Here is a 52,790-nt window from a genome sequence, read left to right as displayed (position 1 = left end):
ATTTTCATTATGATAGCCGGCGGGCTTATCCTGTTTTTTTTCATGACGGTCATTAGTTATCAGCAGCAGCTTTCAAAAAATAAGCTCGGCGTTGAGCTTGCCTCCCAGCTGGAGCTGATTTTTTCCGGCAGAGGAGTTTCTCCTGGAGCAAAGCAGCCGATTGACATCGCTGATGTGCCCATTCAGTTTGAATGCACTGAATACCGCGTGATGGACCAGCGCATTGCGAGCGGCACGGTGCTGATTTTTGCGCCGGCAGAGCTGGCCACGAAAAAGCTTCTGACCATTACGATGAGTTTTGACCTGCCGATGCGCACGAATACCATGATTATGATGACGTCTCCATCGATAAAATATTATTTTGTGAATTTTGGGCCGATGCAGGAAAAAATAAGCACGCTGCTTGATTTTCCGCTGGCGCAGGAAGGTGAGAAAATTGATTATGCGTTTATCCAACCAACCGACGTGACAACCCTGAACTATGAGAATAATCCGTTTGTGAAATTTATTATCAATTCAGACGACATAGCCACACAACCGCCGGCACTTCCGCCTTCGTTCGCAGGAGTTGGCGACGCACAAGTCAGCGCAGTCGTAGTGAATGAAAATTTGATTGGTGACGAGGAAAACCTACAGAGCAGTCCGCTGGCGTTTTATCAGAAACAAGGAACTGGTTGGCAAGCGGAACAGTCTGGCGGTTCGCCATTTACGCTTGGCTTTCCCTCGTTTATCGGCGCGGTATTTGCAAAAGACCAGAATATGTACACGTGCCTTATGAGCAGGGCACTGCGCCGGGCGACACAGGTGGTTGAAATTTCACGCGATCGGGCTGATGCATTGCAGGCGTTTTACAATTCTGGTGGTGCGGCCATCACGAGCACAGAAATGCAGCAGTGCGCTGTCATTGCGGCGCAAGGAGGTGCTGCACTGGCAAGCATAGATGCGGCGATGGCGGCAAACGAGAACAATGAGATTACCATTTCAGTCAAGAGTGAAGAATTTACGCAGCGGCTGAAAGCTGCTAATCAAGCAAATAAAGACGCGGTGCTGAACAGCTGTCCGGCACTGTACTAATAAGTTACTAGGGAACGTATGAAACACACACAAGCGCGCAGGGCGCAGATGCAGATGGGCGAAACAATCATGGTACTGCTCGCCTTTTTTATCTTGTTAGGCATCGGGCTGGTGCTGTATGCGCAGTACCAGAAAACATCCATGCAGCGTTCCGCAGCAGACAGCTTTGAGCGCGAAGCCGTGCGCATTGCATTGAAAGTTTCGTTTTACCCCGAGCTGGCCTGCAGCGAAAACGGCGTGATAAATGAGAATTGTTTTGACCTGCATAAGGTGGTGGCGTTTGCGAACAAGGTGAATAGGAACAAGCCCGGATTTGATGAAACTGCGTTTTTGTTGTATGAAACAGAGTTGCGTGACAGTACGATATATGTAGAACAAGTGTTCCCGCAGCCAGACACGGCCACCATTCCGTTTGAAACAGCAGAGGCCATAGGTGATGCGCCTGCTGCCCTCAACCGCATCACGCTGTATGATAACCATCCTGAAGAAAATACAGTATCGTGGGAAAAATTCCCCACCTTTATTCCGATTACACTTCGCGACGAGACCAAGGGGAGCGTACGCAAAGATGCTCTTGGAATGTTGGTTATTGAAGCATACCGCACACGGTTTAGTTAAGTGGCATGAGGACACATGATGAAAATGAAAAACAAACTTAACAACAGATTCAACAAGCGCGGACAAGCGGAGATCATGGGCATTGCGCTGGTAGTTATACTCATCACTATTGGAATTGTGTACCTTGCGAAATATTCCGCCGAGCCGCCGAAAAAGACGCAGGAGGAATTCCAGCGAAGAGAACTGCCCAAAACAATTATCACGTCGATTGTCGAGGTGGTGAGCACGTGCAACGACGAGAAAATGGCTGATGTGATACAGGACTGCGGCTTTGCGCGAAGCATGACCTGCACTGATGCGACACAAACAGTCATGAGCTCATGTGATTATTTAAAAACAACCCTCAAAGGAATTCTTGATAATATGCTCGGCAGGTTCCAGCATCAGTACCAGCTTCGCCTGCTTCGTGGAGAACCAGGCACTCAGGAAGATTTGCTGGAAGGGGCAGTAAAAAGTGAACAGTTCAACGACGCCTGCCCCACGTTTGAAACCGCTGCCCAGCCGCTGCTCTTTGACCTGACGCTGGAATTGAAAGTGTGCTATTGAACGGGTTACTAGATGATGAAGTAGATGTAGTCAATCGTCACAAAATTTATAAACCCTCCCCACCCATATCATCTTAACCAATAAGTGAGGTGCAGAGATATGAAAAAAGCACAAGGAATTTCCCTGAACGCGATTATCATTGCAATTCTTGCATTGCTTGTTCTTGTCGTTCTTGCCATGATTTTTACCGGCAAGATTGGCGGCTTCACTAAGGAGACCAAGAACTGCGCAACGCTCGGCAACAATGCAGTGTGCATTGCTGATGCCAGTGAATGCGGCGGTGCAGAGCAGAAAGTCATGAGCGGCTACACCTGCCCTGACCAAGGCATCTGCTGCCTGAACATCGCAGGTACCGAGCAGAATATTGAAGGATAAAAAGGCACGACATGAAAAAGGCTGAACTTGCCTGGAATCAGATTGTTGCCATGCTTCTTGCACTCGTTATTATTGTGGTAGTTATAATTATCTTCACGGGCAAGACTGCCCAGACGAGCAAGGATGTGACCAAGTGCGGCGGCCTGCTGTCGTTTGGAAAATATCAGGGTGAATGCCGCGAAACATGCCCACAGAACATGATTCAGTCAGCAACATTCTCCAGCGACTGCCAGCAGGGCAGCGTGTGCTGTGTTATTGCAGGAGATGAATCATGACGCTGAAGCAAAAAAGTGCAGCAGGAACCAAAGCGCAAAGCATGAGCATTAACACTATTATTGTTGCGGTGCTCGCGCTGATTGTGCTCGTTGTCATCATCGTTATTTTTACGGGCAAACTGCGCGAGAGCAGCACCCAAGTCGGCAAGCAGCAGGAAGCATTTACCGGCAACGCCTGTGAAATCCCGGGAACCCCGCGCATCTGCCGAGATGAAAGTGACTGCACAAACCGCGGTGGAAGTATCGTCAATGCAGACTGCGACAGTGGCGCCTGCTGTTCGGTGTGAGCGAGACTATGGCCAACCAAAAAGCCCAGTGGACTGATTTAAAAAACATTCTTCTTATTCTCGTCGTCATTATTGTGATGGTTATTATCATCAAGAACTATGTGTATGCACCAGTGGCGAACGCTGCGCAGTGCAAGAGCATGGGCGGGCAGTGCATGCCAGACAAATGTGAATCTGGTTATTATATGGTGTCCAGCGGAACATGCACTGAAGGGCAGGTGTGCTGCCAGGCAGAGAATCCCGGACAGGAAATAGCATAAAAAAGAAAAGAGAATTAAAAAAATAAACTTATTTGACTTTCTTATCCACCCAGTTCCATACGGTTGCAAATACCCAGCCAACAACAAGGCCGGAAACAATCGCAGTCACAATGCCCTGCACAAACGGCATGAGCATAAAGGGTTGAACCGTGTGTTGGATTGAAACAAGGTGCACCTTGCCCCAGTAGTCCAGCATGCCTTTCTGCACCAGCAGCACGCCCAGCGTGTGGAACACCGCAAACATAATGCCCACTGTTACTGCAACTTTTTTTGGATTCATAGTATCGCCTCTTTTTTGGTTGATGAGAGAACACAAGGTAGATGGGTATTTAAAGTTGATTGAAAAGAAATCATTAAATACCCCCCACATTTTCTCTTTTTTAGGTGGCAGAGTGAAACGATTAAAACAAAAACAATTAAAGCAAAAAAAAGCAAAACAGGTACCGAGCACCCGCACGGCATGGGGCACCAAAACCCACGAGTCACGCGTTGAAAAATTCTATGGCGTTGGGGCTGAAAATTTCGGCGAGTACCACAACGGCTACCTGAACTTCGGCCTGTGGGAAGATGGTATAACTGACTATGTTGCCGCAGCAGAAAATCTTGTGCACAGAATCGGCACCATGGCCGGCCTTACAAAAGAAAGCAGGCTGCTTGACGTCGGCTGCGGCATGGGCACGCAGGATGTTTTCTTGCACACCACGTTTGGATGTACAATTGAGGCATTGGATGTGACGTGGAAGCATGTTGAATGGACAAAACAGCGGGCGCAAAAAGCAGGGCTTGCCAAGCATATCACTGCGCACCATGGCACGGCAACCAAGTTGCCATTTCCAGATACGACATTTTCGCACGTCACCAGTATTGAGGGCACGGTGCATTTCAACACGCGCGAAGATTTTATGCGTGAAGCATACCGTGTGCTGCAGCCGGGAGGTGTGGTGAGCATTGCTGATTATCTGGTGAATCACCAGCCAAAAAAAATCATGGAAAAAATCAAGGTGCATGCGGCACGGTTTCTTTGGCGGTGCCCAAAAGCAAATGTGGTAACACCAGAACAATACAAGGCCCAGCTGGAAAACGCCGGCTTCCGCAACGTCACCATACAAAAAGTGGGGGCGCAAACCATTCCGGGCTATTATCACGAAGCGCAGCGGCCGGACAATGTTGCGCGCCAGAGAAAAATTAGGGGAAGGTTTGCAACCATGCTTGGATTCTGGTGTGATTATTCGTTGTACAAAGCGCATAAGGACGGGCTTCTTGAATATGTTCTTGTGCGCGCTGAGAAGTGAATCAGCGAAATCATTATAAATACTCATAGCCCTTTTTAGGGCATGAAAAGAGTGATGGAATCTCGTACAGGTACGTTTGCGCTCAAGTTTATTCTCTATCTTATTCTCTTCCTTGTGCTCGCGGTTATTTTCACCGCGCTGCTCTGGTACAAACTGCCGAGGTGGGGCGCATGATGTACCAGAACAAAAAAGCGCAAGAGGAGCTGAAGAAAATTGTTATAGGAATCGTACTTCTTATTGTGCTGATTATCATTGTCAAAAATTATCTTGCCAAGCCGAGCGCAGGCGTGTTTGCGTGTGAAAGTATGCAGGGCACCACCTGCCAGTTCGAACAATGCCCAATAGGATACAGCGACGTTGCGCACCTGAAATGTGCATCGCCAACCAATGCGTGCTGCCTTGCACTAAAAAACGAGAGTGATGCGGGTGATGCACGTGTTGTTTAACGGAAAAAAAGCGCAGGGAGGAATTCTTGACTTTATCCAAGAGCACATCCTTATTATTATTTCAGCCATCGCCATCACAGCCTTTCTCATATTTTTTTTCAAGGGCTGCGAACCAATAGCAAGCGATGAATCCTGCTTTGAGCAGCTCCGTGTGCAAAATTATTTTTTCAACAAGCTGAAAGAAGGGGAAATTGCCAAGGATATTCCTGCTGCGTGCATTCCCAAAGAGCCGGAAGTAATTGAAGACAAAGACCCGACCAAGGCAGAATTTCAGGTCACCAATCTGATGAAGCGCTGCTGGGAAAAATGGGGCGGTGGAAGATATCGCCTCCCCCTGCCGTTCGGTCCCCGCATTCAATGCGTGCCATGCTTTACGTTTCAGGCAAAAAATATCGCGAGTCCCCTTCGAAAAGAAACAGTCATGAGCGACATGAAAAATATATATTTACCAAATGGAAAGTCTTTGTTTTCCTACATCAACGGCGACACGCTGGAAGCGGTTGCTGAAAATCCGTCATTGACGCCCGACATTAAGCAGGGACAGTATTACACCGTGATGCTGGCGGAGTTTTCACCCGGCTGGCTTGCTGAACGGGTGGGACAGGCAGAGTATTGGGTGGTGGATAAGCTGAGCAGTGGAAAACTGTCTGAAGCAACCGGCGTTCAAAACATCGAGGAAACACGCTACCAAGTGGTTTATATTGACGAGCAGAATCAGGCAGGCCAGTGCCGGCTCATGGATGGCTGGTCTGGAGAACGACTCACGAGTTGAGGTGGATGAGGTGGAACATGATTCGTACAGTTACTGAAGGATTAAAACTGGAAAAGATGCGGATGATGCAGCACCGCAAGGCACAAGGTGAAACTGGATTTTCCGCAACCGTCTGGTTTTGGGTGCTGCTTGCGTTGTTCCTCGCCACGGTTGTGGTGGTTGGATATCTGCTGGCAAAAAAGTTTTTGCCCAGCCCAACGGCAACACAAGAAAAACTGACTGATGCATTGCACAATGCAAGGGAATAGATAGAGGAAACTGATAGAGGAGATTCAATGAAACAAAACAAAAAAGGATTCGGCTGGCTCACGTTTATCCTGCTCCTTGCACTGCTTGCCGTTGTTGCGGTTATAGTGTTCCGTGAATTACTGCCACGCGTGGTCAGCACGGCAAGCCAGCTGGGATATATTGAAAATGAAAAGCCATCAACACAATATACCATCGCGACGCTGCAATCACACAAGGGTGTTGTTGAGGAGTTCCTGCAAAGCGCGGGCGGAGATATTGACATTGAAATCACGTTTATCGGCGAAATTCACCGCACTGGATTTACCGGCGAAACATGTTATGTCTGTGTTGATTATGATTTTACCGCAACTGAAAAAATTGCGTTTGCTGATTTCACCCGCGGCTTGAAAACGCATCGTGTTACTGCCCGCGATGTGGTGGAAAATCCGGACGATGCGGCACTCGACAGCATTGACACCGCGCAAATAGAAAAAATAACCGTGCTGTATAAAGGACAGCCCGGCGGCTATGCAGAAGAAAATACGGCAGGATGGGAGATTGCCAGTTTTGTGCCGGATGATAAAGGAGGATTGAAGTACGATGCAACCAGCAAGCGTCTCATTGCAGTTGGCATTGGCACAATTTCAGATGTTCGCGTGCAGGGCAGGGAAATCAACTATCAGCTGAATCCGGGAAACGCAGTTCCTGTTCGGGGTAATCCAGTGCCAGCGGTTCAGGATGCGCAGACACAGAAGGTGACCTCATGAAGCATATGAAAAACAAACTGTTTAACAACAAAAAAGCAGAGGCAGATTGGCTGACCATTATTCTGGTCCTGCTGGTTATTGCCATCGGTGGGTATGTGCTGATGAAAAGCAGAATGTCCTTTGCTGACAGCGCAAAAAGATACAGCAGTGAGGAGTTCGGCGACTTCGGCGACGCTGACAACGACGGCATCATCAACATGAACGACCTCTGCCCGGCAAAGGCCTGTGACCCGCGGCTTGCGCAGCAAGCAGGCAGCATGGATAAAAATCCGAGCAGCGAACGGTACGGCTGTCTTGAAACGCAAACGGCCTGCGGCACGACGATGGAATGTAGGCAAGCGACGGTGTGTTAGAACGAACACGGGTAATAGAATGATAGTGTACTGTACCAACCAACACGAACCGGAACGGCAAGAAACGAACTGGTAAGGAAATAGGGCGATGCAACAGCACTCGCATGAAACACACCACGGTAAAAATCCGGGGCCGGATTTTTACCCCGCGAGAAAAACAGAAGGTGCGAACGGCAGTTCGTATCTTGCCCTGGTTTTGCAGGTCGTGCAAAATCTGTTTTCGTAACAGTTGATTAAAATAAAAGTTAATCAAAAAAAGAGTTCAAAGGATATTCATGAGTATCACGCACAATAAAAAGGGTGATTTAAGCTTTACCATAGGCCTTATTCTATCGATTATGCTCATTGTTGCCATCGCGGTTTCCTGCACCAACATTTTCCGTGAAGGATTGAGCGGCAGGCCCGACGCGAAATTTAAGGAGCTGGTTTCTGTGGTGAAAGCAATCGAACAAAAACCTGCAGGAAGCAGTGATGTTGTTGTTGGTTACCTTGGCAGCAACTATGCGCTTCTCGGATTTTCGAGCACGGCGACCACGCTCAAGAAGCTTGCACCTACAGGGAACGGAGCCGATAAAAGTAGTATGACCATTCTGCTTGCTGAGCGCCCGGCAGACTGCACGATCGGAAAGGCATGCCTCTGCCTGCTGGAAACACCGACGATAAAACGGGAAAGTGCGACGGCAGTTCCCTACCTTTTCAAACTCGAATGGGAAAAGGAAAGCTGCGCTCCATTTGATCAGGAATTCTTCAACATGAACCGTGCAGAGCACGACAGCGTTGATACTACATACTGGAAAGGAGGCTTCATGCTCACGCGCAACGAGAATATTGGTGGAGACCGTAGTCAAGGTGCTGTGCAGCACGATGTTTACCTTGGCTTCCACAACATCCTGCCAGAGCCCCAGATAACCATTGAAAAAAGTGCTTATGGCATTGCGCTGTGCATGGACCAGCCCTGCATCAAGCGCGGCATGGAAGACCAGCAAAAATTATTTGTCGAGGCGCACACAAAATTTGCTGAAGCAGAAAAAGAATACGACACTGGAAATTATGCCGCAGCAGAAACGCTCTTCAACGATCTTATGCTGATGGAAGCCGAGCAACAGGGGAAAGGGTTTCCCGGCAATGCAGTTGGCCGTGAAACCGGCATGGGGACGGTGGTTGAAGGGACTGAATATATTCTTAATGGAGAAGAGCATGACAAAACCTATTTCCTCCGCGCTATGAGCATGGTGAAACAGAAGAAATATGATGAGGGACGAGCCGCATTAACGCTGGCAGAGACATTTGCATCAGACCCTGCAGTGAAAAATGCAGCAAAAAACACGCGTGAAACAATTGACTGCACTGTACGTTCGTTTGCTGTGTGCACTAACACCGAACCAAAGGATATCTGCTATCGAGGTGTTGATAAAAAAACCTGCAACCAGTGCACCACGGAAACAACCTGCGCAACCTTTGACAACGCCGAGGCATGCGCGACGTACAGTTGCAGTCTATCGTGTGCATGGAACAATAAAAAATGTGCAGAGGCAGTTGCATGAGCAGGCACTATCACAAGCACCACACAAACAAAAAAGGCCAGGCATGGCTGGAAACCCTCGCTGTAGCATTCGAAGTATTTATCGGCGGCATGCTGATTCTTTTTTTCATCAACCAAGGCGTTGCCATCAGCAAAGGCGCGCAGATGACCAGCCAGTACCTTGCCAACGATCTCGCACTGACTATGGAAACAGCAGCAGGCATGCGCGCAGAAAAGATGGTGCTGAATTATTCTCATCGAGACATGAAGGTGTACAAAATCGCAGTTGCTGACACTGTGAGCGTGGAAAAAATCACCGGAATTGAAACATCCATCCAACAGATAATCCAGATTCCCAGTATGGTCTATACTCGGCTCTCAGGTACAGCGGAATTGTTTGTGGTGAAACTCGGCAGCAAGGTTGCACTGGTTCCTGAACCAACAACCGTCGATGAACTTGTGCTTGGCTCCAGCCCGGTCACCCGCATTAAAATCGTTAATGAAGGAGGCGTTGTTGCGTATGAAGCAAGCTAAGCACGCCGGAATAGTGGGCAGAGTGAGTATGGTTGTGGTGCTCTGCATACTTTTGAGCCTGAGTGCTGCTGCAACCGTGAGTGATACTGCCGGCCTGTTGAGCAGTGTTGAAAAAAAGATTCTCAAAGACATAAGCGGAGAAGATTTGTGCATTCACGCGGCAAAGGAAGGAAATCTAAATGACACACTGGCCTTGTTTACCCAGAAGAAAAAAACGTGCAGAATGCTCCTCTTCTACGCTGACCGAGAAGGAAAAATACGCATTGCCCAACCAGAACAAAAAGTGTTGAGCGATACTGAAGTTAAACAAGCGCTCCTGACATTTGACGAAGAATTGCAAAACGAGAATATCAGAACCGCCCAGGATCGGAAACATGCGGCGCTCATGCGCACCGCAGAAGTGCTTGCAGCAGCGCTTGCACACGTCCCACAACAATCAGACCTCTGCACAAAAATAAAAGATGGCGTGTGCGAGCCAACCTGCCCGGGCGCTGACCCGGACTGCTTGTGCGGCAATGGAGTGTGCGAATATTTTGAGCAGGACACCTGCCTGGCTGACTGCAACAAAAAAGAATGGCTCTGCGCCGCGGTGCAGGATGGCATGTGTGATAGTATGTGCATCATCACAGATATTGACTGCCGACTTGAGGCAATGCGTGACCAGCTCGTACGGCCGGAAAAACAGCAGGCCTTGGGCACAAGCGCGTTGATAGCAGGCGTTGGCACCGTTTTGCTTATGCTCATTGCACTGGTGATTTTTCTGCTGCATCAGCGCGTTGAAAGCAGAAAGGGAATTTCGCTCATTCCGAGCAAGGTATTTTTGTATTTTTTTGCGCTGATTGCGCTGGTCGCTGGCATGGGCCTGTTTATCATGATTGCTGACCGCGCAGCGCAGACAGAAAATACTGCGTATCCTGGCGCTGAAAAAGCTGTTGCGCTCTACCGGCTCGTTAATTCGCCGGACTGTTTTGCGGTTGATGGCGCCAGTGTTATTGATGTTTCGCGGTTTACGCAAGAGCAGCTTGACAAGTGTTTTATGATACCGCCGGCAGCAGCACAGAAGCAGTGCTTTAAGCTGGAGCTGTATGACTACCGGTTTGGCGAGCAGAAAATCATTAAAGAACTCCAAACGACTAATTTCGCGCAGTGCGCCACCACAAAAAAAATTGTCAAAGAGCCACTGCCCGTGCTTATTGCCGGCCAGGGAACGGTAAAGCGCGGCCTGCTGGTTGTTTCATCAAAAAAAGAGGAATAAACAATGCGCACTCTATTTCACAATAAAAAAGGATTGAACCCGCCGGACCCAACCGAGGCAATCATCGCAGTCGTACTCGGCGCTATTTTCTTTTTTGTCATTTTTAACCTGCTTGCATTGAGCAGGGGAAGCGTGCGCGAGGCAGTGCAGGAACAACAATCGGTGCTGACCAGCGCGCAGGTGCTTCGAACCTATCTCCTGCAGCCAGTGACGCAGGAAATAACAAAAAATCATGAGCTGGGAACTGCGCTTGAGGCAGAAGGGCTGCGCATTATTGATGTGGTGCGCATGACAAATCCTACGCCGAAAAATGAGCGCGAACAAGAACTGAACGACCTGCTAAAAGAGACGTGGTTTTGGCAAGGAGAAGTAACTTTTGAATACCAATATCCTGAAGGAACAATCACCATCGGTGGTGTGCCAAGTGGGGTTATTACCTCGTATGAAATAAAAATTCCAACACAAAAACCAGGCATAACTATTACGGCACGGCTGCGCACGGCGCGTGAGCCGAAGTTCTATGGGTGAAACAATCATGATCCTTTTCAAAAAGAACAACAAAAAAGCAACGGTGATTCTCATTCTGGCAGTACTGGGACTTATCATCGGCGTGGTAACATTTTTGGGCATGAGCGCGCTAAAAAAACCATCTGACCTTCCCCAGTATATCGGAGAACAACAGCTCGCCATGCTTCGCACGGATGTACTGCTTGCTGACGAACAGCTGTTTGTGCGTGAAGCAGCGCCGTACGCAGCATCTTCCGCGATATTTTCAATGGCACAGCACGGCGGATTTTATGAAAAGCCCGCTTGTGGTGATACCAATGGCGCTCCGATATGGATGCGGGAAAATGCAACCAAATTTTGCCTGCCGGTTCCCACACAAGCGTTTGAAACATATCTCAATGACGCACTGAATGTGTATCTGAAACCAATCAACCGCGGCGGCAATTCTACGTTTGCTATTGAGACAACACCGACGCCAACCGGAATGCAGATTACTGGAAAAGCACGCACGCTGTGGAAAGAATCGGTGACCATCAAGGAAAAGCGTGCGCCCATCGGCGAACTCGGCGCAAATGCTTCATTTGCCACTGAGGTAGCAACTGATTTTGGTGACTACACGCTCCTTGGCACTGAAGTAAAAACAATGGCAAAGGGCATTGTTTCCTGCCAGCAGAGCACCGGAAAATCAGCCAATGCCTGTGTTGAAGAATGGCTGGATGTGGTGAACACGGGGCCATTTCTCACGAATAAGCGCATAACTGTTCACTATGATGATTGCAGCCTATCATCCGATGATTCATTGGAAAAACTGCGCAGCCATACCGGCATGGTGTATGTTTTTTGCGCAAGCAAGGATGATGGGCGCACGTTCATTGCGCATGACCCATCGCGCGGCTCGATTGAATTGCGGTCGCTTGAGTACCGGTTCAGTATCGAGTTTGGATAACGGAGATGCCGATGCGTACAGTAAAATCCATACAGTCGAATATACCCACACAAGCACCACCAATCCACCATCACAAACAATATAAAAGCGTGCTCGCTTGAGGTAAAAAATGATTAAAGTACCGTACGAGACCATTGTCGGAAAAATACAGGAAAAGACGGGCCTCACTGCGGGGGAAATAGAGGAGAAGATACAGAATAAAATGAATCAGCTTGCCGGGCTCGTATCGCGAGAGGGTGCAGCGCACATTATTGCGAACGAGCACGGAGTCAAGCTTTTTGATGAAGAGACGGGCAGGCTGAAAATAAATTCTTTATTGCCCGGCATGCGCAATGTTGAAATAACCGGCAGAGTGAAGGATATTTTTGAAGCTCGAAGTTTCCAGTCAGGGACACGCACTGGCATGGTGGGAAGTTTTCTTATTGCGGATGAAACAGGAGGCATTCGAATTGTGCTCTGGGGCTCACAGACCGACAAACTGAAAGAACTCGAAAAGGGCATGGTCGTGAAAGTGCAATTCGCGTATGTCAAAGATAATCAGGGCAGAAAAGAAGTGCACCTACGCGATAACTCAAATATCATTCTCAATCCACCTGATGAGGTGGTTGGAGAAATGCAGGATGGCAACAGAAAAGCAATCGCTGACTTAACTGAACAGGACGACAATGCCGAAGTCGTCGGTATCATGGTGCAGGTGTTTGACCCGAAATTTTTTGAAGTGTGCCCGCACTGCAACCGCAAGGTCAAGCAGCAAAATACCGACAAACTCTGTGACACCCACGGTGCTGTTACGCCCTCATTTTCGTATGTGGCAAACATGGTGCTTGACGACGGCACGGCAACCATCCGCACGGTTTTTTTCAGCAACCAGCTCCAACGCCTTACGAACAAGAGCCATGATGAGTTACAAGCCATCAACAGCCAGCCCATTGCATTTGAAACAATTCGGCAGGACGTGTTGGGAAAAACAATAAAAATTTTAGGGCGCGTCAAAAAGAATACCTACACTGATAGAATTGAATTGACTGCAAACCGCGTTGTTGAGCTGAACCCGCAGGAAGAGATTGAGCGCTTGAGAAAAATAAAAGGAGTGCCTGCTCCGGTACCGGCTGCTGCTGATGATGTTCCGGATGAGGCAATGATTGAAGATTTGAGCAAGACGATTGATGAATAAATTAACTAATTGAGTGAGTTCTTTTATGTCGCAGCACACTGATGGACATAATCACCACTGCCACTAATGAGCCAAACGCATTAAAGATCATATCTTGGATTGTGTCTGACCAGCCGCCTTCATCGCCTTCGCCGTAATGGAGAATTCCGCCACCTTCTGGCAGATTGGCGTAGCCAAAATATTCGACAATTTCAAGCACCGCGCCGATGCCCATGGCAACGAGAATCGTAAGAAACGCGACTTTTTTCCAGTACTGCATGCTGCGCTCCTCGTGAATCAGCCATTGGTACACAACGAGTGCAACAGCAAACGAACCGACCACATGCATAATCATGTCAAACTGAATGAAACCGAAAAATACGGCGCCGTAGAGTTTTGCTTGATGGAGGGCAATGGCAAAAACAACGGGAATGATTATTTTGAGATTCAGGCGAAAGCGCTCATAGAACACAAGCAGGAGCACAAAAAAGCCAGCGCTCAAAAATTTGTCAAACACAAAATCAGGGTCGGCGCCAAACGAAAGGACGCCCCATGCTGCAAGCGTAAAGACGCAGGTCCAGAGGAAACAACGAATGAGCAGGGTGCGGTTCATGGATGTTGGAGAACGACGGTGTTTTTTAAAGATTGTTGGGAAGGAAAAGCTTAATCCACAAGCACGTCAATTGAAACAGATTCTCGCTCTTTAAGAAGTGGTGGAATCACACGTCCAACGCTTACATACCCTTCATCTTCGCCGCCAACAAGAAATCCGATGCCATATGAACCAGTTCGAGGACGACCTATAAGGTGCGGGCGTTGATCTCTTCGTGACGTTAAGTATGTTGCTGTACGTTCGTCTTCAACCGCTGTTTCAATATCCCCAAACGAATTGTAGGTTGCTGCCAAATGTGCAGAGGGGTTAGGTAGAGGGAGCGTATTTTTGTTATAGGGATCAGGATTGTATTCTTTCTTCATATCAAGAACGTACGGTCCGTCTCGTTTTCGCAGGTCACCGACAATAAGAAGTGTTTCACCAACACGGGCAACTAATTGCGATGGCTCACCGCTTTCTCGTTCAAGCGCAAGAACAGTGTCAGCAAGAGTTATAAAATAATGATCTAAATCGCGCGGAACTCCGTCACCAATATGTACTTCAGCAGTAACCATAGTGCGAATGAAACTGAGCACACATAAAAAGATTGTGGGGGTGAAAAAGATTGTTGTTCTTTACTTCCTATATTTTTATTAATGACCAGAGAATTCTGCATTTAATGGCTAAAGAATGGACAATAAATAACCCGTATCTTATCTGGGCTGTCACGCAACAGAGAACTGGTGTGGTGGATACTGTTCTCGGCTATGCAACCGGAAATCCGAACGATATCTTAAAAGTGTATGCAGCAAGAGGCTTGACAGACGTTGTTGTAGAATCGCCTACTGTTGAGAATATTTCGCCTGCCCGAGCTCAGATTGCAGGCATTGAAGGAACAATAGTGGCCTCAACTGATGAGCTCAGAAAACGGGTCGGACCATGGAGCAGATCACCAGAGTTACCGATGTATCATCTGCAAGAATCGGAAGGTATAGGGCTCGTGCTGGACGAAAGAACTCCCGATGGTATTGATTTAACCGATGTTATTGCATATGACTGTAGTGGGTGTAAGGGCATTGTTGTCGGTCAGCCAGAGAAAACAGGAAGTTATGGTTTTGAAGCGCAACTCAGCTGTCGCACATGTAAAACGGTGATTTTCCACCAGGATCTAGAATCAACATAGGAAGTTCTTAGAAGAGAGATGATTAACTAGCTTTTCCTTTTATCCAATCTTAACGCCAACCCCACCACTGGACACGCCATAAACCCCATAAACCAAATGCCCAAGGCCTAAAACCCCAAAACCCCCCACCACTGGACACTGGACAGATGCGCGTGAGGTATATAAACCAGAATTAGTTTTTAGTACAAGTAACGCTGGCGATCTTCAACCTGGTTGAGGGGGAGGTCCAGAACCTCCATCCCGAAAGGGTATCCGGGTTCAAACCTCTGTGGGAGTTTCCCGTTGAGTGAAATTCCCGGCGCCAGCGTTATGTTCAAAAAAAATGTAAAAGAAAAAAAGCGATCCCCAACCAGGGGGAGGTCCAGAACCAATAATAAGAAAATGATTCAGATATAAATAGTTTTTGTTTACAGAGGAAAAAAAGAAAAAAATGCCCGCATAACGCGGTAACGCCAAGTCCAGAGCAAAGTAAAAAAAAGTAATTGAGATATAAATAGTTTTCCAAAATATAAAAAGAGGCCGTCCATGATCGAAAGCTTTGAAAACAGAGGCGATTTAACATACTATCTGGTGCCACGAACAGGGATGACCATGACTGATGCTTCTGATGATATCGGTGCAAAGAGAATTGCAGAAATGCTTCGTGCACCATTAATGCCAGAGCAGCAACCAGGTACAACCGATGGCGAACTCCAAACGCAAAACTCCCAACCGTTAACCATCCGCAATTTCGAGCCGAGAATATACCAGCAAACTATTTTGGCAACCTGTGTTCAAAAAAATATGCTCGTCGTGCTCCCCACGGGCCTCGGCAAAACATCCATCGCGCTTATGCTTGCCCTCCAGCGGCTGAAATCATTTCCCACCTCGAAAATTCTTTTCCTCGCGCCAACGAGGCCGCTGGCAGAGCAGCATAAGGCATCATTTCTCAAATACAGCACCCTGCCAGAAAAAGATATGACTGTTTTTACCGGTTTTGTCAAGCCGGAAAAGCGCGAGCAGTTGTGGAAAGCAAGTACAATCATTTTCTCAACCCCCCAAGGTGTTGAAAATGACATCATCAATGAGCGTATCAGCCTCAAAGATGTCTGTCTTTTAATTTTTGATGAGTGCCACCGCGCAACCGGGAACTATACGTACAAATTTATTGCAGAACAATACATCAAAAAAGCATCGTATCCAAAAATTCTTGGGCTGACCGCCTCGCCGGGCAATGACAAGGAAGGAATCATTGAGGTCTGCCAAAACCTGTTCATTGAAGGCGCTGAAGTGCGCAGCGACCATGACGCTGATGTTGCACCGTATGTGCAGAGCATTAGCATGGATGTTGTTCCGGTCGCGCTGCCGGAAGAATATACGGCAATTCAAAAAATACTCAAGGAGTGCCATGGAGAAAAGGTGAAGGAAATACGCCAGCTCGGCTATTTGAACACCAGCTCCAGCATGATAAGCAAGACGGAGCTACTGCGTCTACAAGGTGCGCTCCATGGTGAAATTGCAAAAGGAAACAAGGATTTTAACATTCTGAAAAGCATCTCGCTCGCCGCAGAAGCAACGAAGGTGGACCATGCGATTGAGATGCTGGAAAGCCAAGGAGTTGAGCAGGCCTTTGGATATATGGAAAAGCTGCAGCAACAGGCGGCAACCAGCACGACGAGAGCAGTCAAAAACCTTGTTGAAGATTCCCGATTCAAAACAGCACTCGCCAAGATGCGTACGCTGGTCGAACAGCACAGCGAACATCCGAAAATGGAGGCGCTGAAAACAATTCTGCACAAACAACAAGAGAAAGGAAGCAAGCGAATTATCATATTCACGAATTACCGCGACACTGCATCAAAAATTAAGAAGATGCTTGATACAGAGAACATCTCATCAGAAATCTTTGTTGGCCAAGCAAAAAAGAAAGGCATCGGCCTTTCCCAGAAACAGCAGAAACAGATGCTGATTCAATTCTCTGAAGGAGTATTCACCGCATTGATTGCAACCAGTGTTGCCGAAGAGGGCATTGATATTCCTTCAGTGGACCACGTAATTTTCTACGAGCCGATTCCATCAGCAATTCGCCATATCCAGCGGAGAGGGAGAACTGGCAGGCTTGAAAAAGGCGGTGTGATCATGTTGATGGCGAAAGGAACGCGGGATGAGGCCTACCGCTGGTCAGCCATTCACAAAGAAAAGCGAATGCAGCGCAACATGGGCGAATTAAAAAATGTGTTCAAACAACTTGAGATTGAACACCTGCTCGGCCAAAAAGAAAAAAAACACGATGAATTGTTGGTTGACAGCACCGGCAACGATGTGGTGATTATGGTTGATGACCGCGAAAAGAGCTCGAAGATTGTCAAAGAGTTTTTGGAAAAGAACATCAAGGTACGCCTCCGACGGCTTGAGGCAGGCGATTTTGTGTTGAGCGCACGATGCGCAGTCGAGTTTAAGACCGTGCCTGATTTTGTTGATTCAATCATTGACGGCCGGCTTTTAAGCCAGCTTATTGCCCTGAAAACAATCTATGACCGCCCGTTGCTGATTGTCGAGGGGGAAGAGGATATCTATTCCCAGCGCAGCATCCACCCGAATGCTATTCGTGGCATGTTGAGCACGATTACGGTAACGCTTGGCGTACCGATATTGTACACCAAAAACGCAAAGGATACTGCTGCGATTCTTGCCGTAACTGCGCGGCGCGAGCAGATGGAGGGCATGAAGAACGGCACGCTCCATTCAAAAAAACCACTCACGACCAAAGAACAGCAGGAGTATGTCATTGCATCGCTTCCGGGCATCGGCCCGAAGCTCAGCAAACCCCTGCTGGAACGCTTTGGAAGCATAAAAAATATAATGAACGCCAGTATTCCCGAGCTGCAAACCGTGGAAAAGATAGGTGAGAAGAAGGCAAAGGAAATCCAGCGCGTGCTGGGTGAAGGATACACGAGGGAATAGCATGAAAATAAAAATGTTCAGCAATGTGAATGTGCGGATGTTGGAAAAGGATGTCAATGAATTTGTCCAGCACAAGAAAATTGTTGACATTAAAATGTGCCCGGGGCCTTCAGAAAGCGAAGCAATGAATGTGTTAGTGATGTATGAAGAATAATAAAGTTATATTCCTTCTTCAGTCAGCGCTGCTTCTTCGACTTTTTCAATCATTTTGAAGTCTTCAGTGATGCGTTTCTTTTTCCATGAGCCGCGCAGGTACCAAAGAATAGTTATCACTGCGTTGATAATATTGGCAAGGGGGAATGCCCACCAAATGCCGGCAACGCCGAGAGCGGTGTAGGTTGAAAGAACGTACGCAAGCGGGAACTGGATCAGCCACAAGCTTATCAGCGCAAGCACCAGTGGAGTCATGGTGTCGCCTGCACCACGAAATACGCCACTCAGCACGATATGAATGCTAATAAGACCAAAGGTTAATGCGATGATATGGATGAAGGATGTACTCAGTGCAATGACCTGTTCTTCACCGGGAATAAAAAAGGTAGAGAGCGGCCGTGCAAAAATAAAAATCAGTATGCCAATAACCGTGAGGGCGCCAAAGCCGAGAAGGGTACTTAAGGTGGCTATTTTTTCTGCCCGCGCAATTTTTCCTGCACCCATATTTTGGCCGACAAGCGTGGAGGTTGCAATGCTCAAACCCAGTGCAGGAATGATAATAAATCCAAGGATGCGCATGCCAATGCCATAGGCAGCAATCGCGGTTGTGCCAAAGCTTGCAACAAGGACAACCATAGCGATAAATCCGAGAGCGCGCAACGATTGGTCAATCGACGAAGGAAATCCGAGTAAAAACATTTTTTTAACTACGTCAAAACGTGGCTTCAGATTTGAGAGTTTGACGTGAATTCCGTACTTCCCGCTGAACAGCATTGAAAATCCGATGATGGCAGCAAGGCCTTCAGTAATGACCGTGGCAACCGCAGCTCCACCGACGCCAAATGCTGGAAATGAGCCATACCCGTAAATAAATAACGGATCAAGGAAAAAATTGAGAATTACTGACCCCAAGATTATAAGGAGCGGTGTTTTCACATCGCCAACGCCGCGCATGAGTGACTGGAACACAAACGAGCCGAACACTGCAACCATTCCCAAAAACGATATTTGGAGAAAGGAAACCGCTTGAGGAAACACGTCAGGAGCTGCGCCCATCAGGCGAATCAGAAAGGGAGTCATAAAATAACCGAGAATAGTGAGCACAACCGACACCGCCAACATCATCAGCACGGTCTGCGCAGCAAAATAATCAACCTGCTGCTGGTTTCCCTTGCCGCGGTATTGCGCAACAAGAATCGTGCCGGCAATTGCCAGCCCTCCACCAAATGAAAAAAGGAGGAACATTATGGGAAAGCTTAATGCAACAGCCGCAACAGCAGCTTCCCCGAGTCTGCCAACCCAGAATGCGTCGATCAACTGGTACGCAGTCTGGAGCATTGTTGCAAGAACAATAGGGATAGCTAACGTGAGCAATGATTTCAGAATCGATCCTTCAGTCAGCACATTTTTTGATGCTGTTTTTGATGATTTTTTAGATGGTTTTTTGCGCATGGATGATATTTCAAAGAAGAAATATAAATACCTATTGGTTTAGATATGACAAGATGCCAGCCCCTTTTTTTCGAGATAGCGTTGATGATATTCTTCTGCTTTGTAGAACTGCCGTGCAGGAACGATCTGCGTGACCACGGGTTGTTTGTATCGTCCTGATTTTTCAAGCTTTGCCTTTGACGCCTCTGCTTCTCTTTTTTGTTTGTCGTTGTGGCAGAAAATCGCCGAGCGGTACTGCGAGCCAATATCAGGCCCTTGCCGATTCAACACGGTTGGATTATGTATAGTCCAGAAAAAATCAACGAGCTCGGAATACGAGATGATGTGGGGGTCAAAAACAACTTGCACTGCCTCTGCGTGGCCTGTGGTGCCAGTGCACAATTTTTCGTACGTCGGGTTTGGTGCTGTGCCACCGGTGTAGCCGACGGTTGTCTGGAGCACGCCGTTTACTTTTCTGAACATTGCTTCAACGCCCCAGAAGCATCCGGCGGCAAAGGTTGCGGTTTGTGACGCCATAGAAATGAAAAAGAAGGTGTTATTTATATGATTTTTGCATAAACAATTTAAATGGCAAAAACAAAAAACAGAATATGTCAACGACACGCGCAAAACTCGGAATACTTCCCCGATATGTCAAGCCGACAGAGGAAGGAAAATGCCCCCACTGCCACAAGAATGTGAAGGCGCTTGCGCAGCATGTGCATGACCAGCACAAGGGGCAGAAGATACCAAAGAAGAGATGAACAGAAAAGTATGCTTAAAAAATGGTTAAAAAAAGAATTATCAAAACTTCATTCCCTTCAACCGTTTAATTCTTTCAGCAGCCGGTGGGTGCGTGCTGAACAATGCAATGAGTCCATGCGCGCTGAATGGGTTGACGATAAATAAGCTTGATGTCTGCGCGTTGCCAAAAGTGAGCGGGTGTTTGGAAACGCTGCCGTGTAGTTTGTCAAGTGCCGACGCGAGGTGTTTTCCATCCTTCAGTGTTTCTGCCCCTGTTTTGTCTGCTTGATATTCGCGCGCGCGGGAAATGGCAAGCTGAATGATTGTTGCAGTCAAGGGAGCGAGAATTGCCAAGACCAAAAATTGAAGTATGCCACCCGATCCGCCTCTTTGATTGTCACGCCCACCGAAGCCGCCAAAGATGGCGCCCCAGCGCACAATCATGCCGACGTAGGAAATCACTGCAGCGATGGTTGCAGCGATGGTGGTGATGAGGATGTCTCTATTCTTAATGTGTGAAAGCTCGTGAGCAATCACGCCACGCAACTCGTCTTTGTTTAACAGGGTGAGGATGCCGTTGGTAAAAGCAACAGCCGCGTGGTTCGGATTTCGTCCGGTGGCAAATGCGTTTGGTGCTGGCGAAGGGATGATATACAATTTGGGCATGGGCAGCTGCGCTTTTTCAGCCACTTCTTTGACGATTTTGTAGAGCTCCGGCTGGTCTTTTTGCGTAAATGGCTTGGCGCGGTAGATGGCAAGCACAATTTTGTCGCTGAACCAGTAGCTGCCGATGTTCATAACGAGTGCAAAGACTAACCCAATAGTCAGTCCCTGAAATCCGCCCAATAAGCGACCGATGCCGAGCATGAGGGCGCTCAGGAATCCAAGCAGTACAACTGTTTTGATACGTCCATCCATAGAATTCTAAAGTTCCTGCCCCTTTATATATTTTTGCACGTGTGTTTTTAAACCCTCGATGTGGCTGATGCCGGTGTTCTGCAGAAATTCACGAAACGTGTTGTCTACCTGTACGCCGTGGGCGATGAGTGATTTTTTGAGTTTGCCGTATAATTCCTTCCCCTTTTTGTCGAAGTCAGTAAGGATGATGACGTCGGTTGTTTTTTCGGCAACATCTTCGACAACCGCGTAGAGTGGCTTTTTGCTGAGCATCACAACATGGTTGTTGACACCGAGCGAACACAAGGCATGTGCATCTTTTTTTCCTTCAACAATGATGAGCTTGTTGCTGGTGTTTATTTTTTCGAGCCACTCACGAAACCCTGCTTCCTGCTCACGCGCATTCACCGCCATCAGACCAAAAAAGGATGGAATGCTTAAAAATGTTCTGCTCAAAAATAGCAAGCGCCCCATAATAATCATTATAAAACCGCACCCATTCACCAACAGTATGGAACCTGCTGCCATTCTGAAATATTATCTCCGGAGAGAGGTGCAAGAAGGCCTTGCTGCCGGAGCAAAAAACAGGGAAGCAGCAGTGAAATACGGCGAAAGCGGATTTGGCAAACGGCCGGACGCTGTGTATTTTCCGAATGATGTTGGGGAGCTGGCAAAGAAAGGTGCAACATCGTTTCATGTTTCCGAAGAGCGCTGGTCAAATCCGCTGGCGCTTGAAACCGGCATGCGAAAAACCGACAGTGATGCCCTGCGCACCGGATGGGACCTTGTGCTTGACATCGATGCAGTGCACTGGGGTGTATCAAAAATGACTGCATGGCTCATGGTAAAAAGCCTGCAAGAACACGGCATCAAAAGCGTCAGCGTAAAATTTTCCGGCAACAAGGGATGGCATATCGGCGTGCCCTTTGAAGCGTTCCCGGAAAAAATTGACCGGGCAGGCCAGCTCGTTGAAACCCGACTACTCTTTCCTGAAGCGCCCCGCATGATTGCAACGTACCTTCTTGGGTATATAACGGCAAAACATATCAGCGTGAAAAATAACCGGATATATTTCGCCCAGCGGTTCAGCGTTGATTTTGACAAGCTGAAACAACAAACCAAAAAAGAAGACCTTATCAAAACCGTGTGCGCAGGGTGCGACACGGAAAAAAAAGCAAATGAAAAGGAAAAGCCGCGCATTGAATATGGCTGTGAACACTGCGGCAACGTGCAGATAAAAGAGGCAGATGAGCCAACTGCCTGCGAAAAATGCAGCAAGCTCATGCGGCTGATGAATGCAGAACGGGGGTGCCAAACTTGCGGCGCTGAAACAGTAGTCCAGCAGCTCAACACCACGGCGCTGATTGAAGTGGACACGGTGCTTATTTCTTCGCGGCACCTCTACCGCGCGCCGTACTCGCTCCATGAAAAATCAGGGCTTATGTCCCTTCCGATTGCGCCAGAAGATATCATGACGTTTGACAAGCAGCGCGCAGCGCCGCCGAATGTCACCAAAAATAATCCAATATTCCTCGACACAGCCAACACCACAAAGGGAGAAGCAATGGCACTCTTGCGCACAGCAATTGATTTTGGCACGCGCAAGGAGCAAGAAAAAACAGCCGGTGAAGCGTATCTCGGCGATTCTCGCGGTGAAAAAGCATTTGAAAAATTCCAGACTGCTGCGCCAGAAACATTGTTCCCACCATGTATAGCAAAAATGCTGCAGGGCATGAAAGACGGCAAGAAGCGTGCCATGTTTGTGCTGATTAATTTTTTGGCCAGCGTTGGCTGGGATGCCGATGCCATTGAAAAACGGCTTGATGAATGGAACAAGAAAAATGCTGAAGTTGGCGAAGCGCTGCGTGAAACAGTATTGACCGGGCGGCTTCGCTACCACCGGCAGCAAAAGAGAACCGTGCTGCCGCCAAATTGTGACAATGCAGGATATTATTCAAGCATGGGCCTCAAATGTGCCGAGCAGATATGCACGCGGTGCACCAATCCAGTACAATACGTGCGCAGAATGATGCGGCAGGCGCAACGGCAGGAAAAAGAAGGCAAAAAAGAAAAGCGAACCATGACTGACGAACAAAAACAGCGCATGAAAGAAGCACGGCGAGGATATAAAGAATTTAGGGAAAAGATGAAAGAAGGACAAACAAAAGAGGACAATAACATAACGACTGAACCACAATAAACTATTTATAGTAAATAAAAGCAGAAAGCATCATGTGCGCTGCCGAATTACGCATTCCTTCTTTTAACGCACACCGCTTTCAAACCGGAACGCAGAGAGAGCGGGAACGAGAAGCGACGATTCTGATTGAGAATGAAGGCCAGTTTGGAATTTCTGGACTTACTGATGATAACCAGATAATTGATCCGGCACTAATGGAAGAGACGTACCGTGCCATTGATATTTTTTTTCGTAAACTCCCCGAAGAGGTCCGCTTGGGGTGTGTGCATCCGGTAGATGCAAACCTTGGCTATTCGTGGCCCGGACGGGAAGAGTATGGCACGGGAAGTGATAAAGATGTATGGAAACAGCTTCTCCGATTCAATATCGTACGGGGATACCCGCGCAGGTTATGGCCAAGTGATCAAAAGCTCAAAAGACATCTCAAATTTGAAGATGAACTTGCCATGGCACGCTTTCAGAACAGTGGCATTTACCAGATTCATGCACAACTAGTCAACCTTGGCACCATTGCGCTGAATGCGTTGGCTGAATTTTATTATGGGCTTGGCCCGAATTATTTTAGCGGCACACGAAACGTAGGAGGGAAAGACTACCGATTAGTGCAGGAAAATACGCTCCAGCTCATCCAATATCTCAACGGCACGGAGCCGGAATTGCAGGAATATTTCGAGGGGAGAAAAGCAAAGGTCGGCGACCTTATTTTCGGCGAGCACGCCGACAGTTCTGCAGGAACAATTGGAGATATGCGCAAGGATCCAGAACATTGTTTGGAAGGTAAAGTCGGCAACGAATGGCGGCCGGTTGTCGTCGAGGGCGGCACGTATTTCTTTCAGTTTGGAAAAAACTATCGCCTGCTGATTGAAGCATTGATCGCGGAAGGGAAGATTGATCCTGACAAATTAAAATACGGCACACTGGCTGAAACACTGCATCGCGGCGTGCGCAGAAGTGTTGAAAGCCAACGACCGGGCATTGTTGATTTTCTTCATCCGCAGGCAGACATGCCCTTGCTTAATGGAATGGTTACCGGTGATGTTCTCAAACGAGATTTGGGAGAGTATATGGCAAAGGCACCGCAATAATCAAGTTCGTCATACCCCTGATTCCAGACCTCTGATTCAAAACTAATATACGCTCCTGTGGGGATGTAAACCAACCTTTTTTTGCTGCGCAAAAAACTGTTGTGAACGACGTGTTTTCTCCGGAAGAGAAAACAACGCTTCGCACGCTTCTACATAACCAAAACGCTCCCGCGGGGATTTGAACCCCGGTCACAGCCTTCGGAGGGCCGCATACTATCCAAGCTATACGACGAGAGCACCGCCGAAAAGAAGAACCGTGAGGTATATATAGTTGTTTCTTTTTCCCGCGATGATGAACTATACACGGAGACACTTTTCCCAAACAATGACACGAGGCATTGGCGCTGCTGCAACGCTGAGTATGCTTGGCATTTCCACCGATGAACCGCCACAAACGCCGAGACTTCCGCATTATATATTGTATAAAAGAACACTTGAAGACCGGCTGAATGCGGGCGATGCAGAGGGTGCGTATTTTCTTGTTACCAACTCTGACAAGGTTGTTGTGCCGATAACAACGCCGGTGCTCGGCACGCTGCGCAGCTCGTTCACCCACGACCATGAAGTTTCATACATGCTCTTTGCGCGGCCTGACGGCGTTATTGATACGTTTCTTAAGCCGATGCAATACCAGGAATCGTTAGGCGTTGGCGTGTTCTTTTCGCATGCGGAGATCGACCCAATTGAGCAACAGGGCAGAATGTTTATCGGTGATTATCATTCCCATCCGCGAACACCAGATGAAATAAAATCAGTTCTTAAACAGGAAGAGGAGCGTGGCACAACGCGTCCTAAAGAGGAATCCCGCCGGTATAAGAAGTATGACAAGAAGTATGACAACACCACGCCGAGTGTGGAAGACCTTCAAGCTTTACGGCTCCATGCGCATGAAGAGTGCAAAGGTGAGCCAACGTGCGAACTCATACTTCGCTACAAGACCCAGTACATGCTCATGCTTATTGGTGGGCTAAACAACCAGACGTTCAAATACGAGATACATTCATTCATTCCCCTGCACAGCACTGTAGAATATGGACCGCTTATCAGCTTGACGGACAGAGGCGTAGAAACATGGGATCGAATTGCTGGACGGTACCACGACGAGTATGAAAAGCCGCTGCTGTGGGCCGAAGTGAGGATACGGGAGGTAGGCAATAAATAGATAGGGAATAAATACCTGTTTTAATACCTGTTTTTCGTTCGTTCAAATCACAATCTTTATATAATTCCGCAATTCCTGAATAGAATACGCAAAACGCGATATAATGTGTTTAAACATGTCATTCAAGGTTTAAACATGGGAACACAGCCAAACAAAGCCTGAAAAAGTTGTCTTTCAGTACACGTTTGGCGAAGAATGCGAATTCTTCGTTGAAAGACGTTATTTAAGGCAATTTTGTCGAAATAAGAGATAATAGACCTTATTTCACCAAATAAGCTTGAGCTGTATCCCAGAATGCTGAAATCAAGGAATACCCATGCCAAAAGAACACCAGCCGCATTCAGGAAGCATGCAGTTTTGGCCGCGAAAGCGTGCTGAACGCCAGCATACACCTATTAGAGCATGGACTACCCCACTGGGCAAGGCTGGCTGTTTCGCCGGCTACAAAGTGGGCATGACGCATCTTATTCTTGTTGATTCTCGCAAAACCGCAAAAACAAAAGGCATGGAGCTCATGACGGCTGCAACTATCATTGAATGCCCGCCCATGCGTGTCATTGGCGTGCGCTGTTATGGTATCGACAAAGTATATGCCTACGGCGAGCGGGTGATGACTGATATCGTCGGCAAAGGCACTCCTGATCTTTCTCGCGTTTTTCCAGTTACAAAAAAAGAGCCAACGCAAAAACTTGCTGAGCTCAAGGCCGAAAAATACACTGACATCCGCGTGCTGGTTCAGACCCAGCCTGCTATGACATCGATCAAGAAACGGCCTGAAGTCTTTGAAGTGGGGCTCGGCGGCACAGTTGCGCAAAAACTTGCATGGGCGCAGGAAAAAATGGGCAAGGATATTTTTGTGAATGATGTTTTTGCTGAAGGGCAACAAGTCGATGCCCACAGCGTCACCACCGGACGCGGTCTGCAAGGCCCAGTCAAACGATTTGGTGTTGCCATTCGCCACCACAAGTCAGAAAAAACCAAGCGCGGCCCGGGCTCACTCGGCGCGTGGAAAGGACAAGGACATATGATGTACCGTGTTGCCCACGCAGGACAGACCGGTTATCACACGCGCACTGAATGGAACAAGTGGGTGCTGAAAATGGACACCCAGCCAAAAAATATCAATCCGCCTGACGGCTTCAAGCGCTATGGCATGGTGAAAAACCAGTACCTTATCGTCAAGGGCTCGGTTGGCGGGCCGGCAAAACGCCTCATCAAACTTACCCACCCCCAGCGGCCAACCACGAGAATACCGTCGGAAGCGCCCACAATCAGATATGTCAGTGTAACAACAAAACAGGGAATGTAACATGAAACTCTCCATCCTCACCATCGACAACAAAAACACCGGAAAGGTGGACATGCCGCCGCAATTCGACGAGCAGGTGCGCCCAGATGTTATTGAGCGTGCTGCTGAAGCATTGCGCAGCACCCAACGCCAACCGTACGGTGCATTCCCTGAAGCAGGCAAGCGATCATCATCATGGGTCAGCAAGCAGCGAAGAAGTTACCGCGGCTGTTACGGCCATGGTATTTCACGTGTTCCCCGAAAAGTACACAGCAGAAGCGGCACCAATATGAATTGGGTCGGCGCGTTTGCACCCGGCTGTGTCGGCGGACGGCGCGCGCATCCGCCAAAGCCATGGAAAATCTGGGCAAGAAAAATCAACAAAAAAGAAAACCGGTTTGCGGTCCGTTCAGCACTCGCTGCAACCGTCAACAAAGAAATGGTGAAGAGCCGCGGCCACCGTGTTCCTGATGCATACCCGTTTATTATCAGCACTGAGTTTGAAAAAATAACCAAGGCACATGACCTTGAAAAAGCATTGCTCGCGCTTGGCCTTGAACAAGAACTCGTGCGCTGCGCAATTAAAAAAGTGCGCGCCGGAAGAGGAAAAGGACGCGGACGAAAATACAAACAGCGACGAGGGCCACTCGTTGTCATCAGCGGCAATGCACCGATTGAACGCGTCAACTTGCCCGGTATCGACGTGGCACGGGTTGATGAATTGAACGCAGTCCTTCTTGCGCCCGGAGCGCCCGGTCGGCTCACTCTGTACACTGAAGCAGCAGTTGAGCGCCTTCGCACTGAACACTGGTTCATGAATGATTTCAAGGGCAAAAGCGCGCCGAGAAAAGAAGAAACAACTGCAGACACCGGAAAAAAACAAGAACAGAAAAAGGAACACAAGCAAGTTCCAAAAGCAAAAGCACAGCCAAAGGAAAAACAAGTAAAACAAAAGTAATGAGACTACCACATGAACACAATCATACTTCACCCGGTATCAACGGAAAAATCGATTCGCCTGATGGAATCAGAAAACAAGCTCGTCTTTGTCGTTGACCGGCGCGCTGACAAACCAGCAATCAAAAAGGCGATCGAAGCACTCTTCAAAACAAAAGTCGCAAACGTGAACACTCAAATTACCTCAAAAGGAGAAAAACGGGCAGTGGTACAGTTCAGCAAAGAAACGCCAGCAATTGACATTGCAACGCAGCTTGGTATGATGTGAAACTATGGGAAAACGCATAATTGCACAAGCACGCGGACGAGGAGGCCCGAGATATCGAGCGCCCTCATTCAATTACGCAGGCGAAGCACTCCACAAAACATGGTCAGACGGTACATTCAAAGGGCTCATCCGAGAATTTATCCACTGCCCGGGACATTCAGCGCCGTTGGCGCGCGTTGCGTTTGAAGACGGTGAAGAAGTGCTCATGCCTGCTGCAGAAGGCCTTGCTATCGGTGACCAAATCTCTGCGGGAAAGGACGCACCTGTTGAAATTGGGAATACTACTCATTTGAAAAATATCCCTGAAGGAGCGCCAGTATATAATGTTGAAGGCACACCGGGTGACGGCGGCAAATTTGCCCGCGCATCAGGCACCTTTGCACGCGTACTTGCACGATATGATGACCGTATCCTCGTCAAATTACCCTCCAAAAAAATCAAAGAGTTCAATCCGCAATGCAGAGCAACCATCGGCGTACTCGCTGGCGGCGGACGATTGGAAAAACCATTTGGAAAAGCAGGCAAGAAACATTATAAGATGAAGGCCCGCAACAAATTGTACCCACGAATCTCGGGTGGCGCAGTCAACGCAGTTGACCACCCATTCGGTAACAAGCGATCATCAAGAAAATCCAAGGCACGACCCGCACCGCGGCACGCGCCGCCGGGAAGAAACGTCGGCATGATACGCCCACGCAGAACCGGACGAAAGACTGGCGCAAAAAAAGCAACAACATAAAAGCACGAAACGCACGAACTTAGGAGAAACCAATGGCAAAAAAAGAATTTACGTATCGGGGAAAAACAATCGAGGAAGTTCGACGTATGAGTTTCGAAGAGTTCCTCACCCTCCTGCCAGCGCGCGCGCGTAGAAGCCTTAAACGAGGCTCCACTCACCAGAAGCAGACACTCCTTGAGCATATCAAGAAAAACCGAAGAAAACTCCGCACCCAGTGCAGAGACATGATTATCGTTCCCCAGATGGTTGACCGCGACATTGAAGTGTACGACGGCAAAACCTGGCAGCCGGTTCATATTGTGCCGGAAATGCTTGGCCATTACCTTGGTGAATTCGCACTTACCCGACGGTCAGTCAAACACAACTCACCGGGCATTGGCGCAACGCGCTCAAGTGCAAGCATATCGGTGAAATAAACATGCATGGCTACAGCTTTCCGGACTATGAAAAAGGCTCGATGGTGCGAGTCATTGGCAGAGATGTATCCATCTCGACCAAGCACTCGATTGAGGTATGCAACACCCTTCGGCACCGGAACATTGCAGTCGTCAAACGCATACTTGAAGACGCTATTGCACTCAAGCGCCCGATTCCGTTCAAGCGATATACCAACGGCGCCGGCCACAAGCCGGGCATGGCCGCCGGACAGTTTCCAAAAAATGCTTGCACCGCAATACTCAACCTGATTAAGTCATTAGAGATGAATGCACAGCACAAAGGGCTCAACACAAGCCGGCTGGTTATTATTCACGCCGTGGCAAATAAGGGTGCACGGCCGTACCGGATTTCACGCCAGCGCGGCCGACGCATGAAAAACACCCACCTCGAATTTGTTGCACGCGAACAAAAAGAAGCTGCACCAGAACAACGAAAACAAAAAGCAAAACAAGAAAAAAAAGGTACAACGCATGATTGAGCGAAAGATTATTGCCCAGAAAATGAAAGAGTTCCAGATTCAGGAATTCATTTCCCAAAGCTTGCACAATACCGGCCAAAGCCACACGAAAGTCCAGCGCACACCGATGGGTGAAAAGATTGTAGTGTATACCTCGCGCCCGGGCATTATCGTTGGCAAGAGCGGCCAAAACATCAAGAAGCTCACCACCACGATCAAGAAAAAATTCGAACTTGAAAATCCACAAATAGAAATTGCAGAAGTTGAAAATGTGCACCTCGACGCGCAGATTGTTGCCGAGCGCATTGCACAATCACTCGAGCGATTTGGCTCAGCACGGTTTAAAGGCGTCGCGCACCAGGTCATGCAGGATGTCATGAATGCGCGCGCACTCGGCGTGGAAATTATCATCTCGGGCAAAGTGCCCAGCGCACGTGCACGAGCGTGGCGATTTTACCAAGGATACTTGAAAAAGTGCGGCGACATCGCAGTCACTAAAGTATTGAAAGCATATGCAACGGCAAAACTGAAGTCAGGCGTTATCGGCATCAAGGTGCGCATTATGCCGCCGGGCATCAAACTGCCTGACGAGCTGAAGGTCATTGATGAAATAACCGAATCAGCGCCTGCAGCGCAGAAAGGTGAATCAAAAACGCCGGGCGATGAAAAAAAGGAAGAGAAGAAAAAAGCACCCCGTAGAAAAAAGAAAGCGGAAAAAGCTGAAACTGAAAAACAGGACAGTACCGATCAAACAGAGGCTGCCGCTGCACCAGCAGCGCAAACTGAAGCATGAGTTGACTATCATGACCAAAGCATACAAAAATTTGATTGCACTAAACGCAGGCGACCTTGCCAAACGAAAGACTGAGCTCGAAAAGGAGCTTGTGAAGCTTCGCGGCCAGACCGCAACAGGCGCCAGCCAGAAAAACCCGTACGCTGTGCGCAATAACCGGCGCGCCATTGCACGGATACTCACGCTCACCCAACAGAGAAAAGGAAACGAACGAAATGAACATAAACAAACCAAGGTGATGACCAAGCATGAGTGAGATTTGCAGCACGTGTGGATTGCCTAAAGAGCTCTGCGTATGCGAGACCATAGCGAAAGAAAGCCAACGCATAACCGTCTGCATTGAAAAACGAAAGTTCGGAAAACAATACACCATGATTACTGGCATTGACCTCAAAGACCTTGATGAGAAAGACTTGATAAAAAAACTCAAGAACTCATTTGCGTGCGGAGGAACTATCAAGGACAACCGCATCGAACTGCAAGGCAACCATAAGAGCAAAGCAAAGGCCGTGCTCACCAAACTGGGTTTCCCACAAGAGATGATTGACATAGAAATGTGATACCAACGTAAAAAAAGAAAAACATGAAAAGAATACCACTACCAAAAAAATGATCACCATGAAAAGCAAAACAATCTTCGGAATGCAGGGAACGCCAACAGCGTGCAGCGACAAGAAATGCCCATTCCATGGACAGCTCAGCGTAAAAAAGAGAATGTTCGTCGGAACCGTGGTTGCCAACAAAGCACAAAAAACAGCAACCATCACTTGGGACCGCCGGTACTACCTGCCAAAATATGAGCGGTATGAAATGCGGCGGACCAAGATACACGCGCATCTTCCAACATGCATTCCAGCACGCGAAGGTGATAGTGTCAAGATCATTGAAACACGGCCAATAAGCAAGACCAAAAACTTTGTGGTTATCCAGAATCTCGGCGCAGAGAACAAGATACGCGGTGAAGACGTCACGGCAGTTGCTGCGCAGGAAAAAAAAGCAAAGGAATCAAAAGAAAAAGCAGCAAAACAGAAACGGGATGAATAATCATGCAAGCACATAAAGCAAATGTCACACGGGGAATTCCAGTCGGCACCTATATGGAGCCCTGTGATAATTCCGGCGCCAAACAAGTGCGAATGTTTTCCGTCAGAGGCCACAAGACACGGCGCGGGCGCATCCAGTCAGCAGGCGTTGGCGACCTGGTACAAGTCTCGGTCAAAAAAGGAAAGCCGGACATGCGAAAGAAGACCGCATTCGGTGTTATTGTGCGCCAGAAAAAGCAGTACCGCCGGCCGGATGGCATGCACATCATGTTTGAAGACAACTCAATTGTTATCCTTAAAGACGACAAAGGAAATCCTAAGGGAACCCTGCTCAAGGGCCCAATTGCAAAAGAAGCATGCGACCGCTGGCCGGCAATTGCAAAACTTGCCAGTGTGATTGTATAGATGAGTGTAAGAACATGGAAAAAACCTGGTCATCGGCATGGAAGGCATCAACGAAGCCACGCAAGCAGCGTAAGTACCGTGCAAACCTGCCCCTGCACCTCCGGAAAAAACGCATGCAAAGCCCGCTCGCAAAGGAATTGAAAAAGAAGTATAACACCAACGCAGCAACCGTGCATCAAGGCGACACCGTGCGTGTGCTTCGCGGCTCAAGCAAAGGAAAAACGGGAAAGGTGGATCAGGTCAGTTACACAAAAGAGTGCGTGTACATAACCGGAATCAGCGTGACGCGCAAGGACGGCACCCAAAAACCACGAGGTGTCAATCCCTCAAAAATCCTCATCACTGAATTAAACCTGAGCGACAAGCGCCGGGAAGAACAATTGAAACACTAAAACAATAAGGAGAAAACGCAATGGTAAAATACCACCAAAAAAGTATATCAGCACCGAAATCATGGCCTCTTGTCCGCAAGAAAGAGGTATTCACGGTTCGTGCATTGCCCAGCGGCCAGCCTAAACAGTACGCACTCCCTATCGCCCTATTCATGAAAGGCATCATCAAATGTGCCAACACCCAAAAAGAAGTGAAGTACATCATCCATAACAAACAAGTACTTATCAATGGCAACAGAGTTCGCGATGAGAAAATTCCTGTCGGGCTGTTTGACGTTGTTGAAATTCCTGATTTGAAAGAGTGCTACCGCATGTTTCTTGATACGCATGGGCGCTTGATTGCCGTCAAAATTCCTGAAAAAGAAAAACAGCTCAACCTTGTACGAATTGTCGGCAAAAATGATGTTGACAAAAACAATTGCCAGATCAATGGCGACAATGGCAGAAACATTCTGGTCCCAAAAAAAGAAGCGGCCCAGTACCGCTGCGGCGACAGTGTACTGTTTAACCGCTCAACAAAAAAAATACAGGCTCACCTTCCGTTCAAAACAGGATGCACGCTGTTTTTCATCGGCGGCAAGTCGATGGGAATGGCGGCAACGCTTGATGCTGTTCGCGATGGAGTCATAGGATTTACCACACTGAAGGGCAAAGCAAAAGCAGAAACCGCGCAGCGGTACGCCGTGGTTATTGGCGCGGAAAAAACCGAAATAACACTCCCCGAGGAAACTCATGAATAATCCTATGCGCACACTCCGGATTGAGAAACTGACGCTGAATATAGGTGCAGGAAAGAATCAGGAAGTGCTCAAAAAAGGGCTGAAACTCCTCAAGAATATTACGAGCGGCACGCCGATAACAACGGTAACGCAGAAACGGTTGCCTGCATGGGGGCTCCGTCCTGGCCTGCCGATTGGCTGCAAAATAACGCTGCGCAAGAAAAAAGCAGTCGAGCTTCTGCCGCGCCTGCTTGAGGCAAAGACGAACGCGTTGGGGCTGCAGAATTTTGACGAGCATGGCAATGTGTCATTTGGCATTCACGAGTATATTGACATTGGTGGGATTAAGTATGACCCGGAAATTGGCATTATGGGTCTCCAGGTCTGCGTGACACTCGAACGGCCGGGCTTCCGCATCAAGCGGCGCTCGGACAAGAAATTAATTGGAAAAAAACACCGCATCACACGAGAAGAAGCTGTTGGTTTTTTCCAGAGCCAGTTTAAGGTGCGGATTGGTGACGAAGAATGACGTACAGTAATTACAAAAAGGTATTCAAACAGCTGAAGGCAAAGCCGATAAAGCTGAAAAAATACAAAAAGCATAATGCGCCCCGGACACGAAGCTGTGGCATTTCGCTCCACCGCTGCCGGCGATGCGGCCGCATTCGCGCTCACATAAACAAGTACGGGCTTGACCTGTGCCGACAATGCTTCCGCGAAGTTGCACGGAACCTTGGATTCAAAAAATACAATTAACGAATGGTGAACTGAATGCAAAACGATACTCTGGCCAGTGCGCTGGCAGCCATCAACAATGCTGAAAAAATCGGCAGGATGACCTGCACGATTCGCCCTGTTTCACGCATAATCAAAACGGTGCTTAAGATCATGCAGGAGAAGCACTACATTGGCTCGTGGGAAGAGAAGGCCGATGCTCGTGGTGGCAGCCTTGTCGTGCATTTACTCGGCAAGATAAATATTTGTGCCGCTATTAAGCCGCGCTTTCCAATCACAATGAAAGAATATGAAAAATTTGAGAAGCGTTTCCTCCCAGCGCGGGATTTCGGGATCATTATTGTTTCAACGAGCCAGGGAATGATGAGCCATGCCGATGCAAAAACAAAGCGCCTCGGCGGAAAAATGGTCTCCTACTGTTACTAAATGTTACTAAAAACAAACAACCATGAAAAAAACAACCCTTACCACGGAACTGGACATTCCTGCAGGTATTACTGCGCAGGTTGCACACGAATCGCGCGTCACGGTCAAAGGACCGAAGGGAGAAATTACCCGTGAATGGAAACACCCGTACATCAAGATACGCAGTGAGAACAACAAGGTTATTATTCACAGCAGCCAGGCGACGGCGCGCGAAAAGAAAATGATAAACACGATCGACTCACACATTGCAAACATGCTGCGGGGAGCAGCCGAAGGCCACGAGTACCGGCTCAAGATATGCTCAGGCCATTTTCCCATGACTGTTACTGCAGGAGCAACTGAATTCAGTGTCAAAAACTTTTTGGGTGAAAAAAACCCACGCATACTGAAATTTGATTCATCCATCAAAGTAAAGGTAGAGGGGCAGGAAGTAGTTGTTGAGGGAGCCGCAATCGAACCGGTAAGCCAATGCGCAGCAAACATTGAAAAACTCACTGTTGTAAAAAATCGTGACCGCCGCATCTTTCAAGACGGTATTTACATAACGACAAAAGATGGAAAAGCGATTGAATAAAAACAAAAAAAGTAGAAACGAAAAATAAAAACGCACAAACAAACCATGGCAGACATCAAAAAACTGTTGGAAACAAGAAAGCGGCTGAAACTGCGTAAGCCCTTTTTCCTGCGGCAGGATAAAAAAAGAAAGACGCGCGTGAAGGGAAAATGGCGGCGTGCACGCGGCCACCAATCGAAGATTCGTGAAAAAAGAAAGGGCCACATAAATCCTCCTTCAACTGGGTATGGCGCTCCTCGGGCAGTTAGTGGACGCGACCAAGCAGGTAGGATACCACTTGTTATTGAAAACATAAATGGACTTGCACGAGCAACAAAAGAGCACGTCGTGATTGTTGCCGCAGGAGTCGGCACTAAAAAAAGAGTGCAGCTTGTTGAAGCAGCCATGAAAAAAGGCCTTACGCTTTCACTCAAAAATCCTCAGAACTTCATCGCTGAAGTTGCTGCGGGAATGAAAAAACGCCAGGATGACCGCCGACTGCTTTTCTCTGAAAAAGAGAAAAAGAAGAAAGAAGGCGAACAAAAGGCAAAGGAAAAGGCGGCAGAAAAAAAAGATCCTGCTGAAGAAGTGAGTGAAGAAGAGCGAAAAAAACAAGAAAAAAAAGAAATTGACCAGATTTTAACGCACACAAACTAAGTGATACCCATGCATTTTACCGTCCAGCGCCGATTGGCAGCAGCAGTGTTGGGATGCTCCCCGAAAAAGGTCTGGTTTGACCCAGCCTATTTGGAAAAGATAAAGGAAGCAATCACCTCGGCTGATATCCGCGGCCTTATTGTTGCAGGCAAAATCCAGCAAAAGCCGGATGAGCCACGCTCACGCGGCCGCGCACGAAAGCGAAAATCCCAGCGCCAAAAAGGGCGGCAGAAAGGGTTTGGAAGCCGTCGAGGCAGGAAGACTGCGCGTACGCATCCCAAAGAAGCATGGATAAATAGGATCAGACTCCAACGCCTGTTTTTGAAAGAGCTGAAAGACTATGCACGCATTACTCAAGAAACATATCGAACCATGTACGGCCGCGCAAAGGGTGGTTCATACAGAAGCAAGCGCCACCTTGCGCTGTTTTTGGAAGAGAACAACCTGTTTATAAAAAAAGAGACAGCAAAAGAAAAAGAAGCAAAAAAAGTGAACAAATAAAGAAATAATGAATAAATAAAATACCGAGAAGCACCATGACCTCAAAAATACGAACCGTGCCGTACCGGCGCAAAGGAGCAGGGAAAACTGATTACCGGAGACGGCTCAAGCTCCTGAAATCGCGCACACCGCGCCTCGTGATTCGCGTATCGCTCAAGCACATTGCTGCGCAAGCAGTTTCATTTAGCCCGGAAGGCGACCGTGTCCTTGCATCAGCGCACACGCGCGAGCTTGCAGCGCATGGCTGGACCTATGGGAATACCAACCAGCCCGCAGCATACCTGCTGGGATTGCTCATGGGTGCAAAAGCAAAAAAGGCAAAAATAACCACACTCATTCCTGACCTTGGATTGGGAAAACCAGTCAAGAGATCCGTCTTGTATACTGTCGTCAAAGGAGTAAAAGATGCAGGCGTGCATGTGCCTGTTGCTGACGAAGTGCTGCCGGATGAGAAACGGGTGAATGGAGAGCATATCAGCGAGTATAGTAAAAAGATAAAAGCAGAACGATCACGCTATGAAAAACAGTTTTCCGGCTACATCAAAAAAGGGCTCAATCCTGAGGATATGCCGAAACGATGTCAAGAAATAAAAGCAAAATTGCTCAAACAATAATCAACTACTTATGTGAAACCTATGGCACGCACGAAGAAAGAACCAAAACAAGCACAACAAGCAGCTCCTGAAGCTGCGGCACCGGAAGACATAGTTGAGATACCGGAAATAACCGTGGAAAAGGAAAAAGAGCCAGCACCAGTCATTGTTGATCCTGAAGCTGCAATAGTCATTCCTGCAGCAAGCACCAAAGAAATAGAGTCATGGACGCCAAAAACAGAGATAGGCAAGAAAGTTAAAGCGGGCCAGCTTACTGACCTTAAACAAATTTTTGAGCAGGGCGGCAGAGTGCAGGAATCACAGATAATTGACGCACTCATGCCCGGCGCTGAAACAGACCTACTCCTCGTCGGCCAAGCAAAAGGGAAATTTGGCGGCGGACAGCGGCGTGTGTTTAAGCAAACCCAGAAAAAAACAATGGAAGGAAACAAGCCGAAATTTTCCGCGTACGCGGTTGTCGGCAACCGCAATGGATTTGTGGGCCTCGGCAAGGGCAAGGCAAAAGAGACCGTGCCTGCACGTGAAAAAGCATTTAGAAATGCACGCCTCAACATCCGCATGATTCGACGTGGCTGTGGCTCATGGCAATGCAATTGCCGCCAGCCGCACAGCGTACCGTATACGGTTGTCGGCAGCTGCGGCTCAGTCCGCGTCAAGCTCATCCCAGCGCCAAAAGGTAAAGGGCTCATCGCTGAAAAAGAGTGCCAGAAGATACTGCGGCTTGCAGGCATCAAGGATGTCTGGACCAAGACGTTTGGAAACGTTGGCACGAAGGCAAATCTCATCCTCGCCTGTATGGATGCGCTCGAGCAGCTTATGAAGACGAAAACACTGCCGGTGCATATTGAAACACTGGGCATTGTTGATGGCCCTGCAGGTGCGACTGGTGTATATGAAACACCTGCTGAACCCGCAGTGGTGGAATAAAAAAATAAAAGAACAAAAACAACGCAGGAATCCTCATGACAAAAGACGCATCATCCAAAGTGGTTGTCGTCCGCATCCGCGGCGATGTAAACCTGAACGGCCAGATACGTTCAACGCTCGACATGCTTCGCCTGCGCAAGAAACATGTGTGCGTCATCTACAATGACTCGCAGGTGCTTCGCGGTATGCTGAGAAAAGTGAAGGATTATGTCACGTGGGGAATCCCCGATGCAGAAACAGAAACGCTCCTACGCACAAAACGTGCTTCAAAGCATGAGAATGTGTTTTTCCTTGCGCCACCTCGCAAGGGACATGGAAGAAAAGGAATCAAACGAAGTTTTGTCGTTGGTGGGGCGCTGGGTGAGCGTCGTGAAAAGATTAACGAACTCCTGCAACGTATGATATGAAAATCAGAACATTATTGAGATGAAACAATGACGGTTAACAAACGAAGAAAAGTACGGGCATACCGCGGCAGCAAAGCGCATGGCGGCGGCTCAAAGAAAAAGCGGCGTGGCTCAGGCCACCGTGGCGGCGTTGGCCGTGCCGGCTCAGGAAAGCGTGCAGACCAAAAAAAGCCATCCATGCTTAAGTTGGGCATTGTCTTTGGCAAGCACGGATTCAAAAAGAAAAATAGATCTATCATTACTGCAGTCAACCTTGGCTGGATTGAAACCCACCTGCCAGCACTTCAGGCAGCAGGAACAGCGCAGGAAAAAGGCGGTGTTATTGAAGTTGACCTGAAAAAAGCAGGATACAATAAAGTGTTGAGCGCAGGGCATGTCACGAAAAAATGGGCATTAACGACAGAATATGCGTCAGCAAAAGTTCGTGAAAAAGTTGAAAAAGCCGGCGGAAAGCTTATCGTTCTTAATTCATCAGCAGATGCAGGCGGCGAATCTGCATCAGAAAAATCAGAATAGAAACAGAAGATTAAAAAAGGATAAACAGGTTAGTCCACCCATGTCATTCATCAAGACGCTTGCAGCATACCTCCCCGAGGTAGGTGGGCCTTCCCAACGAAAACTGGGATTTAAGGAAAAGATGAAATGGACACTGCTCACGCTGGTACTTTTCTTTGTGTTGGGTATGGTCAGCTTGTTTGGGCTCGGCGCAAATGCGCTGGAACAGTTTGAATTTTTATCCCTGATTCTCGGCGCAGAATTCGGCTCAATTATCTCACTGGGAATTGGCCCGCTGGTCACTGCATCTATCGTTATCCAGTTGCTGAACGGTTCCGGCCTGATAAAGTTTGACACAAGCACGCCGGAAGGAAAGAAAAACTTTCAGGCCGTGCAGAAATGTACAGCGATTTTTTTCGTTATCTTTGAAGCATGTATTTATGTTTTTATGGGCGGCCTTGCACCACCGGCACAACATGCAGGTACGGCACTTTATTTTTGGCTCGAGCTCTTGATTGTATTCCAGCTGTTTATCGGCGGCATGCTTATCATGTTTATGGATGAAGTGGTAAGCAAATGGGGCTTTGGCTCCGGTATTAGTTTGTTTATCGCTGCGGGTGTTGCCAAACAACTTTTTATCCGCCTATTTTCCCCATTTACGACGTCAGGATCAATGGGCTGGCCATTCGGCACTGAAGCACCGATTGGAAAATTATTGGAATTGTTCCACTCCTTGCTGACGGCAAACCCGGTCGGTGCGGCGCTTGCCTTGGCAACCATTGCAACAACTGCAGTCATTTTTTGTATGGCAGTGTATGGGCAATCAATGAAGGTTGAGATTCCACTTTCCTTTGGCCGTGTGCGCGGGCATGCAATCCGCTGGCCGCTCAATTTTATGTACACGAGCAACATTCCGGTTATTTTAATTGCAGCACTTCTGGCAAACATACAACTTTGGGCACGGCTACTCCAAAATTGGGGGCATCCATTTCTGGGCACGTTTGTGGGAAACAGCCCTGCAACAGGATTGGTCATGTGGCTGTCACCCCCGAACATTCTTGATGCAGTTATTAAGGGCACGGTAACCGGAGGATTAATTGCGGTTGCAGTATTTTATATCCTTATATTGATGATTGGCGCAACCATCTTTTCCTATTTTTGGGTGCAAACCTCAGGCATGGACGCGAACAGCCAGGCAAAGCAGATTCTAAAGTCAGGGCTTAGTATTCCTGGTTTCCGCCAGGACCCGCGAATTATGGAGCGTATCCTGCAAAGGTATATTGGACCATTAACAATTATGGGTGGCCTATCAATTGGATTCCTCGCCGGTGTTGCTGACGTTATGGGTGCGCTGGTCAACGGCACATCCTTGCTCCTCTCGATTATGATTGTGTATCGGCTGTATGAAGACATTGCAAAACAGCATATGTATGATATGCATCCGATGATGAAAAAAATGATGGACATCTAACAATGGTATTTGAAGCACTGGGAACAATGGTTGGAAGTATTCTTGACCCGGTACTTCTCCCCCTTCTGAAGCTCGGCCCGTTTTGGGCATTGTTTATCATTTCCCTGGTAATTTCAGCATTGACCACGCTGGTGTACAAACTTGTGACAAATCAGGAGCGTATGCGCGAAATCCGTGAAAAGACCAAGGCACTGCAAAAGGAGATTAAGGAAACAAGCAAAAAAGACCCCGCGAAGGCAATGGAACTGCAGAAAAAGTTGTTTGCGATGAGCAAGGAACAGATGATGGGTTCCTTCAAGCCCATGTTTATCACGCTTCTTCCACTCTTGATTATTTTTGGCTGGCTCAACACGAACTTAGGGTATGAGCCCTTGCAGCCAAATCAAGAATTTACGACCATCGTCACGTTTGAAAAAAATGTCAATGGCAACGTGTCAATTGAGGCACCCCAGCTTGATATTCTCGACGACAAAACGCAATCGGCCCATGATGATACTGCCCAGTGGCGCCTGAAAGGGCTGACTGGAACTTATGATGCCCAATACACATTCATGGGCAAAACATACACCCATACGTTCATCATCAAAGACCAGGGGAAAAAAGGATACCTGCAGCCGGTGAAGCGAGTGAGTGATGGCCTGATCAAGACCATTTCAGTTGACCTACAAAAGATTGAGGTCATGAATATTTTTGGATGGAAACTGGGTTGGCTGGGTGTTTATATTATGTTCTCGCTGATTTTCAGCATGAGCCTGAGAAAAGTGATGAATGTGTATTAGTTGAGGGATTAGTTTAATTCTCTGAATAGGTGTATTCAGGAATCATATAATGTGAGTTAGTATACGTTTCATTAAGATTGTGTGTGCAAGTATAATCGTAGCGAATCTCATGGGGCTTGATGCGATTAGTTCTGAAACCTTCAGAAAAAACATTTCCTTGGTAGGCAGGGGCAAAGTCGAGAGGGAGCAAAAAAACAGTGGAATTGAATGTTGTTCGGTTGTCATAAAATTCTTTGACAAAACAGGTTATTTCTCCTGGTGTCTTGGTGTAGAGGATGAACCAGAAGCCAAAAAATTTAGTAGCATTATGGGCCGGCCATGCAATAGGAAAAAGAGTGGTGTTGGTGGCGGATGGTAGCGTTGGGAGCTTTGCCCCCCAGAGCGTGCCGTGTGCCATAACGGTAAATGGTTCAGAAGAGTCGCATCCAGAAAAGAGAAAGGTCAGGAGAAGAATCAGGATGAAAAAGAGGAACCTATGCATCACATAATACGTCTTCATATGCCACGCAAAACAGGTCTGATTTAAAAAGTTTTTTCATTGAAGAGTTCAACGGAGTTTTATTTTTTAATTATCTCATCAAACAACAAGCCCTTGCGTTGGGCAGCAGCAAGCGTGACCACAAAATTCCCACCGTCCGTAGGATTCAGGTCTTCGATCGATACGAAGTACCATTCCGGTTTCAGACCGGGAGAAAATCGAATGGCAACCCACGGCTCTGCACCAAAAATAGTGGAAAAGGAGCGCAGGTCAGCGATTTCTTTGCCGGTAAAATATTGGGTTGGAACGCCAGGGGATTTGCATTCAATTGCCAATTTTCGCTCATGGTTGCCGACCAGCAAATCAGGGCATGGGTATTTGATGGCGCCGCTTGCCGGCGCACGCATGACGACGAAGCGTTCGGTTTTCCAAAAGAGGTGAAGCAGTTCACGCTCGGCCCTGGTTCCTTTTGCAGAAGTGTTCATCAAAAAAATAAGAGGGTATGGCTTTATTTTGTTTGTGGTTTTTGTTCAGGGTTTATGAGCGAAATGTTTATAAAGTACAGAACAGACCAAAATACCATGACAGAAAAAAAGCTCCTTCCGCTTGCAGCCATGGAAAAGCTCCTGAAACACTGCGGCGCTGGACGTGTTGCTGATTCTGCAAAACAGGCATTAAAAGAAGTTCTCGAAGCAAAAGCAGAAGAAATTGCCCGCCATGCTGCTCAACTGGCATCCCATGCCGGAAGAAAAACAGTCAAGGATGAAGACATAAAGCTTGCGGCAAAAAGATAAATATTTCTCTAAGAATAAAAAAATAATAAAAAGAGCTGGAGAAATCAAAAAACAATTTTAGTGATAACCCCGATAATAACCAGAAGCAGGCCAAGCAGGATAGTGTACCAGGCGCATTTCCGGCCAAGTGGCTCTGCCGCTATTTTTGCAGGAAGCGCATTCAGGAAGTCGTTTATTTCTTTTGTGGTTACCATGGGTCCCTCCAAAAACAGCATGAGTTGTGTAGTGATGACGAAGATTATAAGTTGAGATGCATAAAGTCGTAGGCGCATACCACATTCGGAAAATAGGTTTTCGCTTCCTCCTCGAATGCGTGAACGCTTTTGTAGCGTTGGGAAAAATGAGTGAGGATGAGTTTCTGTGCGTTTGCTTGGTTCGCAAGCATGCCTGCTTGGGCAGCAGTCATGTGGCAGTGCTCCTCTGCTTTTTCTGCATGCTCGCTTGTGTAGGTTGATTCGCTCACGAGAATATCGGCATCCTGCGCAAGCTCGAGCGCGCTGGCGCAGGGTGCTGTATCAGGAATGATGACGATTTTTTTTCCTTGCATGCGCTCGGTAACGGCATCGACTTCTATTTTTTTACCCTGATAGGTAATTGATTTTCCTTTTTGCAGCTGCTGGAGATGTGGGCCTTCAGGAATGCCGAGCTTGCGCACAGCGTCCATCATGACACGCCACCGGTCTTTCTGCACAAACGCGTAGCCAAGCGTGGGAATAGTGTGGTGCATTGGCGCAGCGAGGATACAAAAATCTTCTGATTCAAAAATAGGGGTTGCCTTGCGAGGCGTGTGCTCAAAAATAGTGAGGTCAATCCGCTGGTCAAAAACCGAACACTTGAGCAAATGCTCCATGTGCAGTTTTGTGCCCTTAGGGCCGTGGAGCTGGAGACGCACCTGTTCAGCACGCTTACCCAGAGTCTGGATGAGCCCGACGAGGCCGGCAATATGGTCGCCGTGCCAATGCGAGATAAAAATACGGGTGATTGAAAATCGGTTTATGCCGGCAATGTTCATCTGGCGCTGGGTGCCTTCACCGCAGTCAAACAGGATTCCTTCAGTGTCATATTTAAGGAAAACTGCCTGCACGTTCCGTTCTTTGGTCGGAACCATAGCTGATGTCCCGAGGAAAGTAAGCTCGATAAGCGCCATGGTAAAAAAGAAAGAGGAAACTTTTATAAATCTTGTTGAAATATCCCCTCGCGAGGTGGGGCGTATGCAATGTGAATTGTGTGGACAAGGTACAGAACTCGTCAAGGCACGCATAGAAGGTGTTGAGCTGGATGTCTGCCCAGCATGCGCTTTGTTTGGCACAGTTATCAGAAAAGCAGCACCAATGATGCACCAGGGGCATCAAGCGGCGCACCAGCATCACGCAGCATCGACAGAATCAGGAGAACGGCTGATCACGGGATTTGCAGAGACTGTTAGAAAACAAAGGGGAAAACTGGGCCTGACACAGGAGGCTTTTGCGCGTATGCTTGCCGAACGGGAATCAGTCGTGCAGAAAATGGAATCAGGAACGTATGTCCCGTCGCTTGAAGTCGCGCGGAAAATGGAGCGAATTCTGAAAATAAAACTAATTGAACAGGAAAAAGAAGAGGCAATCATCATGCCACAGGCGTCGAGCAGTGCGTACACGCTTGGCGATTTTCTGAAGAAGCGCTAATCTGCTCATCGACGATCATGCAAAACTATTGATCGTTTAATGAATACGTTGAACAGGAGTGGTATTCTTTTCGCTCTGATTCCCAAAGAGCAGTGATTCAAGCTCGTTCTTGTCTCGAAATCCTTCAATGACTTTTTGGTTGGCAACCAGTGTCGGCGCCTGTTTCACGCCAAAAATCCGCTTGATGGTCTGCAGCGCGGGGTTGGGAATGTTGAGGTCGAAAGAGTAAATCGTGAGGCTCGGATATTTTTTATGCAGGGTTGAAAGAACCGAGCCCTGCTGTTCGCAGATGTCGCAGTCACCAAGGTTGGAATAGAAATAGAGCACCGAGTCATAATTGGCATTGCAGCGATCTTTGGCAAGGCGAAGCAGGAGCCAGTGCCTGATTTCAAGCAAGGAGTAATATTCTTTGAGCGAAAGAACTTCCTTGTCATTTTTCCCCAGCTGGCCTTCCATGTAATCAAGCTTTGTTCCGACGTCAAACAACTCCTCGGTGAGTGTTGAATTGAACGAGGTGCAGGGAAATTCAGTGAGCAAAAGCGTCTGGAGCTCGGTGCCCAATGTCTGTGCATTCAGCTCTTTTTGGAGCCCTTCAATCTGGCTCAATTTTTTTGCAGTAAACTGATGGCCGATGAGAATGCCAAAAACAAAGACGAGCGTGGTTATGGCAAAAGCCGCGACATACATGCTGGAATGAAACTGTTTTTCTGGCGGTGCCCTCGGTGCTGGTGTCATAATGGAGGGGCATAAGAGGAGGATTATAAAGTTTGCGTCGTAGGTACCGTAGGCTGTGTCGCCTTTCCCCAAGTCACATGCTTCCGAAACGCCTTGGCATGGAACGCAATGCACCACCAAACGGCAAACACGATCCAGTACACGAACAGGTACAAAAGGTATGACGAAGAAATGCGCCGCTGCTCGCCTGAATGTTTTTTTGCGAGCCACACCACAAAGATGCCGGAACAGAGCGCAATAATCGCAAGAATCGTGAGCGGGTCAATGGTAATGAAAAACGAATCAAAATGGAACTGGAGCCAGGGAAGAATGTCAAAATTGATTGCATAGAGATTATGCACAAACGTGATGAAATGGTTGGCCATCTTGAAGCCAACATATCCCAAGAGGATAATGGCAAGAAAGATAGAAACAAATGCGCCGGGAAGAATGAACAGGCCGAGGTTGCCGTGCTTTGCACTGAAAAGCTCTTTGTAGTTGAGAACATTATTTAGGAAGCCAACATACCAGCGGCGGCGCTGGTGCACCAACGCGCGGAAGGTACGCGGACCAACAGTCCAGACCGATGCATCAATGGTGTTTTGAATGCGGTAGTGCTTGCTTTGAATACGCAGGGCAACTTCGATGTCTTCAGTGAGGTTATGCTCGTCATAGAGGCCATGGCGGTCAAAAAATGATTTGCGAAAAATCGTGAATGGCCCGGGAGTGACGTGGATACTGCCAAAATAGGCAAACACTTTGCGCAGGTACACACCGAGAAGGTATTCTACAGATTGTATTTTCTGCCAGAAAGTAGCAGGTTGATAAATTTTTAGGGAGGGGGTAACGGCCATGATCTGCGGATCATCAAAAAATCCGACCATCTTTTTGAGACTGGAGGAGTGCACAAAAGAATCTGCGTCCAACGCGCCGAAGAGCTCAGTGTTGCACATGCGCAGAGCGCGGTTCAGCGAATCTGCCTTGCCAGAATTTTTTTCCTTGCGGATAAGACTGATGAATGGTGCAGGCACGGCGCTGCAAAATTTTTCCGCAATCGCATAGGTCCCATCAGTACTTCCGTCATCCACCACCACAACACGAAGCTTGGCACGCGGATAGTCCAACTCAAGTAGGGATTTGAGAGTTGCAGCGATGGTGCGCTGCTCATTAAATGCAGGAACCGCAATGGTTACTGAAGGAAACCTTCGGGGTGGAGGAGCAGACAGATGGTGTTTGTTTTGAAAAAAACTCAGGAGAAACAATACTGAGGTATAGAGCCCAAAATAAGAGGTGATGTACAATAAAAGCATGCCCGGTGTCATGTCTAAACCTCAAACTGTATCTGTAACTCTGATCGGTATGATGAGTCACTTTTATGGGATCACTTCCCAGATCTCAAGAGACGGGGCTGCATAAATGTTTTTAAATGTTTCGCTGTCCCGCAGCAAGAACAAGAGACCCTCATCGGGATGGTCCCAGACACCGCCTGTTTTCATGTCTTTGGTGATCACAATGAAATTAATGTTGTTTCTCACCAGCACGGCAGATGTTTCATCGAGATTCCGGGAATGAAAGATGGTATCAGCATCCTTGAGCCGCCGCGCATGTAGTGGTTCGGAAAGCGACTCATCCAACAACACCGGCCGCTGGGCAAAATATTCAATGAAATATCCCATCTCCGGCACTGATAACACCACACTGTCTGACGGCGCGTATTCATCAAGAGAAACCAGTCCTGAAATCTGGTCAGCCAACGGGGAGGATTCTTTAAGCCGGGTAGCATAGGAAAGTGAGGAAAACAACAGGCCAAGAATGATGACGAAAAGAGTAATCTTGCCAACACTCCGGAAATGCCATGATGATTCCTTAAAGTAGGACAATGCTTTGCCGACGAAAAATGCTGCCGCACAGGCAAAATAGATAAGCAATTGAGGGTAGAGCACGATCGCCGGAGTCAGAAATAAAACAAGAAGGTACAGCGGAGCATATATTCTTTTTTCTTTCCACGCCACAACCAACCCAGTAAAAAAGAGGATGACAAAAAACAAGGAAAGGCCTGAAATGCTGCCGAAATCAGAAACCATCATATTAATAGTCAGGGGAACGATATGATATGGAACATAGAAAGGATGTTGGGCAACCAGTATCACGAGCAGAACGGAAAAAAGGGAAATGGTTGCAAGCACTTTTTTATGAAACATGTTGCATGAGAACAGATACAGACCAAGGAAAAAAAGAATCAGCAGTGCATGAAACAATGAAAAGGTCGCACTGAACAAAAGCAGCACTGCACCAAGAACAGGCAGGAAACGAGATGATGAAACAAATGCTGCCGCGCCGGCAAGGAGCACGGCAATGGCAAACGCATCAGAACCGGCAACAGTAAAGGTGAAGAGAAATGCGGGAGAAAGAAGAAGTGCGAGCAGTGCCATATTTTTTGTTACCCCACCAACACCAAAAACTGAAAAGAGATAGGAAATAAGCAGCAAAGAAACCAATCCACAGAGTAGAGGGATAATGATGATGCCTGCTTTCAAAAGTCCATGATTGCCTTGCGAAACAAAAGCCAAAAGATAATGAAAGGGGTGTACAGGTATGGTTCGCCCGGTAAGTGCGGGTGCAGTACCATCGTGAAGCTGCTGGACAAGCAGCAGGTGAATATATGGTTGGCTACCAAGAGGAAATGTCTGCAAGGGAGTGGTGTGTTGGGTAAAAAAAAAGCGCATGCCGAGGGGAAGCAGCAAAAGTGCAAGGGCGATGCCTCCAATGAAAAGAGCCATGCGATGGGAAGGATTTATCATAGAGCACCTCAAGCAAGCTTGCATTTGCTTTCATAAATTGTTACTGCGCTATTTGAAAACACGGTTCCAAAACAGCGCTCGTCGGCAATAAATGCAGGGTCATCCGGAAAGGTAGCACGCATACGCTCGGTAACAAGGACATAATCAACATGATAAGCATTCAAAAGTTTTATTGCTTCTGTTTCATAGTGCGTTGTGTAGATAGTAGTGACATCTTCAAATATTTTGTCGCTGTCCTTGATACGGAGAAAGTTTGTGTCAATGACATTCTTGCGATGCGCAAGCGCAGTCACAAAATGGCCTTCCTGAGGTGAGCTTAACACGACTGAGTCTTCTGGAGTTGTGTTTTTGAGCCAGATGTACCCATAGAGCTCTTGTGGTGAAAGCGCATCATGCACTGAACGCCGGGCATAGACGAGTGAGGGAAGAACTGAAGATGAAACGACAACGAAAAAGAGGCATACTCCGATGATTTTTGTGTGGTGGGCAAAGCGTGTTTTTTTGAGATAGTCAAAAATGTGAAGGTAAAATTCAGAAAAAAGAATGCTCATAATGGTGCCCAATGATATCAATCCCAGTTCAACTTTGATAAATTTGAGCCAGAGCAGAATAAATGTGGCAAGCGCAAATGAAGTGAGGAAAGTTATTTTTTTGTTTTTTTCTGTGTAGAAGGTATGGTAAAAAACAGCATAGGCGCCGTAGAGGAGTGGAATGAGTCCGATGAAGTACAATGCTGAAGAAAGGCTGATGTCTTTAAAATAGGTTGCAAAAATGTGGTGCGGCACGTTCTGCCATATGACACTTATGCCATTCTGCAGCAATGCATCCTTGTAAATGAGCAGTTGTGTCCAGAGGAACAAGAAGATAGAAAAAATGCCGATTTCAATTTCTGCGCGGCTCGCGGAAAGGTCATTCACTTTGAGCAAGATGAGGTAGATAATCCACGAAACAATGAACAGTGCGCCGAGATAGTGTGTCAGCGAAAGCAGGAAAAAAAGCCCCATAAAGAGGAAGGTTGAACGCTGTTTTTCAATTGATAAGTAGAGATACACAATAAGAAAGAGCAGAGGAAAAACAAATGAGGCGATTGAAAAAGTATTGAGCGTGGTCACAAAAAAAACAGGAATAAAGCTGCCGACAAACGCAGAGAACAGTGCAGGATGTTCGTCGCCGGTTATTTTTTTGGTTATGCCATAAATAAGGATGAGCAGGCTTGTTGCACTGAGATTAAGCAAGATCTTTCCCACAAACCACGGCGGAAATACCATGCTGAACAGAGAAACAACATAATAAAAAAAGGGTGCAAAGACATAGTCTCTGCCACCAAAACTCAGTGGATCATGGTAGAGTGGAATACCAGTATTGGTGATAGAATCGATCTGGCGGAGCGTGAAATATGCTTCCTCGCCGCTGAAATTGTCTGCCTGAAGACTAAGCACCACACGGATGGAAAACACTGTGAAAAAGAGCGCAATGAGAAGCCAAGGAAAAATCCGGTGTGATGACGATGAAGAGGATGAAACCCGTGCCATGCCCTCTTTAATTCTGTTGCATTATAAATAGGTTTAGAAAAACATTTAAAACCATCAGCCACCCCGCACGATATGCAGGATTGGTGTTCGACAGGGCATGAGCTCTTGGATAAGGCACTCGGCGGGGGCTACGAGAGTGAAGTGGTCACCACGCTCTACGGACCATCCGGCTCTGGTAAGACAAACCTCTGTATGGTTGCCCTTGCGGCAACCGTTCTCAACGGAAAAAAAGCAGTGTTTATCGACCCCGAAGGAGGATTCTCTATCACGCGACTCAGCCAGATACTGCCTGATTTCAAAAAGTATCTTGACCAGGTATTGCTCCTGAAACCGATGAATTTTGAGGAACAGAAAAAGTCTTTTGAAAAATTGAAGCGGCTGGTTGAAGCAAACGACACGAACATTGGTATCATTATTATTGACAGCATTTCCATGCTCTACCGACTGGAGATGGGAAAGGAAAATGATTTCAGCAACACCAATCGTGAATTGAGCGCCCAGATTGCCACGCTTACGGAGATTGCACGACGGAAAAATATTCCGGTGCTCGTGACCAGCCAAGTGTACAGCTCATTCGACGAGCGCGACCGAGTGAACATGGTTGGTGGAGACATTCTCAAGTATGGCAGCAAATGCCTTATCGAATTGGAAAAGTATGCATCCGGTGTGCGTGCAGCAATTATCCGCAAGCATCGCTCACAACCTGAAGGAAAAGCTGCGCTGTTTCGCATTGTTGAACAGGGCATTGAAGCAGCTGAGGTGCCAGCAGCTGCACCATCGGAAAAGAGAGAGAACGAAGAAAAATAAAAAAATGATATCTAAAAAAGATAAAATAAATTAAAATATAAAAATAAATTATTCTTCAGCGAAATCAGTCAGCGGCATGGTTAATTCTCCCTTACCGGTGCGCTTGAGATATTCGCGGGCAAGAATCCAGAAAAACAAGCCAAGAGACTTCTTTCCCTTGTTGTTGCAGGGCACCACAAAATCAATACAATTTGCCTGATTGTTGGTGTCGCAGAGCGCAACAATGGGAATACCCATTTTCAATGCATCTTGGACTGCGTTGCGGTCAGGCCATGTGTCAGTCACCAGCAGAATTTTCGGTTGGATGAATGTTTCGAGCTGAAGGTTGGTCAGGATGCCAGGCGGGTACCGTCCAGGAAAGACTGTTGCACCAACTGCCTTGCCGAATGCCTTGACCGGCTTCCAGCCATTTTCACGCTTGCTCACGACCAGAATGTCCTGCGGATGATATTTTGCAAGCAGGTTGGCACAGAGGTCAATCCGCTCGTCAATCTTCTGTAGGTTCAGCACGAACAGGCCATCTGGGCGCGATTTGTAAATAAATCTTTCGAGGTATTTTGTCTTGAATTTGGTGCCGATGTGAATGCCTGCTTTGAGGTATTCGTCAACGGGCACGAGCATTGATTTTTGGTCAGCCATAGTTTCACCAGAGTACGCAAAAGAAGTCCAATTCTTTTGCCGTTTTTATTATCGCCCAAAACAGCGGTTCAAACAGTCCTGACTTTTGTCAGCCAACCTGTTTGACGGGCTTTAGAAGGGGAAAACAGGAGGAGATATTTAAAGGTTACTGATGATGAGTTGATGGTGTCGAATGAATTTATTAAAAAAGAGAAAGAAAAAGAAATATAAAAATTTATTCAATCTGTTCCATTGGTTCGGACTCTTCTTCCTCGCCAAATTCTTCAGATGCTTCAGGCTGTTCATCAGCAGTGCTGTTGCCATTGCCCTGCGCAGGAGCTTGAACTTCCTCCTTGGCAGGTGCTGCACCTGCTTCGCCGATTTTTTCAGCAAAGCCGACTTTACGGAGAACTTTGGTAACACGCACCTTGATGCGCTCTCCTTCATGGGTATTCGGCACGAAGAGGACAAAGCCATCCTTCTTTGCAATGCCGTCGCCCTTTTCTCCGACTGCTTCGATAGTTACATCGAGTTCATCGCCGACTTTTACCGGAACGCTGCCGAAATCTCGGTCAAAGCTGCGCTCACCGCCGCCGAATCTGCTGCGGCCGCCTCCGCCGCCACCGTAGCCACCGCCACCACCGTAGCTACTACCACCACTACCACTGGATCGTCTTTCACCGTATGCCATATGTAATTCACCTGTGTATTTAAACCAGCACGGGTAAGCCCATGCCTTGATTTTTTAAAATTTCCTGCACTATATAAAGATATAGTTTTTAGGGCGTGAAAAAAAGAAAAAAAAGAAATTTAGACCTTGATGTCTTTCAGGCCTTCTCCGGTGACATAAAAGCCGCATTCGCCTTCAGGCCTGTCCGGGCTGTCAACAAGTTTCGCAACTCTGCTGCCTTTCTTGCCCTTGCGCAAGTACAAGCGGTAGGTTGAAGCGTGACCCACAATGTGGCCACCGATTGCTTGAGTTGGGTCACCGAAGAACACATCCGGCTTTGACATGACTTGATTGGTCACATAGACACACAGGTTGCAGGTGTCTGCAAGTTTCAGCAGGACGTGCATATGCTTGTTAAGTTTCTGCTGGCGTTCGGCAAGCGTTCCCCTTCCGATAAATTCTGCACGAAAGTGTGCAGTCAAGGAGTCGACGATCACCAACCGTACGTTTAGATTTTTGTCTTGGATGAGCTCCTCAACTTTTTCAGCCAAAATCATCTGATGGTCAGAGTTGTATGCCCGAGCCACTTTGATGTTGCCGAGCACTTTTGTTGCGTCAAGACCTGCTGCTTCTGCAAGCTGTTTCACGCGCTCTGGCCGAAACGTGTTTTCAGTGTCGATGTACACAACCACAGCAGTCGGATCCTGCTTTTGTGCGTTGATGGTGAGGATATTTGCAATCTGGGTTTTTCCCGAGCCAAACTCGCCATAGCATTCAGTAATGGAGCCGGTTTCAAACCCGCCGCCCATGAGCGCATCAAAACTCGCGCTGCCAGTTGAAATTCGTATCACTCGTTCTCTTTTTTTGAGGAGGTCATCGCCGGATTCAAAGCCCATGTCGAGGCTGTTGCGCGCAGCGTTGATTATTTTCCGCGCCGCTTGTTCAGTCATGCCGGTTGCTTGTACTAATTCGCCGGGTGTTGCAACAGCGATTGCCATTTGGTCGCCGAACCCACACTCTTTTAGCTTTTGTGCGGTTGCCGCTCCGACCCCAGGCAGGTCTTCGAGCATAAATTTTTTCAGCGCATTTACAGGCATTTTAATTTCTATCATCTCTTCTGCTTGTTGCGTTTCCTCTTCCATCGGTTCCTCTTCTTGATGTACCATTTTCAGTGCCATAAGTATCCCTCGTTTGTTTTTTAATGTTGTGTATATAAGTGTATGAAAACAAAAAAAAGAATTTTCGGTTATGCTGCGCCGCTTAAGGCGATAAACTCGTACGCTTTTTCAAGCACGAGAAGCGCCTTGGGCAGATCGTTCATGCGCAACGAATTGGTTGTTTTCCAGTTGCCTTGCTGGTCTTTGTACGACCGCTCAAAGCTCACACTGCGATATTCGAACTGCTCGTTGCTTTGGTTGCCTTTACCAGCGTTCTTCCACACGGTTGCGCTTACTGCGCCAGCGCGGAATTTCTTTTCCGGATGGTTCGGATGGCTCTTGGGCTCTGCTCCGTAGATCGGAACAGCGCTTGCCGTGCTCGCTACGCTCTGTACGTAGGGTTGTTGGTATGTCTGGTTCTGTTGGTTTTGGTTCATGGTTTATTCCTCCTTTCCTTTCGGTTCTTGTTTCAACGCCTTGCGGCGGGAGGGTGGTGCCGTTGGGCACTGCACATGCGTAAAAAGAATACGGGTGAAGGAGGTTTATATACCTCACGCGCATCTGTCCAGTGTCCAGTGGTACACTGTTTTTGGCTTATGGCTTGTGGTTTGGGGTTTTAATGCAGAATTGGCATGTCCAGTGGTTATGGATACGTGCCGCGCTGCAGGGAAAATAGGGCAGTACGCCACAAAAAAAGCGTAGGTTTATAAACCCCTGCTTGTTTTTGGGAGTTTAGAACATACCAGAAACTCTAAAAGAGTTCGGCATGTATTGGAGGAATATAATATGGGAGATTTTAACCGAGGCGGACGAAGTAACTTCGACGGACCGCGAGAAATGCACACCGCAACCTGCGCAGACTGTGGCAAGGAATGTCAAGTTCCTTTCAAG

At 47.7% G+C, this 52,790-nt stretch carries 73 protein-coding genes, 1 tRNA gene and 2 pseudogenes (1 of these 76 running past the window's edge); 56 read left to right on the top strand and 20 right to left on the bottom strand.

The window, feature by feature from the left end; translation table 11 throughout:
- The 7 genes from Q7R76_02100 to Q7R76_02070 form a co-directional block, all read left to right on the top strand.
- Positions 1-1,074, top strand: the 3' portion of a protein-coding gene (locus Q7R76_02100; GenBank protein MDO8642364.1) for a hypothetical protein. Its footprint begins 147 nt before the window's first position; the window shows 1,074 of its 1,221 coding nt (coding positions 148-1,221); the start codon falls outside the window, past its left edge; its stop codon occupies positions 1,072-1,074.
- A gap of 18 nt (positions 1,075-1,092) precedes the next feature.
- Complete coding sequence (locus Q7R76_02095) at positions 1,093-1,692, top strand: hypothetical protein (GenBank protein ID MDO8642363.1); 600 nt, start codon at positions 1,093-1,095, stop codon at positions 1,690-1,692.
- A gap of 15 nt (positions 1,693-1,707) precedes the next feature.
- On the top strand, positions 1,708-2,238 hold the full coding sequence (locus Q7R76_02090; protein ID MDO8642362.1) for a hypothetical protein: 531 nt from the start codon (positions 1,708-1,710) through the stop codon (positions 2,236-2,238).
- A 99-nt stretch (positions 2,239-2,337) separates the two neighbouring features.
- Positions 2,338-2,613 carry a hypothetical protein gene (locus Q7R76_02085; protein MDO8642361.1) on the top strand — a complete coding sequence of 92 codons (276 nt, stop codon included), beginning with the start codon at positions 2,338-2,340 and terminating at the stop codon, positions 2,611-2,613.
- Positions 2,614-2,624: 11 nt separating this feature from the next.
- Positions 2,625-2,888, top strand: coding sequence for a hypothetical protein (locus Q7R76_02080; GenBank protein MDO8642360.1), 264 nt, complete (start codon positions 2,625-2,627; stop codon positions 2,886-2,888).
- Positions 2,885-3,175: a hypothetical protein gene (locus Q7R76_02075; protein MDO8642359.1), complete on the top strand. Its 291-nt coding sequence runs from the start codon at positions 2,885-2,887 to the stop codon at positions 3,173-3,175. The genes Q7R76_02080 and Q7R76_02075 overlap by 4 nt, the downstream gene beginning before the upstream one ends.
- An 8-nt stretch (positions 3,176-3,183) precedes the next feature.
- Positions 3,184-3,435 carry a hypothetical protein gene (locus Q7R76_02070; GenBank protein MDO8642358.1) on the top strand — a complete coding sequence of 84 codons (252 nt, stop codon included), beginning with the start codon at positions 3,184-3,186 and terminating at the stop codon, positions 3,433-3,435.
- Positions 3,436-3,463: 28 nt separating this feature from the next.
- Here the strand turns inward: Q7R76_02070 and Q7R76_02065 are convergent, their stop codons facing one another.
- Positions 3,464-3,715, bottom strand: coding sequence for a hypothetical protein (locus tag Q7R76_02065; protein MDO8642357.1), 252 nt, complete (start codon positions 3,713-3,715; stop codon positions 3,464-3,466).
- A 112-nt stretch (positions 3,716-3,827) separates the two neighbouring features.
- Between Q7R76_02065 and Q7R76_02060 the strand changes: the two genes are divergently transcribed.
- From Q7R76_02060 to Q7R76_02000, 13 genes are all read left to right on the top strand, one after another.
- Positions 3,828-4,727 carry a methyltransferase domain-containing protein gene (locus Q7R76_02060; protein ID MDO8642356.1) on the top strand — a complete coding sequence of 300 codons (900 nt, stop codon included), beginning with the start codon at positions 3,828-3,830 and terminating at the stop codon, positions 4,725-4,727.
- A gap of 42 nt (positions 4,728-4,769) precedes the next feature.
- Positions 4,770-4,901, top strand: coding sequence for a hypothetical protein (locus Q7R76_02055; protein ID MDO8642355.1), 132 nt, complete (start codon positions 4,770-4,772; stop codon positions 4,899-4,901).
- On the top strand, positions 4,898-5,173 hold the full coding sequence (locus Q7R76_02050; GenBank protein ID MDO8642354.1) for a hypothetical protein: 276 nt from the start codon (positions 4,898-4,900) through the stop codon (positions 5,171-5,173). The genes Q7R76_02055 and Q7R76_02050 overlap by 4 nt, the downstream gene beginning before the upstream one ends.
- Positions 5,148-5,945: a hypothetical protein gene (locus tag Q7R76_02045; GenBank protein MDO8642353.1), complete on the top strand. Its 798-nt coding sequence runs from the start codon at positions 5,148-5,150 to the stop codon at positions 5,943-5,945. The genes Q7R76_02050 and Q7R76_02045 overlap by 26 nt, the downstream gene beginning before the upstream one ends.
- A 17-nt stretch (positions 5,946-5,962) precedes the next feature.
- A complete protein-coding gene (locus Q7R76_02040; protein ID MDO8642352.1) occupies positions 5,963-6,193 on the top strand; it encodes a hypothetical protein in 231 nt (76 codons plus the stop codon).
- A gap of 27 nt (positions 6,194-6,220) precedes the next feature.
- Positions 6,221-6,940, top strand: a complete 720-nt coding sequence (locus Q7R76_02035) for a hypothetical protein (GenBank protein ID MDO8642351.1) — start codon at positions 6,221-6,223, stop codon at positions 6,938-6,940.
- Positions 6,937-7,293, top strand: coding sequence for a hypothetical protein (locus Q7R76_02030; protein MDO8642350.1), 357 nt, complete (start codon positions 6,937-6,939; stop codon positions 7,291-7,293). The genes Q7R76_02035 and Q7R76_02030 overlap by 4 nt, the downstream gene beginning before the upstream one ends.
- 275 nt (positions 7,294-7,568) lie before the next feature.
- Positions 7,569-8,837: a hypothetical protein gene (locus tag Q7R76_02025; GenBank protein MDO8642349.1), complete on the top strand. Its 1,269-nt coding sequence runs from the start codon at positions 7,569-7,571 to the stop codon at positions 8,835-8,837.
- The gene (locus Q7R76_02020; protein MDO8642348.1) at positions 8,834-9,349 is read left to right on the top strand and encodes a hypothetical protein; all 516 of its coding nucleotides are present in this window, start codon (positions 8,834-8,836) and stop codon (positions 9,347-9,349) included. The genes Q7R76_02025 and Q7R76_02020 overlap by 4 nt, the downstream gene beginning before the upstream one ends.
- Positions 9,336-10,604, top strand: coding sequence for a hypothetical protein (locus Q7R76_02015; protein MDO8642347.1), 1,269 nt, complete (start codon positions 9,336-9,338; stop codon positions 10,602-10,604). Before Q7R76_02020 ends, Q7R76_02015 begins: the two co-directional genes overlap by 14 nt.
- Before the next feature lie 3 nt (positions 10,605-10,607).
- A complete protein-coding gene (locus Q7R76_02010) occupies positions 10,608-11,132 on the top strand; it encodes a hypothetical protein (GenBank protein MDO8642346.1) in 525 nt (174 codons plus the stop codon).
- Between the two features lie 7 nt (positions 11,133-11,139).
- On the top strand, positions 11,140-12,057 hold the full coding sequence (locus Q7R76_02005) for a hypothetical protein (GenBank protein MDO8642345.1): 918 nt from the start codon (positions 11,140-11,142) through the stop codon (positions 12,055-12,057).
- A 109-nt stretch (positions 12,058-12,166) separates the two neighbouring features.
- Positions 12,167-13,231 carry an OB-fold nucleic acid binding domain-containing protein gene (locus Q7R76_02000; GenBank protein ID MDO8642344.1) on the top strand — a complete coding sequence of 355 codons (1,065 nt, stop codon included), beginning with the start codon at positions 12,167-12,169 and terminating at the stop codon, positions 13,229-13,231.
- A 1-nt stretch (position 13,232) separates the two neighbouring features.
- On the opposite strand, the gene Q7R76_01995 is transcribed toward Q7R76_02000, so the two are convergent.
- On the bottom strand, positions 13,233-13,823 hold the full coding sequence (locus Q7R76_01995; GenBank protein ID MDO8642343.1) for a hypothetical protein: 591 nt from the start codon (positions 13,821-13,823) through the stop codon (positions 13,233-13,235).
- A 50-nt stretch (positions 13,824-13,873) separates the two neighbouring features.
- On the bottom strand, positions 13,874-14,377 hold the full coding sequence (locus Q7R76_01990) for a hypothetical protein (GenBank protein ID MDO8642342.1): 504 nt from the start codon (positions 14,375-14,377) through the stop codon (positions 13,874-13,876).
- Between the two features lie 104 nt (positions 14,378-14,481).
- On the opposite strand from Q7R76_01990, the gene Q7R76_01985 reads away from it, so the two are divergent.
- The 3 genes from Q7R76_01985 to Q7R76_01975 all read left to right on the top strand — a co-directional run bounded on the left by Q7R76_01985 (position 14,482) and on the right by Q7R76_01975 (position 18,082).
- The gene (locus Q7R76_01985) at positions 14,482-14,985 is read left to right on the top strand and encodes a hypothetical protein (protein MDO8642341.1); all 504 of its coding nucleotides are present in this window, start codon (positions 14,482-14,484) and stop codon (positions 14,983-14,985) included.
- A 525-nt stretch (positions 14,986-15,510) separates the two neighbouring features.
- Positions 15,511-17,928, top strand: a complete 2,418-nt coding sequence (locus Q7R76_01980) for a DEAD/DEAH box helicase (protein ID MDO8642340.1) — start codon at positions 15,511-15,513, stop codon at positions 17,926-17,928.
- Between the two features lies 1 nt (position 17,929).
- Positions 17,930-18,082 carry a hypothetical protein gene (locus tag Q7R76_01975; protein MDO8642339.1) on the top strand — a complete coding sequence of 51 codons (153 nt, stop codon included), beginning with the start codon at positions 17,930-17,932 and terminating at the stop codon, positions 18,080-18,082.
- Positions 18,083-18,087: 5 nt separating this feature from the next.
- Here Q7R76_01975 and Q7R76_01970 read toward each other — a convergent pair whose 3' ends face one another.
- Both Q7R76_01970 and msrA read right to left on the bottom strand, forming a co-directional pair.
- Positions 18,088-19,533: an MATE family efflux transporter gene (locus tag Q7R76_01970; GenBank protein MDO8642338.1), complete on the bottom strand. Its 1,446-nt coding sequence runs from the start codon at positions 19,531-19,533 to the stop codon at positions 18,088-18,090.
- Positions 19,534-19,572: 39 nt separating this feature from the next.
- A complete protein-coding gene (msrA, locus tag Q7R76_01965; GenBank protein MDO8642337.1) occupies positions 19,573-20,049 on the bottom strand; it encodes a peptide-methionine (S)-S-oxide reductase MsrA in 477 nt (158 codons plus the stop codon).
- Positions 20,050-20,123: 74 nt separating this feature from the next.
- On the opposite strand from msrA, the gene Q7R76_01960 reads away from it, so the two are divergent.
- On the top strand, positions 20,124-20,276 hold the full coding sequence (locus Q7R76_01960) for a hypothetical protein (GenBank protein ID MDO8642336.1): 153 nt from the start codon (positions 20,124-20,126) through the stop codon (positions 20,274-20,276).
- 40 nt (positions 20,277-20,316) lie between these two features.
- On the opposite strand, the gene Q7R76_01955 is transcribed toward Q7R76_01960, so the two are convergent.
- Both Q7R76_01955 and Q7R76_01950 read right to left on the bottom strand, forming a co-directional pair.
- On the bottom strand, positions 20,317-21,174 hold the full coding sequence (locus Q7R76_01955) for a zinc metalloprotease HtpX (GenBank protein MDO8642335.1): 858 nt from the start codon (positions 21,172-21,174) through the stop codon (positions 20,317-20,319).
- Between the two features lie 6 nt (positions 21,175-21,180).
- Positions 21,181-21,567, bottom strand: coding sequence for a toprim domain-containing protein (locus Q7R76_01950; protein ID MDO8642334.1), 387 nt, complete (start codon positions 21,565-21,567; stop codon positions 21,181-21,183).
- 97 nt (positions 21,568-21,664) lie between these two features.
- Here Q7R76_01950 and Q7R76_01945 point away from each other — a divergent pair, with 97 nt between their 5' ends.
- The gene (locus tag Q7R76_01945; GenBank protein MDO8642333.1) at positions 21,665-23,353 is read left to right on the top strand and encodes a hypothetical protein; all 1,689 of its coding nucleotides are present in this window, start codon (positions 21,665-21,667) and stop codon (positions 23,351-23,353) included.
- 32 nt (positions 23,354-23,385) lie between these two features.
- Positions 23,386-24,438, top strand: coding sequence for a hypothetical protein (locus tag Q7R76_01940; protein MDO8642332.1), 1,053 nt, complete (start codon positions 23,386-23,388; stop codon positions 24,436-24,438).
- Positions 24,439-24,601: 163 nt separating this feature from the next.
- Here Q7R76_01940 and Q7R76_01935 read toward each other — a convergent pair.
- Positions 24,602-24,675 (bottom strand) — tRNA-Arg (locus Q7R76_01935).
- Between the two features lie 55 nt (positions 24,676-24,730).
- On the opposite strand from Q7R76_01935, the gene Q7R76_01930 reads away from it, so the two are divergent.
- The 26 genes and pseudogenes from Q7R76_01930 (at position 24,731) to Q7R76_01805 (ending at position 40,664) form a co-directional block, all read left to right on the top strand.
- A complete protein-coding gene (locus Q7R76_01930; GenBank protein MDO8642331.1) occupies positions 24,731-25,600 on the top strand; it encodes a hypothetical protein in 870 nt (289 codons plus the stop codon).
- Between the two features lie 316 nt (positions 25,601-25,916).
- The gene (gene rpl3p, locus Q7R76_01925) at positions 25,917-26,909 is read left to right on the top strand and encodes a 50S ribosomal protein L3 (protein MDO8642330.1); all 993 of its coding nucleotides are present in this window, start codon (positions 25,917-25,919) and stop codon (positions 26,907-26,909) included.
- Between the two features lies 1 nt (position 26,910).
- A complete protein-coding gene (gene rplD, locus Q7R76_01920) occupies positions 26,911-27,846 on the top strand; it encodes a 50S ribosomal protein L4 (protein ID MDO8642329.1) in 936 nt (311 codons plus the stop codon).
- Positions 27,847-27,858: 12 nt separating this feature from the next.
- The gene (locus tag Q7R76_01915) at positions 27,859-28,113 is read left to right on the top strand and encodes a 50S ribosomal protein L23 (protein ID MDO8642328.1); all 255 of its coding nucleotides are present in this window, start codon (positions 27,859-27,861) and stop codon (positions 28,111-28,113) included.
- A gap of 4 nt (positions 28,114-28,117) precedes the next feature.
- Positions 28,118-28,852, top strand: coding sequence for a 50S ribosomal protein L2 (locus Q7R76_01910; GenBank protein MDO8642327.1), 735 nt, complete (start codon positions 28,118-28,120; stop codon positions 28,850-28,852).
- A gap of 32 nt (positions 28,853-28,884) precedes the next feature.
- Positions 28,885-29,268, top strand: a complete 384-nt coding sequence (locus tag Q7R76_01905) for a 30S ribosomal protein S19 (protein MDO8642326.1) — start codon at positions 28,885-28,887, stop codon at positions 29,266-29,268.
- Positions 29,269-29,270: 2 nt separating this feature from the next.
- Entirely contained in the window at positions 29,271-29,768 is a 498-nt protein-coding gene (gene rplV / locus Q7R76_01900) for a 50S ribosomal protein L22 (protein MDO8642325.1), read from the top strand.
- Entirely contained in the window at positions 29,761-30,540 is a 780-nt protein-coding gene (locus Q7R76_01895; protein MDO8642324.1) for a 30S ribosomal protein S3, read from the top strand. Before rplV ends, Q7R76_01895 begins: the two co-directional genes overlap by 8 nt.
- Positions 30,541-30,550: 10 nt before the next feature.
- Entirely contained in the window at positions 30,551-30,796 is a 246-nt protein-coding gene (rpmC, locus tag Q7R76_01890; GenBank protein MDO8642323.1) for a 50S ribosomal protein L29, read from the top strand.
- Positions 30,789-31,100, top strand: coding sequence for a translation initiation factor (locus Q7R76_01885; protein ID MDO8642322.1), 312 nt, complete (start codon positions 30,789-30,791; stop codon positions 31,098-31,100). The genes rpmC and Q7R76_01885 overlap by 8 nt, the downstream gene beginning before the upstream one ends.
- Positions 31,101-31,158: 58 nt before the next feature.
- Positions 31,159-31,467: pseudogene (locus Q7R76_01880) on the top strand (30S ribosomal protein S17).
- Between the two features lie 119 nt (positions 31,468-31,586).
- Positions 31,587-31,988: a 50S ribosomal protein L14 gene (locus Q7R76_01875; protein MDO8642321.1), complete on the top strand. Its 402-nt coding sequence runs from the start codon at positions 31,587-31,589 to the stop codon at positions 31,986-31,988.
- Between the two features lie 14 nt (positions 31,989-32,002).
- Complete coding sequence (rplX, locus tag Q7R76_01870; GenBank protein ID MDO8642320.1) at positions 32,003-32,380, top strand: 50S ribosomal protein L24; 378 nt, start codon at positions 32,003-32,005, stop codon at positions 32,378-32,380.
- Positions 32,381-32,400: 20 nt separating this feature from the next.
- Positions 32,401-33,120 carry a hypothetical protein gene (locus tag Q7R76_01865; GenBank protein MDO8642319.1) on the top strand — a complete coding sequence of 240 codons (720 nt, stop codon included), beginning with the start codon at positions 32,401-32,403 and terminating at the stop codon, positions 33,118-33,120.
- Complete coding sequence (locus Q7R76_01860; GenBank protein MDO8642318.1) at positions 33,113-33,628, top strand: 50S ribosomal protein L5; 516 nt, start codon at positions 33,113-33,115, stop codon at positions 33,626-33,628. The genes Q7R76_01865 and Q7R76_01860 overlap by 8 nt, the downstream gene beginning before the upstream one ends.
- Before the next feature lie 47 nt (positions 33,629-33,675).
- Positions 33,676-33,855, top strand: coding sequence for a 30S ribosomal protein S14 (locus Q7R76_01855; protein ID MDO8642317.1), 180 nt, complete (start codon positions 33,676-33,678; stop codon positions 33,853-33,855).
- Positions 33,856-33,870: 15 nt separating this feature from the next.
- Complete coding sequence (locus tag Q7R76_01850; protein ID MDO8642316.1) at positions 33,871-34,260, top strand: 30S ribosomal protein S8; 390 nt, start codon at positions 33,871-33,873, stop codon at positions 34,258-34,260.
- Positions 34,261-34,282: 22 nt separating this feature from the next.
- Positions 34,283-34,834, top strand: a complete 552-nt coding sequence (locus Q7R76_01845; GenBank protein ID MDO8642315.1) for a 50S ribosomal protein L6 — start codon at positions 34,283-34,285, stop codon at positions 34,832-34,834.
- A 45-nt stretch (positions 34,835-34,879) separates the two neighbouring features.
- Positions 34,880-35,470, top strand: coding sequence for an eL32 family ribosomal protein (locus Q7R76_01840; protein MDO8642314.1), 591 nt, complete (start codon positions 34,880-34,882; stop codon positions 35,468-35,470).
- A gap of 9 nt (positions 35,471-35,479) precedes the next feature.
- A complete protein-coding gene (locus Q7R76_01835; GenBank protein MDO8642313.1) occupies positions 35,480-35,971 on the top strand; it encodes a 50S ribosomal protein L19e in 492 nt (163 codons plus the stop codon).
- A 35-nt stretch (positions 35,972-36,006) separates the two neighbouring features.
- Positions 36,007-36,585 carry a 50S ribosomal protein L18 gene (locus Q7R76_01830; GenBank protein ID MDO8642312.1) on the top strand — a complete coding sequence of 193 codons (579 nt, stop codon included), beginning with the start codon at positions 36,007-36,009 and terminating at the stop codon, positions 36,583-36,585.
- A 21-nt stretch (positions 36,586-36,606) separates the two neighbouring features.
- Entirely contained in the window at positions 36,607-37,512 is a 906-nt protein-coding gene (gene rpsE, locus Q7R76_01825) for a 30S ribosomal protein S5 (protein MDO8642311.1), read from the top strand.
- Positions 37,513-37,547: 35 nt separating this feature from the next.
- Positions 37,548-37,919, top strand: coding sequence for an uL30 family ribosomal protein (locus Q7R76_01820; protein MDO8642310.1), 372 nt, complete (start codon positions 37,548-37,550; stop codon positions 37,917-37,919).
- A gap of 27 nt (positions 37,920-37,946) precedes the next feature.
- Positions 37,947-38,435 (top strand): uL15 family ribosomal protein, encoded by a 489-nt coding sequence (locus tag Q7R76_01815; GenBank protein ID MDO8642309.1) that lies wholly within the window; start codon positions 37,947-37,949, stop codon positions 38,433-38,435.
- Between the two features lie 40 nt (positions 38,436-38,475).
- Positions 38,476-39,885, top strand: coding sequence for a preprotein translocase subunit SecY (gene secY / locus Q7R76_01810; GenBank protein ID MDO8642308.1), 1,410 nt, complete (start codon positions 38,476-38,478; stop codon positions 39,883-39,885).
- A 2-nt stretch (positions 39,886-39,887) separates the two neighbouring features.
- Complete coding sequence (locus Q7R76_01805) at positions 39,888-40,664, top strand: EMC3/TMCO1 family protein (GenBank protein ID MDO8642307.1); 777 nt, start codon at positions 39,888-39,890, stop codon at positions 40,662-40,664.
- Between the two features lie 13 nt (positions 40,665-40,677).
- Here the strand turns inward: Q7R76_01805 and Q7R76_01800 are convergent, their stop codons facing one another.
- Both Q7R76_01800 and hjc read right to left on the bottom strand, forming a co-directional pair.
- The gene (locus Q7R76_01800) at positions 40,678-41,163 is read right to left on the bottom strand and encodes a hypothetical protein (GenBank protein MDO8642306.1); all 486 of its coding nucleotides are present in this window, start codon (positions 41,161-41,163) and stop codon (positions 40,678-40,680) included.
- Between the two features lie 59 nt (positions 41,164-41,222).
- Complete coding sequence (gene hjc, locus Q7R76_01795; GenBank protein ID MDO8642305.1) at positions 41,223-41,627, bottom strand: Holliday junction resolvase Hjc; 405 nt, start codon at positions 41,625-41,627, stop codon at positions 41,223-41,225.
- Positions 41,628-41,723: 96 nt separating this feature from the next.
- On the opposite strand from hjc, the gene Q7R76_01790 reads away from it, so the two are divergent.
- Positions 41,724-41,936 carry an NFYB/HAP3 family transcription factor subunit gene (locus Q7R76_01790; protein MDO8642304.1) on the top strand — a complete coding sequence of 71 codons (213 nt, stop codon included), beginning with the start codon at positions 41,724-41,726 and terminating at the stop codon, positions 41,934-41,936.
- Between the two features lie 44 nt (positions 41,937-41,980).
- On the opposite strand, the gene Q7R76_01785 is transcribed toward Q7R76_01790, so the two are convergent.
- Positions 41,981-42,130, bottom strand: coding sequence for a hypothetical protein (locus Q7R76_01785; GenBank protein MDO8642303.1), 150 nt, complete (start codon positions 42,128-42,130; stop codon positions 41,981-41,983).
- A gap of 44 nt (positions 42,131-42,174) precedes the next feature.
- Positions 42,175-43,083 (bottom strand): ribonuclease Z, encoded by a 909-nt coding sequence (rnz, locus tag Q7R76_01780; protein MDO8642302.1) that lies wholly within the window; start codon positions 43,081-43,083, stop codon positions 42,175-42,177.
- A 64-nt stretch (positions 43,084-43,147) separates the two neighbouring features.
- Between rnz and Q7R76_01775 the strand changes: the two genes are divergently transcribed.
- Complete coding sequence (locus Q7R76_01775; protein ID MDO8642301.1) at positions 43,148-43,600, top strand: multiprotein bridging factor aMBF1; 453 nt, start codon at positions 43,148-43,150, stop codon at positions 43,598-43,600.
- Positions 43,601-43,636: 36 nt separating this feature from the next.
- Here Q7R76_01775 and Q7R76_01770 read toward each other — a convergent pair whose 3' ends face one another.
- The 4 genes from Q7R76_01770 to Q7R76_01755 are packed head-to-tail and all read right to left on the bottom strand — an operon-like array spanning position 43,637 to position 48,647.
- Positions 43,637-44,335, bottom strand: coding sequence for a thioredoxin family protein (locus tag Q7R76_01770; GenBank protein MDO8642300.1), 699 nt, complete (start codon positions 44,333-44,335; stop codon positions 43,637-43,639).
- A 23-nt stretch (positions 44,336-44,358) separates the two neighbouring features.
- Positions 44,359-45,636, bottom strand: coding sequence for a glycosyltransferase (locus Q7R76_01765; protein ID MDO8642299.1), 1,278 nt, complete (start codon positions 45,634-45,636; stop codon positions 44,359-44,361).
- 51 nt (positions 45,637-45,687) lie between these two features.
- On the bottom strand, positions 45,688-47,115 hold the full coding sequence (locus tag Q7R76_01760) for a hypothetical protein (GenBank protein ID MDO8642298.1): 1,428 nt from the start codon (positions 47,113-47,115) through the stop codon (positions 45,688-45,690).
- An 8-nt stretch (positions 47,116-47,123) separates the two neighbouring features.
- Positions 47,124-48,647, bottom strand: coding sequence for a glycosyltransferase family 39 protein (locus Q7R76_01755; GenBank protein MDO8642297.1), 1,524 nt, complete (start codon positions 48,645-48,647; stop codon positions 47,124-47,126).
- A gap of 72 nt (positions 48,648-48,719) precedes the next feature.
- On the opposite strand from Q7R76_01755, the gene radB reads away from it, so the two are divergent.
- On the top strand, positions 48,720-49,454 hold the full coding sequence (gene radB / locus Q7R76_01750) for a DNA repair and recombination protein RadB (GenBank protein ID MDO8642296.1): 735 nt from the start codon (positions 48,720-48,722) through the stop codon (positions 49,452-49,454).
- 48 nt (positions 49,455-49,502) lie between these two features.
- On the opposite strand, the gene rpsB is transcribed toward radB, so the two are convergent.
- The 4 genes and pseudogenes from rpsB to Q7R76_01730 all read right to left on the bottom strand — a co-directional run bounded on the left by rpsB (position 49,503) and on the right by Q7R76_01730 (position 52,336).
- Positions 49,503-50,093 carry a 30S ribosomal protein S2 gene (rpsB, locus tag Q7R76_01745; protein MDO8642295.1) on the bottom strand — a complete coding sequence of 197 codons (591 nt, stop codon included), beginning with the start codon at positions 50,091-50,093 and terminating at the stop codon, positions 49,503-49,505.
- A gap of 358 nt (positions 50,094-50,451) precedes the next feature.
- Positions 50,452-50,631 (bottom strand): annotated as a pseudogene (locus tag Q7R76_01740) (TRAM domain-containing protein).
- Between the two features lie 251 nt (positions 50,632-50,882).
- Positions 50,883-51,920: a DNA repair and recombination protein RadA gene (radA, locus tag Q7R76_01735; protein ID MDO8642294.1), complete on the bottom strand. Its 1,038-nt coding sequence runs from the start codon at positions 51,918-51,920 to the stop codon at positions 50,883-50,885.
- Positions 51,921-51,988: 68 nt separating this feature from the next.
- Positions 51,989-52,336 carry a hypothetical protein gene (locus Q7R76_01730; protein MDO8642293.1) on the bottom strand — a complete coding sequence of 116 codons (348 nt, stop codon included), beginning with the start codon at positions 52,334-52,336 and terminating at the stop codon, positions 51,989-51,991.
- Positions 52,337-52,685: 349 nt separating this feature from the next.
- Between Q7R76_01730 and Q7R76_01725 the strand changes: the two genes are divergently transcribed.
- Positions 52,686-52,790: DNA-directed RNA polymerase (locus tag Q7R76_01725; GenBank protein MDO8642292.1), on the top strand; the 105-nt coding region annotated here is incomplete at its 3' end.

Source organism: Candidatus Woesearchaeota archaeon, assembly GCA_030651375.1.
Taxonomy (GTDB): Archaea; Nanobdellota; Nanobdellia; order Woesearchaeales; family UBA12501; genus JAUSFM01.
This window is presented reverse-complemented; position numbering and strand designations above follow the sequence as displayed.

What these genes read in the sequence shown, in the direction of transcription:
- Q7R76_02095 (MDO8642363.1), top strand. Translation starts at nt 1,093, where the DNA reads ATGAAACACACACAAGCGCGCAGGGCGCAGATGCAGATGGGCGAAACA.
- Q7R76_02090 (MDO8642362.1), top strand. Translation starts at nt 1,708, where the DNA reads ATGATGAAAATGAAAAACAAACTTAACAACAGATTCAACAAGCGCGGA.
- Q7R76_02085 (MDO8642361.1), top strand. Translation starts at nt 2,338, where the DNA reads ATGAAAAAAGCACAAGGAATTTCCCTGAACGCGATTATCATTGCAATT.
- Q7R76_02080 (MDO8642360.1), top strand. Translation starts at nt 2,625, where the DNA reads ATGAAAAAGGCTGAACTTGCCTGGAATCAGATTGTTGCCATGCTTCTT.
- Q7R76_02075 (MDO8642359.1), top strand. Translation starts at nt 2,885, where the DNA reads ATGACGCTGAAGCAAAAAAGTGCAGCAGGAACCAAAGCGCAAAGCATG.
- Q7R76_02070 (MDO8642358.1), top strand. Translation starts at nt 3,184, where the DNA reads ATGGCCAACCAAAAAGCCCAGTGGACTGATTTAAAAAACATTCTTCTT.
- Q7R76_02065 (MDO8642357.1), bottom strand. Translation starts at nt 3,715, where the DNA reads ATGAATCCAAAAAAAGTTGCAGTAACAGTGGGCATTATGTTTGCGGTG.
- Q7R76_02055 (MDO8642355.1), top strand. Translation starts at nt 4,770, where the DNA reads ATGAAAAGAGTGATGGAATCTCGTACAGGTACGTTTGCGCTCAAGTTT.
- Q7R76_02050 (MDO8642354.1), top strand. Translation starts at nt 4,898, where the DNA reads ATGATGTACCAGAACAAAAAAGCGCAAGAGGAGCTGAAGAAAATTGTT.
- Q7R76_02045 (MDO8642353.1), top strand. Translation starts at nt 5,148, where the DNA reads ATGCGGGTGATGCACGTGTTGTTTAACGGAAAAAAAGCGCAGGGAGGA.
- Q7R76_02040 (MDO8642352.1), top strand. Translation starts at nt 5,963, where the DNA reads ATGATTCGTACAGTTACTGAAGGATTAAAACTGGAAAAGATGCGGATG.
- Q7R76_02035 (MDO8642351.1), top strand. Translation starts at nt 6,221, where the DNA reads ATGAAACAAAACAAAAAAGGATTCGGCTGGCTCACGTTTATCCTGCTC.
- Q7R76_02030 (MDO8642350.1), top strand. Translation starts at nt 6,937, where the DNA reads ATGAAGCATATGAAAAACAAACTGTTTAACAACAAAAAAGCAGAGGCA.
- Q7R76_02025 (MDO8642349.1), top strand. Translation starts at nt 7,569, where the DNA reads ATGAGTATCACGCACAATAAAAAGGGTGATTTAAGCTTTACCATAGGC.
- Q7R76_02020 (MDO8642348.1), top strand. Translation starts at nt 8,834, where the DNA reads ATGAGCAGGCACTATCACAAGCACCACACAAACAAAAAAGGCCAGGCA.
- Q7R76_02015 (MDO8642347.1), top strand. Translation starts at nt 9,336, where the DNA reads ATGAAGCAAGCTAAGCACGCCGGAATAGTGGGCAGAGTGAGTATGGTT.
- Q7R76_02010 (MDO8642346.1), top strand. Translation starts at nt 10,608, where the DNA reads ATGCGCACTCTATTTCACAATAAAAAAGGATTGAACCCGCCGGACCCA.
- Q7R76_02005 (MDO8642345.1), top strand. Translation starts at nt 11,140, where the DNA reads ATGATCCTTTTCAAAAAGAACAACAAAAAAGCAACGGTGATTCTCATT.
- Q7R76_02000 (MDO8642344.1), top strand. Translation starts at nt 12,167, where the DNA reads ATGATTAAAGTACCGTACGAGACCATTGTCGGAAAAATACAGGAAAAG.
- Q7R76_01995 (MDO8642343.1), bottom strand. Translation starts at nt 13,823, where the DNA reads ATGAACCGCACCCTGCTCATTCGTTGTTTCCTCTGGACCTGCGTCTTT.
- Q7R76_01990 (MDO8642342.1), bottom strand. Translation starts at nt 14,377, where the DNA reads ATGGTTACTGCTGAAGTACATATTGGTGACGGAGTTCCGCGCGATTTA.
- Q7R76_01985 (MDO8642341.1), top strand. Translation starts at nt 14,482, where the DNA reads ATGGCTAAAGAATGGACAATAAATAACCCGTATCTTATCTGGGCTGTC.
- Q7R76_01980 (MDO8642340.1), top strand. Translation starts at nt 15,511, where the DNA reads ATGATCGAAAGCTTTGAAAACAGAGGCGATTTAACATACTATCTGGTG.
- Q7R76_01975 (MDO8642339.1), top strand. Translation starts at nt 17,930, where the DNA reads ATGAAAATAAAAATGTTCAGCAATGTGAATGTGCGGATGTTGGAAAAG.
- Q7R76_01970 (MDO8642338.1), bottom strand. Translation starts at nt 19,533, where the DNA reads ATGCGCAAAAAACCATCTAAAAAATCATCAAAAACAGCATCAAAAAAT.
- msrA (MDO8642337.1), bottom strand. Translation starts at nt 20,049, where the DNA reads ATGGCGTCACAAACCGCAACCTTTGCCGCCGGATGCTTCTGGGGCGTT.
- Q7R76_01960 (MDO8642336.1), top strand. Translation starts at nt 20,124, where the DNA reads ATGTCAACGACACGCGCAAAACTCGGAATACTTCCCCGATATGTCAAG.
- Q7R76_01955 (MDO8642335.1), bottom strand. Translation starts at nt 21,174, where the DNA reads ATGGATGGACGTATCAAAACAGTTGTACTGCTTGGATTCCTGAGCGCC.
- Q7R76_01950 (MDO8642334.1), bottom strand. Translation starts at nt 21,567, where the DNA reads ATGGCGGTGAATGCGCGTGAGCAGGAAGCAGGGTTTCGTGAGTGGCTC.
- Q7R76_01945 (MDO8642333.1), top strand. Translation starts at nt 21,665, where the DNA reads ATGGAACCTGCTGCCATTCTGAAATATTATCTCCGGAGAGAGGTGCAA.
- Q7R76_01940 (MDO8642332.1), top strand. Translation starts at nt 23,386, where the DNA reads ATGTGCGCTGCCGAATTACGCATTCCTTCTTTTAACGCACACCGCTTT.
- Q7R76_01930 (MDO8642331.1), top strand. Translation starts at nt 24,731, where the DNA reads ATGAACTATACACGGAGACACTTTTCCCAAACAATGACACGAGGCATT.
- rpl3p (MDO8642330.1), top strand. Translation starts at nt 25,917, where the DNA reads ATGCCAAAAGAACACCAGCCGCATTCAGGAAGCATGCAGTTTTGGCCG.
- rplD (MDO8642329.1), top strand. Translation starts at nt 26,911, where the DNA reads ATGAAACTCTCCATCCTCACCATCGACAACAAAAACACCGGAAAGGTG.
- Q7R76_01915 (MDO8642328.1), top strand. Translation starts at nt 27,859, where the DNA reads ATGAACACAATCATACTTCACCCGGTATCAACGGAAAAATCGATTCGC.
- Q7R76_01910 (MDO8642327.1), top strand. Translation starts at nt 28,118, where the DNA reads ATGGGAAAACGCATAATTGCACAAGCACGCGGACGAGGAGGCCCGAGA.
- Q7R76_01905 (MDO8642326.1), top strand. Translation starts at nt 28,885, where the DNA reads ATGGCAAAAAAAGAATTTACGTATCGGGGAAAAACAATCGAGGAAGTT.
- rplV (MDO8642325.1), top strand. Translation starts at nt 29,271, where the DNA reads ATGCATGGCTACAGCTTTCCGGACTATGAAAAAGGCTCGATGGTGCGA.
- Q7R76_01895 (MDO8642324.1), top strand. Translation starts at nt 29,761, where the DNA reads ATGATTGAGCGAAAGATTATTGCCCAGAAAATGAAAGAGTTCCAGATT.
- rpmC (MDO8642323.1), top strand. Translation starts at nt 30,551, where the DNA reads ATGACCAAAGCATACAAAAATTTGATTGCACTAAACGCAGGCGACCTT.
- Q7R76_01885 (MDO8642322.1), top strand. Translation starts at nt 30,789, where the DNA reads ATGAGTGAGATTTGCAGCACGTGTGGATTGCCTAAAGAGCTCTGCGTA.
- Q7R76_01875 (MDO8642321.1), top strand. Translation starts at nt 31,587, where the DNA reads ATGCAAGCACATAAAGCAAATGTCACACGGGGAATTCCAGTCGGCACC.
- rplX (MDO8642320.1), top strand. Translation starts at nt 32,003, where the DNA reads ATGGAAAAAACCTGGTCATCGGCATGGAAGGCATCAACGAAGCCACGC.
- Q7R76_01865 (MDO8642319.1), top strand. Translation starts at nt 32,401, where the DNA reads ATGGTAAAATACCACCAAAAAAGTATATCAGCACCGAAATCATGGCCT.
- Q7R76_01860 (MDO8642318.1), top strand. Translation starts at nt 33,113, where the DNA reads ATGAATAATCCTATGCGCACACTCCGGATTGAGAAACTGACGCTGAAT.
- Q7R76_01850 (MDO8642316.1), top strand. Translation starts at nt 33,871, where the DNA reads ATGCAAAACGATACTCTGGCCAGTGCGCTGGCAGCCATCAACAATGCT.
- Q7R76_01845 (MDO8642315.1), top strand. Translation starts at nt 34,283, where the DNA reads ATGAAAAAAACAACCCTTACCACGGAACTGGACATTCCTGCAGGTATT.
- Q7R76_01840 (MDO8642314.1), top strand. Translation starts at nt 34,880, where the DNA reads ATGGCAGACATCAAAAAACTGTTGGAAACAAGAAAGCGGCTGAAACTG.
- Q7R76_01835 (MDO8642313.1), top strand. Translation starts at nt 35,480, where the DNA reads ATGCATTTTACCGTCCAGCGCCGATTGGCAGCAGCAGTGTTGGGATGC.
- Q7R76_01830 (MDO8642312.1), top strand. Translation starts at nt 36,007, where the DNA reads ATGACCTCAAAAATACGAACCGTGCCGTACCGGCGCAAAGGAGCAGGG.
- rpsE (MDO8642311.1), top strand. Translation starts at nt 36,607, where the DNA reads ATGGCACGCACGAAGAAAGAACCAAAACAAGCACAACAAGCAGCTCCT.
- Q7R76_01820 (MDO8642310.1), top strand. Translation starts at nt 37,548, where the DNA reads ATGACAAAAGACGCATCATCCAAAGTGGTTGTCGTCCGCATCCGCGGC.
- Q7R76_01815 (MDO8642309.1), top strand. Translation starts at nt 37,947, where the DNA reads ATGACGGTTAACAAACGAAGAAAAGTACGGGCATACCGCGGCAGCAAA.
- secY (MDO8642308.1), top strand. Translation starts at nt 38,476, where the DNA reads ATGTCATTCATCAAGACGCTTGCAGCATACCTCCCCGAGGTAGGTGGG.
- Q7R76_01805 (MDO8642307.1), top strand. Translation starts at nt 39,888, where the DNA reads ATGGTATTTGAAGCACTGGGAACAATGGTTGGAAGTATTCTTGACCCG.
- Q7R76_01800 (MDO8642306.1), bottom strand. Translation starts at nt 41,163, where the DNA reads ATGAAGACGTATTATGTGATGCATAGGTTCCTCTTTTTCATCCTGATT.
- hjc (MDO8642305.1), bottom strand. Translation starts at nt 41,627, where the DNA reads ATGAACACTTCTGCAAAAGGAACCAGGGCCGAGCGTGAACTGCTTCAC.
- Q7R76_01790 (MDO8642304.1), top strand. Translation starts at nt 41,724, where the DNA reads ATGACAGAAAAAAAGCTCCTTCCGCTTGCAGCCATGGAAAAGCTCCTG.
- Q7R76_01785 (MDO8642303.1), bottom strand. Translation starts at nt 42,130, where the DNA reads ATGGTAACCACAAAAGAAATAAACGACTTCCTGAATGCGCTTCCTGCA.
- rnz (MDO8642302.1), bottom strand. Translation starts at nt 43,083, where the DNA reads ATGGCGCTTATCGAGCTTACTTTCCTCGGGACATCAGCTATGGTTCCG.
- Q7R76_01775 (MDO8642301.1), top strand. Translation starts at nt 43,148, where the DNA reads ATGCAATGTGAATTGTGTGGACAAGGTACAGAACTCGTCAAGGCACGC.
- Q7R76_01770 (MDO8642300.1), bottom strand. Translation starts at nt 44,335, where the DNA reads ATGACACCAGCACCGAGGGCACCGCCAGAAAAACAGTTTCATTCCAGC.
- Q7R76_01765 (MDO8642299.1), bottom strand. Translation starts at nt 45,636, where the DNA reads ATGACACCGGGCATGCTTTTATTGTACATCACCTCTTATTTTGGGCTC.
- Q7R76_01760 (MDO8642298.1), bottom strand. Translation starts at nt 47,115, where the DNA reads ATGATAAATCCTTCCCATCGCATGGCTCTTTTCATTGGAGGCATCGCC.
- Q7R76_01755 (MDO8642297.1), bottom strand. Translation starts at nt 48,647, where the DNA reads ATGGCACGGGTTTCATCCTCTTCATCGTCATCACACCGGATTTTTCCT.
- radB (MDO8642296.1), top strand. Translation starts at nt 48,720, where the DNA reads ATGCAGGATTGGTGTTCGACAGGGCATGAGCTCTTGGATAAGGCACTC.
- rpsB (MDO8642295.1), bottom strand. Translation starts at nt 50,093, where the DNA reads ATGGCTGACCAAAAATCAATGCTCGTGCCCGTTGACGAATACCTCAAA.
- radA (MDO8642294.1), bottom strand. Translation starts at nt 51,920, where the DNA reads ATGGCACTGAAAATGGTACATCAAGAAGAGGAACCGATGGAAGAGGAA.
- Q7R76_01730 (MDO8642293.1), bottom strand. Translation starts at nt 52,336, where the DNA reads ATGAACCAAAACCAACAGAACCAGACATACCAACAACCCTACGTACAG.